This window comes from Pseudoalteromonas shioyasakiensis (assembly GCF_019134595.1).
Taxonomy (GTDB): Bacteria; Pseudomonadota; Gammaproteobacteria; order Enterobacterales; family Alteromonadaceae; genus Pseudoalteromonas; species Pseudoalteromonas shioyasakiensis_A.
In genome coordinates this window covers 387,672-445,342 of sequence record NZ_CP077770.1, presented here as the reverse complement: position 1 = coordinate 445,342, position 57,671 = coordinate 387,672, and the positions used below count along the sequence as shown (strand labels likewise).

The 57,671-nt window shown below is 42.1% G+C and carries 42 protein-coding genes, 1 tRNA gene and 2 pseudogenes (2 of these 45 cut by a window edge); 10 read left to right on the top strand and 35 right to left on the bottom strand.

Annotated elements, in window-relative coordinates:
* The 4 genes from KQP93_RS02095 to KQP93_RS02080 all read right to left on the bottom strand — a co-directional run.
* On the bottom strand, nucleotides 1-15 hold the beginning of the coding sequence (locus tag KQP93_RS02095; RefSeq protein WP_217875649.1) for a hypothetical protein. Its footprint begins 555 nt before the window's first position; 15 of the gene's 570 nt are visible here — the first part of the coding sequence; it begins with the start codon at nucleotides 13-15; the stop codon falls past the left edge of the window.
* Nucleotides 16-20: 5 nt separating this feature from the next.
* Nucleotides 21-524 carry an RNA polymerase sigma factor gene (locus KQP93_RS02090; RefSeq protein WP_058585954.1) on the bottom strand — a complete coding sequence of 168 codons (504 nt, stop codon included), beginning with the start codon at nucleotides 522-524 and terminating at the stop codon, nucleotides 21-23.
* Between the two features lie 21 nt (nucleotides 525-545).
* The gene (locus tag KQP93_RS02085) at nucleotides 546-1,253 is read right to left on the bottom strand and encodes a hypothetical protein (protein ID WP_217875648.1); all 708 of its coding nucleotides are present in this window, start codon (nucleotides 1,251-1,253) and stop codon (nucleotides 546-548) included.
* A 249-nt stretch (nucleotides 1,254-1,502) separates the two neighbouring features.
* Nucleotides 1,503-1,579, bottom strand: a tRNA-Ile gene (locus KQP93_RS02080).
* A gap of 274 nt (nucleotides 1,580-1,853) precedes the next feature.
* Here KQP93_RS02080 and hemN point away from each other — a divergent pair.
* Entirely contained in the window at nucleotides 1,854-3,227 is a 1,374-nt protein-coding gene (gene hemN, locus KQP93_RS02075; RefSeq protein ID WP_217875647.1) for an oxygen-independent coproporphyrinogen III oxidase, read from the top strand.
* A gap of 62 nt (nucleotides 3,228-3,289) precedes the next feature.
* Here the strand turns inward: hemN and KQP93_RS02070 are convergent, their stop codons facing one another.
* From KQP93_RS02070 to KQP93_RS02060, 3 genes are all read right to left on the bottom strand, one after another.
* Nucleotides 3,290-3,805 carry a DUF2489 domain-containing protein gene (locus KQP93_RS02070; protein WP_054561152.1) on the bottom strand — a complete coding sequence of 172 codons (516 nt, stop codon included), beginning with the start codon at nucleotides 3,803-3,805 and terminating at the stop codon, nucleotides 3,290-3,292.
* Nucleotides 3,802-4,401, bottom strand: coding sequence for a Der GTPase-activating protein YihI (gene yihI / locus KQP93_RS02065; RefSeq protein ID WP_217875646.1), 600 nt, complete (start codon nucleotides 4,399-4,401; stop codon nucleotides 3,802-3,804). Before yihI ends, KQP93_RS02070 begins: the two co-directional genes overlap by 4 nt.
* 751 nt (nucleotides 4,402-5,152) lie before the next feature.
* Nucleotides 5,153-5,785 (bottom strand): c-type cytochrome, encoded by a 633-nt coding sequence (locus KQP93_RS02060; RefSeq protein WP_054561153.1) that lies wholly within the window; start codon nucleotides 5,783-5,785, stop codon nucleotides 5,153-5,155.
* A gap of 283 nt (nucleotides 5,786-6,068) precedes the next feature.
* Here KQP93_RS02060 and yihA point away from each other — a divergent pair, with 283 nt between their 5' ends.
* The gene (gene yihA, locus KQP93_RS02055) at nucleotides 6,069-6,716 is read left to right on the top strand and encodes a ribosome biogenesis GTP-binding protein YihA/YsxC (protein ID WP_217875645.1); all 648 of its coding nucleotides are present in this window, start codon (nucleotides 6,069-6,071) and stop codon (nucleotides 6,714-6,716) included.
* Nucleotides 6,717-6,720: 4 nt separating this feature from the next.
* Here the strand turns inward: yihA and KQP93_RS02050 are convergent, their stop codons facing one another.
* The gene (locus tag KQP93_RS02050; RefSeq protein WP_217875644.1) at nucleotides 6,721-7,239 is read right to left on the bottom strand and encodes a DUF1285 domain-containing protein; all 519 of its coding nucleotides are present in this window, start codon (nucleotides 7,237-7,239) and stop codon (nucleotides 6,721-6,723) included.
* A complete protein-coding gene (locus tag KQP93_RS02045) occupies nucleotides 7,239-7,826 on the bottom strand; it encodes a YceI family protein (RefSeq protein WP_217875643.1) in 588 nt (195 codons plus the stop codon). The genes KQP93_RS02050 and KQP93_RS02045 overlap by 1 nt, the downstream gene beginning before the upstream one ends.
* A 423-nt stretch (nucleotides 7,827-8,249) precedes the next feature.
* Here KQP93_RS02045 and KQP93_RS02040 point away from each other — a divergent pair, with 423 nt between their 5' ends.
* Nucleotides 8,250-9,170, top strand: coding sequence for a lipase family alpha/beta hydrolase (locus KQP93_RS02040; protein WP_217875642.1), 921 nt, complete (start codon nucleotides 8,250-8,252; stop codon nucleotides 9,168-9,170).
* A gap of 260 nt (nucleotides 9,171-9,430) precedes the next feature.
* Here the strand turns inward: KQP93_RS02040 and polA are convergent, their stop codons facing one another.
* Entirely contained in the window at nucleotides 9,431-12,166 is a 2,736-nt protein-coding gene (gene polA, locus KQP93_RS02035; RefSeq protein ID WP_217875641.1) for a DNA polymerase I, read from the bottom strand.
* Between the two features lie 510 nt (nucleotides 12,167-12,676).
* Here polA and elbB point away from each other — a divergent pair.
* From elbB to KQP93_RS02020, 3 genes are all read left to right on the top strand, one after another.
* Entirely contained in the window at nucleotides 12,677-13,327 is a 651-nt protein-coding gene (gene elbB / locus KQP93_RS02030) for an isoprenoid biosynthesis glyoxalase ElbB (protein WP_217875640.1), read from the top strand.
* 182 nt (nucleotides 13,328-13,509) lie between these two features.
* Nucleotides 13,510-13,902, top strand: a complete 393-nt coding sequence (locus tag KQP93_RS02025; protein ID WP_054561160.1) for a c-type cytochrome — start codon at nucleotides 13,510-13,512, stop codon at nucleotides 13,900-13,902.
* A gap of 201 nt (nucleotides 13,903-14,103) precedes the next feature.
* A complete protein-coding gene (locus tag KQP93_RS02020; protein WP_217875639.1) occupies nucleotides 14,104-16,668 on the top strand; it encodes a bifunctional diguanylate cyclase/phosphodiesterase in 2,565 nt (854 codons plus the stop codon).
* Here the strand turns inward: KQP93_RS02020 and rep are convergent.
* A complete protein-coding gene (gene rep, locus KQP93_RS02015; RefSeq protein ID WP_054561162.1) occupies nucleotides 16,658-18,670 on the bottom strand; it encodes a DNA helicase Rep in 2,013 nt (670 codons plus the stop codon). The genes KQP93_RS02020 and rep overlap by 11 nt on opposite strands.
* A 111-nt stretch (nucleotides 18,671-18,781) precedes the next feature.
* Here rep and ubiK point away from each other — a divergent pair, with 111 nt between their 5' ends.
* The gene (ubiK, locus tag KQP93_RS02010; protein ID WP_054561163.1) at nucleotides 18,782-19,045 is read left to right on the top strand and encodes a ubiquinone biosynthesis accessory factor UbiK; all 264 of its coding nucleotides are present in this window, start codon (nucleotides 18,782-18,784) and stop codon (nucleotides 19,043-19,045) included.
* Between the two features lie 45 nt (nucleotides 19,046-19,090).
* Here the strand turns inward: ubiK and can are convergent, their stop codons facing one another.
* The 7 genes from can to ilvG form a co-directional block, all read right to left on the bottom strand.
* Nucleotides 19,091-19,753 carry a carbonate dehydratase gene (gene can / locus KQP93_RS02005; protein ID WP_054561164.1) on the bottom strand — a complete coding sequence of 221 codons (663 nt, stop codon included), beginning with the start codon at nucleotides 19,751-19,753 and terminating at the stop codon, nucleotides 19,091-19,093.
* 18 nt (nucleotides 19,754-19,771) lie between these two features.
* Nucleotides 19,772-20,950 (bottom strand): methyltransferase, encoded by a 1,179-nt coding sequence (locus KQP93_RS02000; RefSeq protein ID WP_217875638.1) that lies wholly within the window; start codon nucleotides 20,948-20,950, stop codon nucleotides 19,772-19,774.
* Between the two features lie 49 nt (nucleotides 20,951-20,999).
* Nucleotides 21,000-22,004 carry an ABC transporter substrate-binding protein gene (locus KQP93_RS01995; protein WP_217876724.1) on the bottom strand — a complete coding sequence of 335 codons (1,005 nt, stop codon included), beginning with the start codon at nucleotides 22,002-22,004 and terminating at the stop codon, nucleotides 21,000-21,002.
* 128 nt (nucleotides 22,005-22,132) lie between these two features.
* Nucleotides 22,133-23,686, bottom strand: coding sequence for a threonine ammonia-lyase, biosynthetic (gene ilvA / locus KQP93_RS01990; protein WP_217875637.1), 1,554 nt, complete (start codon nucleotides 23,684-23,686; stop codon nucleotides 22,133-22,135).
* A 2-nt stretch (nucleotides 23,687-23,688) separates the two neighbouring features.
* On the bottom strand, nucleotides 23,689-25,545 hold the full coding sequence (gene ilvD / locus KQP93_RS01985) for a dihydroxy-acid dehydratase (protein ID WP_217875636.1): 1,857 nt from the start codon (nucleotides 25,543-25,545) through the stop codon (nucleotides 23,689-23,691).
* 105 nt (nucleotides 25,546-25,650) lie between these two features.
* Nucleotides 25,651-25,896: an acetolactate synthase 2 small subunit gene (gene ilvM / locus KQP93_RS01980; RefSeq protein WP_054554110.1), complete on the bottom strand. Its 246-nt coding sequence runs from the start codon at nucleotides 25,894-25,896 to the stop codon at nucleotides 25,651-25,653.
* The gene (ilvG, locus tag KQP93_RS01975; protein ID WP_217875635.1) at nucleotides 25,893-27,542 is read right to left on the bottom strand and encodes an acetolactate synthase 2 catalytic subunit; all 1,650 of its coding nucleotides are present in this window, start codon (nucleotides 27,540-27,542) and stop codon (nucleotides 25,893-25,895) included. Before ilvG ends, ilvM begins: the two co-directional genes overlap by 4 nt.
* 536 nt (nucleotides 27,543-28,078) lie before the next feature.
* On the opposite strand from ilvG, the gene KQP93_RS01970 reads away from it, so the two are divergent.
* Complete coding sequence (locus KQP93_RS01970; RefSeq protein ID WP_217875634.1) at nucleotides 28,079-28,957, top strand: TraB/GumN family protein; 879 nt, start codon at nucleotides 28,079-28,081, stop codon at nucleotides 28,955-28,957.
* A gap of 26 nt (nucleotides 28,958-28,983) precedes the next feature.
* Here KQP93_RS01970 and modF read toward each other — a convergent pair whose 3' ends face one another.
* Nucleotides 28,984-30,441, bottom strand: coding sequence for a molybdate ABC transporter ATP-binding protein ModF (gene modF / locus KQP93_RS01965; protein WP_217875633.1), 1,458 nt, complete (start codon nucleotides 30,439-30,441; stop codon nucleotides 28,984-28,986).
* A gap of 129 nt (nucleotides 30,442-30,570) precedes the next feature.
* On the opposite strand from modF, the gene KQP93_RS01960 reads away from it, so the two are divergent.
* The gene (locus tag KQP93_RS01960; protein WP_217875632.1) at nucleotides 30,571-31,194 is read left to right on the top strand and encodes a hypothetical protein; all 624 of its coding nucleotides are present in this window, start codon (nucleotides 30,571-30,573) and stop codon (nucleotides 31,192-31,194) included.
* A 13-nt stretch (nucleotides 31,195-31,207) separates the two neighbouring features.
* Here the strand turns inward: KQP93_RS01960 and KQP93_RS01955 are convergent, their stop codons facing one another.
* The 5 genes from KQP93_RS01955 to KQP93_RS01935 form a co-directional block, all read right to left on the bottom strand.
* On the bottom strand, nucleotides 31,208-32,959 hold the full coding sequence (locus KQP93_RS01955; RefSeq protein ID WP_217875631.1) for a response regulator: 1,752 nt from the start codon (nucleotides 32,957-32,959) through the stop codon (nucleotides 31,208-31,210).
* A 93-nt stretch (nucleotides 32,960-33,052) separates the two neighbouring features.
* Nucleotides 33,053-35,389: a fatty acid cis/trans isomerase gene (locus tag KQP93_RS01950; RefSeq protein ID WP_217875630.1), complete on the bottom strand. Its 2,337-nt coding sequence runs from the start codon at nucleotides 35,387-35,389 to the stop codon at nucleotides 33,053-33,055.
* The gene (locus KQP93_RS01945) at nucleotides 35,386-35,766 is read right to left on the bottom strand and encodes a hypothetical protein (protein ID WP_217875629.1); all 381 of its coding nucleotides are present in this window, start codon (nucleotides 35,764-35,766) and stop codon (nucleotides 35,386-35,388) included. The genes KQP93_RS01950 and KQP93_RS01945 overlap by 4 nt, the downstream gene beginning before the upstream one ends.
* A gap of 137 nt (nucleotides 35,767-35,903) precedes the next feature.
* Nucleotides 35,904-36,569 carry an SDR family oxidoreductase gene (locus KQP93_RS01940; protein WP_054561175.1) on the bottom strand — a complete coding sequence of 222 codons (666 nt, stop codon included), beginning with the start codon at nucleotides 36,567-36,569 and terminating at the stop codon, nucleotides 35,904-35,906.
* 114 nt (nucleotides 36,570-36,683) lie between these two features.
* Nucleotides 36,684-37,478, bottom strand: a complete 795-nt coding sequence (locus tag KQP93_RS01935) for a VOC family protein (protein WP_217875628.1) — start codon at nucleotides 37,476-37,478, stop codon at nucleotides 36,684-36,686.
* 225 nt (nucleotides 37,479-37,703) lie between these two features.
* Between KQP93_RS01935 and KQP93_RS01930 the strand changes: the two genes are divergently transcribed.
* Entirely contained in the window at nucleotides 37,704-39,776 is a 2,073-nt protein-coding gene (locus KQP93_RS01930) for a TonB-dependent receptor (protein ID WP_254907703.1), read from the top strand.
* Between the two features lie 65 nt (nucleotides 39,777-39,841).
* Here the strand turns inward: KQP93_RS01930 and KQP93_RS01925 are convergent, their stop codons facing one another.
* From KQP93_RS01925 to rpoC, 11 genes and pseudogenes are all read right to left on the bottom strand, one after another.
* A complete protein-coding gene (locus KQP93_RS01925) occupies nucleotides 39,842-40,558 on the bottom strand; it encodes a hypothetical protein (protein ID WP_217875627.1) in 717 nt (238 codons plus the stop codon).
* 74 nt (nucleotides 40,559-40,632) lie between these two features.
* Nucleotides 40,633-42,429 (bottom strand): alkaline phosphatase, encoded by a 1,797-nt coding sequence (locus KQP93_RS01920; protein ID WP_217875626.1) that lies wholly within the window; start codon nucleotides 42,427-42,429, stop codon nucleotides 40,633-40,635.
* Nucleotides 42,430-42,440: 11 nt separating this feature from the next.
* Complete coding sequence (locus tag KQP93_RS01915) at nucleotides 42,441-44,030, bottom strand: alkaline phosphatase (RefSeq protein ID WP_217875625.1); 1,590 nt, start codon at nucleotides 44,028-44,030, stop codon at nucleotides 42,441-42,443.
* A gap of 301 nt (nucleotides 44,031-44,331) precedes the next feature.
* Nucleotides 44,332-47,976, bottom strand: a complete 3,645-nt coding sequence (locus tag KQP93_RS01910; protein ID WP_217875624.1) for an Ig-like domain-containing protein — start codon at nucleotides 47,974-47,976, stop codon at nucleotides 44,332-44,334.
* 1,301 nt (nucleotides 47,977-49,277) lie between these two features.
* Nucleotides 49,278-49,358, bottom strand: a pseudogene (locus tag KQP93_RS21445) (elongation factor Tu); the annotation flags it as partial.
* A 137-nt stretch (nucleotides 49,359-49,495) separates the two neighbouring features.
* Nucleotides 49,496-49,576, bottom strand: a pseudogene (locus tag KQP93_RS01905) (elongation factor Tu); the annotation flags it as partial.
* Between the two features lie 136 nt (nucleotides 49,577-49,712).
* Nucleotides 49,713-50,897, bottom strand: a complete 1,185-nt coding sequence (tuf, locus tag KQP93_RS01900) for an elongation factor Tu (RefSeq protein ID WP_054564107.1) — start codon at nucleotides 50,895-50,897, stop codon at nucleotides 49,713-49,715.
* 60 nt (nucleotides 50,898-50,957) lie between these two features.
* Nucleotides 50,958-53,072 (bottom strand): elongation factor G, encoded by a 2,115-nt coding sequence (gene fusA, locus KQP93_RS01895; RefSeq protein WP_217875623.1) that lies wholly within the window; start codon nucleotides 53,070-53,072, stop codon nucleotides 50,958-50,960.
* A 27-nt stretch (nucleotides 53,073-53,099) separates the two neighbouring features.
* Nucleotides 53,100-53,570, bottom strand: a complete 471-nt coding sequence (gene rpsG, locus KQP93_RS01890) for a 30S ribosomal protein S7 (protein WP_036971557.1) — start codon at nucleotides 53,568-53,570, stop codon at nucleotides 53,100-53,102.
* Nucleotides 53,571-53,667: 97 nt separating this feature from the next.
* Nucleotides 53,668-54,042, bottom strand: coding sequence for a 30S ribosomal protein S12 (gene rpsL / locus KQP93_RS01885; protein WP_010367657.1), 375 nt, complete (start codon nucleotides 54,040-54,042; stop codon nucleotides 53,668-53,670).
* A 193-nt stretch (nucleotides 54,043-54,235) separates the two neighbouring features.
* Nucleotides 54,236-57,671, bottom strand: the 3' portion of a protein-coding gene (gene rpoC, locus KQP93_RS01880; RefSeq protein WP_217875622.1) for a DNA-directed RNA polymerase subunit beta'. The gene runs 737 nt beyond the window's last position; the window shows 3,436 of its 4,173 coding nt (coding positions 738-4,173); its start codon lies beyond the right edge, outside the window — the gene reads right to left on this strand; the stop codon is at nucleotides 54,236-54,238.

Sequence of the window (57,671 nt, the reverse complement as noted above, 5' to 3'; positions counted from 1 at the left end):
TTCGAATTTATCCACTTTATTTACTCCATTAGGCTCGCAAGTTGTTGTCTTGCCCTACTTACACGTTTAGCCACCGCATCTTCAGACAGTCCCAGTGTTTGAGCTATCTCACTTTGATTAAACCCTTCAAGCTGTAAAGCAAGCACCTGCCGATATTTCAGCGTTAATTTACGAAGGGCAGCCATTAAATCTAAACTGTCGTCTGGTGATTTATGCGCACTTAATGCTTGGGTGTAATCAATACTTTCAGAGCTTGCCACCTCTTTGCGGTTTTGCTCTTTTATCACATGATCAACCGCTTTATTGTGAGCTATTCGGGCAATATAGGTTTTTATGCTGGCATCGCCACGAAAGGCAACATCGGGTGATGAGTCATTACTTTCAAAAGCGCGCCAAACAGCCAACGACATCTCTTGAATTAGCTCATCTTGTAGCGCTTGATTGATCTCGTAAGTTGCAGCAACACGCGCCAACAGCGGCGCGTATTCATTCAGCAATGTGTTTATTTGAACATCAGCTTTCACTGTACTTCCATGTTTTTATTATTATTTGAACAAACGATTATAGGCACAAAAGTAGGTACATGCTAATACCGGCCCTACCAACAACATAGGTAAAAGGCTATAAGGGGCAGTAAAGGTAACAAGCATATTAATCAAACAAAGCATGCTTAATGGTTTAATCACCTTTAGTGCCGTTGTAATGCCTTCTTTAACAGCTGCACTAAGCGAAGCATTGTTTAAAAGTAACAGAGGTACCACAAACATAAGCAGCATATTTATAGGAACAATTGACACAAACATGACCCCTACGCGCCAGCGCTCAACATCAACAAACTGACCTGACAATAAAGCCGATAACTGCTCACTACCTATCAAAGCACTCCCTACTGCAAATTGCACCAGCGCCAGTAAAATACCAACAACTGACCACACGGCAACTCGCCCCCACTTAGCCCATGTTGCATTGTGCTTAAATGAAAAGCCTTGCTGATTATTCAGGTTAAATAACAAAGGCCACACCGTTGCCATTAACATAGGCGCTAACCACTTTGATACGGTTAAACCTGCAGGTGCAGGTAATAGCTGCACTAAACCAGGCACAATAGCGAACAGCGTCATAAGTAAAAAAAGTTTAAACGGTGCTTTTTTAAATAGCCCCCACCCTTCTTTTAACCAAAGAGCAGCATCACTAAATGGTGCATTTGTTGAATCAAGTTTTAGCGTATTCACAGTTGATGTTGTAGTCGTCATGAGTTTGTCCTTTTCGTAAAAATAGATACATAAGACACTGCCTATTGCTACCACCAAATAGAACAACTTCGTGTCATTTGCAGCTATAGACGAGACAAACACAGAAAACCTGACAAAATATTTTTAAAAAATTAAAAACAATTTTATTTAATTGAATTTTAAGGATAAAAAAGAGGTGGAACAATAGTGGAACGCAGCTCTTTAAGATAGATTTAAGCTTTTGATTTTTGGGTTTTTACACTAAGAAAATGGTGGCCCCTCCCAGACTTGAACTGGGGACCTAACGATTATGAGTCGTGTGCTCTAACCAACTGAGCTAAGGGGCCATTGTATTAGCGAAAGCTAAATTTTTTTGATGCGTTTAGCAGGTTTAACTGACTAAAGCGGGATGCAGTATAAAAAGTTTTTGTAACCTTGTCACTAGCAAAACCCTTTATTTTAACAATCACCAGATCAACTGCTCAAATAGTAAACTCTTTGTTTTTACAACGACCTTAAAGCATGCCGATTAGTTTCTAGCCTCCGACATTGTTCTAGATCAAATAGCTAACTTGCTAAACTCGTTAAAATAGCCGCTCAATCAATTGCGGAGTGCTGACTGTGATAAATTTACCTAGCTGGGATCAATCTCTGATCAACAAGTACAATATTTCTGGGCCTCGATATACATCTTACCCAACGGCATTGTCTTTAGCTGATGGTTATAACCAACAAGATATGATTAACGCAATTGCGGCATCGAAAAGCCGTTCTTTATCTTTGTATATCCATATCCCTTTTTGCAGTCAGCTTTGTTATTACTGTGGTTGTAATAAGGTGATCACGCGTCATCAATCTAAAGCCGATTTATACCTAGATAATTTAGCGCTTGAAATTGCTGAGCAAGCAACGCTTTTTGCCGATTATAACGTTGAGCAACTGCATTTAGGGGGTGGTACGCCAACGTTCTTATCGGCAGAGCAAATGAGCCGCTTAATGGCGTTGGTTGAGCAGCATTTTAATTTTGCTGATGATGCTGAGCGCGGTATTGAGATTGACCCTCGTTCTTTAGCTGATGGCATGCTAGTTCACCTACGTGAGCTTGGCTTCAATCGTGTTTCGTTTGGTATTCAAGATTTCAATGATGATGTGCAACTAGCAGTTAACCGCCCGCAAAGCGTGCAATCTGTAAAAGGTTTAATAAGTGAGGCTCGTGAACTTGGCTTTAAATCTATTAATGCCGATATGATTTACGGTTTGCCACTGCAAACACCAGAGAGCTTTAAAGAGACGATTGCACAGCTGATTGAGCTAAACCCTGATCGCGTGTCGGTATTTAACTATGCTCACTTACCAGATAGATTCGCTGCACAGCGTAAAATTAAAGACGCTGACTTACCGTCTGCGGGCGATAAGCTCACTATGTTCAAAAATACCCTTGAGCAGATGTTAGCGGCGGGTTATCAGTTTATTGGTATGGACCACTTTGCCCGTAAAGACAATGAACTAGCAATTGCACAAAACGCAGGTCAGTTACACCGTAATTTCCAAGGTTACACAACGCATGGCCAATGTGACTTATTAGGTTTGGGTGTGTCATCTATTTCGCAAATAGGCAATGCCATTTTACAAAACGAAAAAGAGTTAAAGCACTATTACAAAGCTGTGCAAGAAGGCTATGGCAGTGCAATCTGTAAAGGTGTTGCTTTAACTGATGACGATACGTTACGTGCAGCGGTTATCAAACAATTGATCTGCCAGTTTGAGCTGGATATTCCAGCAATCGAAAAACAGTTTAATATTAACTTTGCCAGCTACTTCTGCGAGGCACTACAGGCACTCGACCCATTACTAGCTGATGGCTTGGTGTCTGTTAGCCAAGATAAGATCACAGTAACAGCTCGCGGTAATTTATTTATTCGTATTATTTGTATGTGCTTTGATGCGCACCTACAACAACAAATCAAGCAAACTCGTTTCTCGAGAGTTATCTAGCCCAACAAAAAGCAGAGCCTAGGCTCTGCTTTTTATTGGGCTTAATTCAACGGTACGTCAACTTAATTAAATACTACGTTTTCGCTGCCTGGAGCGGCTTTAAACTCTTCAATTATACGTGCGCAATCCGCTTTAATTTCATCGCTATGCTGCTCTTCAGCACGCCAGCGAGCAGTGTCCATTTTAAAAATCTCTTTTTTAGAGTATTTCTTACGGGCATCGTGCGTTGGCATATCTTTTACGACTTCGTACATTTTAAATATGCCTGGGTAGCGCTCACTTAGCTCAAACTCTTCTGCAAAGCTGTATTGAGAGATCAGCACCCAAATACGTAAGCAACCTTCTGAGAACTCACATTGCTCTTCATTCATTGCACGGGCAATTAAATGAATGCTATCGGCTAACTTTGCATTACGCTTTGCTTTTGATGCCGCAAGCTTTTGCTCATGCTCAGCTTGCTTCTTGGCGATAAGCTTATTTTGCTCTTTTAGTTTATACAGAAGTTGCCCTGCATAAAACGCAAGCCCTGCGATAATTGCCGCACCAATTACAATGGCAATAATCAAGGTTGTGCTCATCGCTCATCCTCATCTTCGTCATCAAACCATTCATTGGCTAAGTCATCAGATAAGTACTTATCGAAGTCAGATTCACCTTCATCAACTGAATCATCTTCAAAGTCATCTTCGTACTCGTCTTCATCTTCAATGCCTAATAACTCGCACAGTGCTTGGTGGCGAGCAATACGGCTATTGAAGTACTTAGCGTCTTTACCTGTTAATAACTCACCGCGCTCATGACGCTCAACCAGCTTAAGTAGACGCTCGTCATTCTCTAGCGCTTCTAACTCTTGCTCTGGTGTTAGTTCAGGCTCAGTCACTTTCTTAAGCTCAACCATAGGTTTTAAGTTGCGTTTCATTTCAACTTTCGGCTCAGCCTTAGGCGCAACTAAAGAAACCGGCTTTTTACTACCAACACGCTTATCTTTCGGTTGATTGTTTGCAGCAGTGTTTTCTGCATTTTGTGCATCAGGTGCATTTCGAGACCCAGGTTTAGCACCTTTGGTCTTTTTAACTCGCTGCTCTTTTAACGCGCGCATCTCTCTAAGCTTTTCTTTGCTCAGACGTACAGGACCATTCGATGGAATTTTACGCGACTTTTTCTTTCTACTCATATCTTGATCATCTCACTTAAGAGGTTGTGCACAACGCCTTTGTGGCATTGTAATGCTGGCATAACCAGAAGAATTCGATGTGCGGATGTGGTTGGTCAACTTGACGAACTGCGCACTTTTCATACTTTTAGTACAAACGGTGGCTATTGTAACAGGACAAATAAAAAGGCGGTAGAGAAAACATCTCTACCGCCTACTAATCTGAGCGCCAATTATCTGGACACTTCTCCCTTCGACTTTTTAGTCTTTATTATTTTTATTATTATTGTTTATCCATTTTGTTATTGTTTTAACCTTCCGTGTAGCATTCCATTTTGTTTTTATTATTAAACTTCCATGAGCTTTTATTATTCTCGGTCAATCCTGACGCTTTTTTGTTATTTCCTTTAGGACACCTAACCAGTGTCAACCCCTAAAGACTTGCCGCAGTCACTTTCCTTATTACATTGTCCATGTTGTTTTTGCTGTCTCAGCGACAGTGGTTAATTTACTCATTAATAATTTTGTTACAACTGATTTATATAATTTTTCTTACAGATAAGATATTGCAACAAGATCAAACCATTTAATAACAAAGGGTTATGTATAAAATTGAAATAAAAATAAGATTTAGCTTACAGCTCGGTATGGACAATGTCTCACAAAGGCGTGGGAGATTTCGACATGGTTTAAATACAAAAAAAGCAGCTTGCGCTGCTTTTTTCACACTAATCACATATTACTGCGGAGTATTTCTACCCGCAATCAGACTTTAGTGTAAGCCACCTAAGTATTTTGAAAGTACTTCGATGTCTTTGTCTGTTAGCTTTTTAGCGATGTCTTGCATCATACCGTTTAAGTCGTTATTACGCGTACCATCACGGAATTTTTCAAGTTGTGACTTGATGTATTCTGGATGTTGGAACGAAACTTTCGGGAATTTAGCTAGTGATGTACCGTTACCACGAGGACCGTGACACGCAGCACATGCTGGAATACCACGCTCTGCATCACCGGCTTTATAAAGCTGCTGACCTACTTCTACTACATCTTTAGGTGTTGTACCTTCAGACATATTTAAAGAAGAGAAGTAAGCTGCTAGGTCTTTCATGTCTTGATCGCTAAGCGGCATAGCCATACCACTCATTACTGGATCCATACGACCTTCTTTGCCGCCAGATGTCATACCTAATTTAAACTCTTGTAATTGTTTATAGATATAATCTGCGTGTTGGCCTGCAATTTTAGGGTAGATATTAACCGGTGCATTACCGTCTGGGCCGTGACAAGCCGCACACGTTGCCGATTTCTCTTTACCTGCGTTTACATCGCCATCAAATGCTGTTGCGTTGCTTGCTGACAACGTACCAAGCAATATAGTTAAAGATAGTGCTATTTTTTTCATGGTGAATTCTCTGTTTCCGACCCTGTATCATCTACAATATGGATGTTGTGATTTCTATATTCTACACGATAATAAATTCTCTGGCACGTTTTCTGCCCACATTAAGCTCATAATTTATAGGGATTTGACTTAGATTAAGTTTATATCTAGTAATTTTCCTAATTTAAAGCCAATTTAGCACGCTTAAATACGCTTTTGAATGCTGCTTTAATAGTATAAAATACGTGCCTTAAGTGGAAATTAGCCACTGTTTGTTATTTTTTATAAAAGACTAGGAGAGCCTGTGCTCAAATCTCGTATCAAATACAATACTGCGTCCTTTGTTACCAGCGCACCTGATATCTCACGCTTACCTGCTGATACGGGGATTGAAGTCGCGTTTGCTGGTCGCTCTAATGCGGGTAAATCAAGTGCTTTAAACACGTTAACAGATCAAAAGTTAGCGCGTACTTCTAAAACACCCGGTCGTACTCAGCTGATCAATACCTTTGAACTTGATGCCGATAAACGCCTTATCGACTTACCGGGCTATGGTTTTGCTAAAGTTCCTATCGAAATGAAAAAGAAATGGCAAAAGTCACTAGGTGAATACTTACAAAAGCGTCAAAGCTTAAAAGGTATCGTTATTTTGATGGATATTCGCCACCCGTTAAAAGATTTAGACCGTGACTTAATCGATTGGGCGGTGGGCAGCGAAATTCCAGTGCTGGCACTATTAACTAAAGCCGACAAACTAAAACAAGGTGCGCGTAAAGCACAAGTTTTACAAGTTCGTCGTGAGTTAAGCAGCTTAGACGGTGATATTACAGTGCACGCTTTTTCTTCATTAAAAGGCACTGGCTTACCTGAAGTTGCTAAAAAGCTAGATGAATGGTTTTTAGGACCCATTGAAGCGCAAGCACCTGAGTCTGAAGAACAACCAGAAGCTTAAACGCTTAGGCCAGGTAATAACGCTTGGCTAATGATTCTATATAATAGCCCTGCTCGTCTGAGCAGGCTATTTCAGCCCACTGATAGTAAACATTTCTCGATACCCTCGCAGCCAAGCCATGTGCTAGTTGTAAATAGGGCACACTGACACCTTCAAATTCACATAATGCCAATGGTTGCTTTGCTGATACCAGCCATGCTCGCTGTAAATTATCAACGCAACAAAGCGCACGGCCTTCTTCTGTATCTTCAAAACGCCAATCAACAATTATAAAAGGCACATCTTCGACTGTGATGGCCATTTTCTCGACTGGTGTTTTTAAAAAATAACTATCTGCTTCTTTGCAAAGCACAGAGGCAAAGAGTTTAACCATTGCCTCGCGCTTTATTTCACTGCCGGCATAAAACCACCGCCCTTGTGCATCAATCAATATAGGCACTTGCCCACAGTTTTGTGGCTGCCATTTATCAAAAGGTTTATCGGGTGCCTGAAGAGCGGCTTCTAAGTCAGCAAGTGATTGCATTACTTTTCTTTATCTAGCGTCAAAGAAAATGTTACAGGCACAGCTGTCGCAATTGATGGTAAACCTGCAAGTTTTTGTAACTCACTAATACCTTCTGTTACTTTGAAGTCACTTGCATTAATAATCACCGGCGCAAACGATGAAACAGTAACATCGCCTTTCGGTGACATATTAGCAAGTACATCAATCGTTAGCTCTTTCTTGTTGCCATGAAAGTCTAATTCAGCTTTCAGACCTTTAAGCACATGTTGACCTGGATTTAGAGTTAACAGCGCTTTGCTTAAGTCAGCAGTTAACACTGCATTAGGAAATTTAGCTGTTTCAAATAACAACTTAGTCATACGCTCATTACGGATAGGGATCAGTGTTTCAACCGATGTCAGATCGATCATCAACTTAAATTGACCTTGCTCGTTAAGTGTACCCGACACGTTTTTGAAATGATGCGCTTCAGCAACTGAATTCTTTTTGATAGACACAAAGCTTACGTTGCTTTGCTCATTATTAACTTGCCAGTTTGCGCTGGCTAAAGGGGCAACTAAAATACTCGATAATGAAAAGGCAGCAATTGCCAAAGATTTAAACATAACGCATTCCTTCGAAAGTAAATAAGAATCACTTTGATGGTATCACTTGCGTATATTTGTGCAATGAATTGTATGATAAGAAAGAAAAAGCGACTCACTCAACAAGGAGTGAGCCGTTATAGCAAACTGGGGAGAAGCTATCAATACGTTGCATCCTTTCAGATGCATCATCAACAGGATGTCCTACAGGATGAGGACGGCGCGGACTTTAGCAAATACCAGATTAAAAATAAATTGCATAACCGCAGAAACAACACAAATTGATAAACATATAACGAAACACTAAAACTATCTTTTCTTGTTTACTTAAAACTAACATTACAGCGAGCCATAATTTAGGGTAAGGTTAATTAAAAGCACACGTAAATCAGGCTTTTTTAAGGCTTGTTAGTGATAAAAATTGCAGTAGAAGAGTATAAAGGTATGAAAAAAATCCCCCTAATTTTATTTACTACCTTACTTTTTTTAATGACCCCCTACTGTCATGCCAAAAAAACAACGACACAATATCCGGTCATTTTAGTTCATGGGCTAATGGGTTTCGATAACCTACTTGGCCTCGATTACTTTTATAATGTGGCTGCAAGTCTCAACCAAGATGGTACTTTGGTGTTTACGCCAGCGGTCTCGGCTATTAATAGCTCTGAAGTACGGGGCGAACAATTACTCACCAAAGTAAAGTCAATTTTAGCACTGACTGGCGCCAAAAAAGTAAACTTGATTGGCCATAGCCAAGGTGCGCAAACAGTGCGCTATGTTGCTTCAGTCAGGCCAGATTTAATTGCCTCAGTAACCAGTATTGGTGGTGCAAACTATGGCAGTGGCATTATTGATCTAATTAGTCAAAAACTGCCAGCAAACTCTCAAGCTGAACATGCGGCTCGATTAGTATTTGATGCATTTGGTGGTGTTATTTCACTACTATCAGGTAACAGTGATTTACCACAAAACACACTGGGTGCATTAAATAGCTTAAGTACACAGGGTGCGAACGCATTTAATCAAAAATACCCAGAAGGATTACCGTTAAATAAATGCGAGCAAGGCCAGCTAGTTGCCAAAAATGGGGTGTACTATTTTTCGTGGAGTGGTACAGCAGCACTCACCAATATACTGGATCCAACCGATTTGCCTATGCAGCTTGGTTCGTTACTTATTTTAGGCAAAGATGACGGCCTAGTATCGCGCTGCAGCAGCCATTTAGGTCACGTAATTAAAGATGATTATGAAATGAACCACTTAGATGAGATAAATCAGTTTATTGGTTTACACAATTTTCGGGAAGTTGACCCTATTGAGCTTTATCGCGAACACGTAAAGCGGTTGCAGGAGTTGGGGTTATAGTTAACGAGTAATGATTTATTTTTGGGTAAGTCGGGTCACACGAAGCGATGTTCTATATACAGAAGCGATCGCTTTCAGCCTTCAGCGGTCAGACGCGCGAAACAAGTTTCGCGCCTACCTGTAGCAGCGGCTTTATGCCGCGACCCTTAAATTAGAAACTAGATTCGAGATAAAACACGGTATAACGGTCAAGCAACTCGCTAACTTTTAATCTGAAAGCTGACGGCTGATAGCTGACAGCTTTCATTTTTTCGAGACTATTAGTGAGCCTGTTGCCAGTTGTCACCGCTGTCGGCTTCAACAATCAGAGGCACATCAAGAGTAGCGGCTTCTGACATTAGCTTACAGATTTCAGCTTTATAGTCGTCCACAGATTCTTCTTTAATTTCGAACACTAATTCATCGTGTACTTGCATTAGTAGCTTCACCGAACCTTCTGCTTGCGCGTTCACCCACTGGTGAACTTTTAGCATCGCTTTTTTGATGATATCAGCAGCAGTACCTTGCATTGGTGCGTTGATAGCAGCACGCTCAGCAGCTTTACGACGAGCGCCGTTACGGGCGTTGATTTCTGGTAAATGTAAGCGACGACCAAAAATCGTTTCTACATACCCTTTATCAGCTGCTTTTTCACGGGTTGTTTCCATGTACTCAAGTACGCCAGGGAAACGCTCAAAGTATTTATCAATATAATGCTGTGCTTCATGGCGTGGTACATCTAACTGACGTGATAAACCAAACGCCGACATACCATAAATTAAACCAAAGTTAACTGCTTTAGCTTTACGGCGCATATCGCTGGTAACCTCTTCAAGGCTAACCCCGAAAACTTCTGCCGCCGTAGCACTGTGTACATCTAAACCATTCGCAAACGCAGTTAGTAGGCCTTTATCTTGTGATAAATGCGCCATAATACGTAATTCAATTTGGCTGTAATCTGCAGCCACAATTTTATGGCCAGGTGCAGCAATAAAGGCTTCACGAATTCGACGACCTTCTTCTGAACGAATTGGAATATTCTGTAAGTTAGGATCAGTTGAACTTAAACGCCCTGTTGCTGTTACAGCTTGATGGTAAGAGGTATGCACTCGCTTGGTGCGCTCATTAACCATCAGCGGAAGTTTATCTGTGTAGGTTGATTTAAGTTTAGATAAACCACGGTGCTCAATAATCACTTTTGGTAATGGGTAATCATGAGCAAGTTCTTGCAATACTTCTTCTGCCGTCGAAGGTGCACCCTTAGGTGTTTTCTTGATAACAGGCAGCTCAAGCTTTTCAAACAAAATAGCTTGCAGTTGCTTAGGTGAGCCTAAGTTAAATTTTTCACCTGCAATATCATAAGCTTCCTGCTCAAGCTCTAACAGGCGTTCGCCTAAACGTTGGCTGTGAGCTGCCAGCATGTTGCTATCAATTGCAACACCAGTACGCTCAATATCAGAAAGTACAGTGACAAGTGGTAACTCAATATCTTCGAATACTGACTTTAACTGGCTATCGGCATCAATTTTTGGCCATAACACTTGGTGAAGACGTAGCGTTATATCGGCATCTTCTGCAGCATAAGGCGCCGCTTTTTCTAGCTCAATTTGGTTAAACGTTAACTGCTTTTTACCTTTTCCGGCAATATCTTCAAAGCTGATATTTTTATGACCTAGGTATTTAAGTGCCAGTGAGTCCATATCATGGCGGCTACCTACACTATTAAATACATACGACTCCAACATAGTGTCGTATTTAATACCCTTTAACTCAAAGCCTGCATTCGCTAACACGCTTTTATCGTATTTTAAGTTCTGCCCCACTTTCGCTTTGTTTTCGTCAGCTAAGATTGGGCCAATTTTTGCCATTACCGTTTCTAAGCTTAATTGCTCTGGCGCATCTGGGTAATCATGAGCAACCGGAAGGTAAGCCGCTTCACCGGCTTTAACCGCAAAGCTCATACCAACCAATTGCGCTTGCATATAATCAAGGCTGGTTGTTTCAGTATCAAAAGCAAACAATTCGGCATCATTTAACTGCGCCACTAAGGTATCAAGTTGCTCTTCAGTTAAAATAGTTTCGTAGTGCGCATCAGCAACTTTTGGTAGTTCGTTAGCTTCTGTTGGTACATCTAAATGCGTGTCAGCGTCTTTAGGGTTATCAAGTAGCTCAGCTAACCAACGACGGAACTCACACTCACCATAAAGTGCAATCAGTTCGTCACGATTAGGCTCTTGTAGCTTAAAGGTTTCAAGATCTGACTCAACCTCAACATCACACTTAATTGTTGCTAATTCATAGCTAAGTGGCAGATGATCAAGTGCTGCAGCAAGTTTTTCACCAATCTTGCCTTTAATTTCACCTGCATGATCAATAACACCTTGCAATGATCCATATTTTTGTAACCATTTCACTGCTGTTTTTGGACCACAGCCATCAACACCAGGGATGTTATCGACCTTGTCACCCATTAAAGCAAGGTAATCAATGATCAACTCAGGACCAACGCCAAACTTCTCAACCACGGTTTCTGGATCTGAAATGCTATCTGTCATGGTATTGATCAGCGTAACATGTTCATTAACAAGCTGAGCCATATCTTTATCGCCAGTTGAAATCAGTACATGACGCTGCTGCTCTGACGCTATACGCGCAAACGTACCAATAACATCGTCAGCCTCAACACCTTCAATACTAATCAGCGGGAACCCCATTGCTTTAATAATGTTATGTAGTGGTGCGATCTGTGTGCGTAAGTCATCAGGCATTGGCGGACGATTCGCTTTGTATTCACTGTACATGTCATTTCTGAAGGTTTTACCCTTGGCATCAAATACCACCACCATGTGCGACGGATCATATTGCTTGATCAAACTCTTAAGCATATTAACTACGCCATAGATTGCGCCTGTCGCTTCACCTTTTGAGTTAGTAAGGTGCGGTGGCGAATGGTATGCACGAAATAAATAAGAAGAACCATCTACAAGAATAAGTGGATTTTCAGGGATCTGAGCCATGGTGAAATTGGATCCTAATTGAATAACATTAAATTGTTTGTAAGCATGCCATAAGGCCATGAAGAAAACGACTGTGAATTATTAACCAATAAAGGTCTATGAAAGAGCAAGCTGTGGATAACTTTGTAGATAACAGACAGAGTTAATTCTCCCAAAATTAAAAAACATTTAGGAAAATTTAGTAAGTTCATGTTTTGATTTAAAAAAGATATTACGGCGTTCTTTTTTTATTATTTTCGTCCGATGTGGAAAACGGTTTTAGTAGCGATAACCTTTTGCTTATTCGATACCGAATTAACATCCCTTTTCATAACCGGAGGAGTATTCTAGCATAATGGATCAAAGATCATAGCGATCCTTTATACTTTTTTTTTCGTTAGTAATTTATAAAAAGGCATAAACAGCTATTCATCACGCTTTGCGAGTTATCAAGCGACGAAAATTTTTGTTTTGTCGCCATGCTCGTATCCTTGTTAAACTAAAGCTAGTCGCATTAAGGAGAGTTCAAAAATGAAAAAAGTTGCTGTAATTTTAGCTGGTTGCGGTGTTTACGACGGCGCAGAAATCAATGAAGCAGTATTAACCTTATTACATATCGCAAAAGCAGGCGCGAGCTATGAATGCTTCGCACCCGATATCGAACAAATGCACACCATTAATCACCTAACAGGTGAAGAAATGACACCTAATCGTAATGTGCTAGTTGAAGCCGCACGTATTGCCCGTGGTGAAATTAAAGCGCTCACTGAGCTAAATGTAGATGAATTCGATGCCTTGATTGTACCAGGTGGTTTTGGTGCCGCGAAAAACCTATCTGACTTTGCAGTAAAAGGCTCAGATGCCCAAGTTCAAGGTGATGTACTGACAAGTGCGAAGGCCTTTGTCGATGCCAACAAAGTAGCTGGTTATATGTGTATTGCTCCTGCCATGCTGCCGCTTATTTATGGTAAAGGTGTAAAAACAACCATTGGGAACGATGCAGACACCGCTGCCGCTATAGAGCAACTTGGCGGAGCGCACCAAAGCTGTGCCGTTAATGATATCGTTGTTGATCCTCAGCATAAAGTGGTCACAACCCCTGCCTATATGTTGGCCCAAAGCATTTTAGATGCTGATGCGGGTATCGAAAAATTGGTCAACAAAGTATTAGAGCTTGCTTAAACATCAAGCTTAGAGCCAGTATTTAATGCTGGCTTTTCTTGCGCTAACGCAAAAAAATGACGGTTTTTCTCAAGAAAAAGCCTTTTAGATCATTTTATAAATTGTGGCTTAGCGTTATAATCGTTCTAATTTCCGTCAGATATCGTGATTGATCACGTTCAAATCGAAGTGAGCAAGGCAAAATGAAAAAACTATCAGCTGCATTATTACTGCTAGCAACAACGGCATATGCACAAGCGTATGACAACTCTTTGACTGAAGATGCAATTAAAAAGCGTCTAGCGCCAATTGGTTCTGTATATCTAGAAGGTGATAAAGCTGCGGTCGCTGCTGAACCTACAGGTCCTCGTTCTGGTGAACAAGTTTACCAAGCAGCATGTTTTGCTTGTCATGGTACTGGCGCACTAGGTGCACCTAAATCAGCTGATGATTGGGCTCCTCGTATTGCTAAAGGCATGGACACTCTACTTAACCATGCAATCAACGGTTTCAACGCGATGCCTCCTAAAGGTACGTGTATGGACTGTTCTGATGAAGAGATCAGCGCTGCTATCGATTTCATGACTAGCAAGTAACAGTTCAAAAACTAATACTAAGGGCTTAATTTTATTAAGCCCTTTTTTTGTGCCTGCTTTTAGCCGCTAGACTAATGCTGTAGCCAAATACGCCCCATCATAAATTACTACTTTGTTAACATCTGTTACTTGACGATCTAATAAAAAAGTGGAACTATAGAGGACGAAATTTAAACAATAATAAGATCTGGTTCTAAATCATTGGAAGATTCTGCAACACACATTGATAAGCTAGCGCGTAAAAATGCTCGCTTAAAATCGCTTTTACAAAAGTATAAGCAATCACATCACTTGCAATATGCTCTTTTACAATTATCAGAGCAAGCAAGTACTGTTGCCGAATTAACCCTGCTCTACCCTGCTATCCACAATATTCTGCAAGACTATATTCCAAGTAAAAACTTCTTCGTTGTGTTGCATAACCCAGTTTACGATAACCTCGAGCTATCTTATTTCGCCGATGAAAAAGATGGCCTTTCAGTACCGTTAAAATATGAACAGTACTTTAAAGAAGGCTTAACGGGCTACGTATTTAAACAAGGTAAAACCTGTTACTTTACCAAACAACAAACAGAGCAAGCGGTTGAACAAGGCTTACTTAAGTGCTTTGGTACGCCAGCTGAGCATTGGGTTGGAGTGCCCGTCTATCGCGATAAAGTCATTATTGGCGTCATGGTCGCGCAAAGCTATGACAAAAAACAAAGCTATTCGGAGCAACAAATTGAGCTGCTAGAGGCTATGTCATTATATTTAGCGACAGCGATTGAACGAGTTAAAAAACGTGAATTGCTCGAATCTGAAGTTAAAATTCGCACCCGTGCACTGACACAAAGTAACCAAGCACTTAACGACGAAATTCAACAACGTAAAAGTGCGCTAGAACGCCAACAGATCCTGTTTAAAATATCAGAGCTTGCAACGCAAAGTAAAAGCCTCGACGATGTATATCAGCATGTTCATAGCATTATAAAAACCATTACCTATGCAGATAACTTATACATCGCATTATACGACCAACAATCACATTGGTTGAGCTTTCCTTACTGCGTCGATGAGTTTAACGATAATGGCAAACCACGACCATTTGCTAAAGGTTACAGTGAACTAGTGCTCAGCACTGAAAAGTGCCAAGTCATAGACAGTGAAAGAGCAAAAGAGCTTATCAAGCTAGGCGTTATAGAAAGACCGGTTAATGTACCACCAGAGCGCACCGCGACGAGTTGGTTAGGTGCTCCGCTTAAAACATCACAGGGTGTTATAGGCCTCATTGTTTGCCAAGCTTACAATAATAAGCATGAATTTAGTCAGGATGATTGTGAACTAATCACCTTTGTATCAAATCAAATTGCGAACGTTATTCAAACTCACCTAGCAAACCAAGAGTTAAAGCTTAGCCACCAAAAGCTTGAGCACCGAGTCACTGAAAAAACCAAAGAACTTCGCCAAGCCAATATGCACCTGCAAATGCAAATTGAAGAGCGTAAAAAAATAGAACAACAGCTGTACCATGATGCCCATCACGACTCATTAACCAGTTTACCGAATCGCAGCTTATTCTTAACTCAACTTGAAAAAACATTGCAGCACTACCAGCGCTACCCAGAGCAGCAGTTTGCAGTGCTATTTATTGACCTTGATAAATTTAAAGACATCAACGATCACCTTGGTCACCAAGCGGGTGATCAATTTTTAATTGGTGTTGCCGAGTCTTTCTCACATTGTATTCGTGAGCATGATTTGCTTGCACGTTTAGGTGGCGATGAGTTTGTTATATTACTCACTCATTTAACAGAGCAACAGCAAGCCCAAGATGTTGCCAAACGTATCATCGAAATTATGAGAAAACCTTTCTGTATGAAGGGTCAGTGCATTCAAAGTGGTGCCAGTATTGGTATTACCTACTCAAAACCAAGCTACAAGCACACCGATGAAATTATTCGCGATGCCGACGCTGCCATGTATTACGCGAAAAATGCAGGCCGTAATCGCTTTGAATGCTTCCATCCGCTGCTTAATGCTAGCAATGTGCAACATGATGCTGACAATATGCATCACCTAGATGACTTGCCTATGCACTTTAGAAGTGCCGAAATCATTACTTTGGATGAGCAAACTCGCGCAGAATCTTTACTCGAAGCATTTGGTGAACACCCAGTACTTGGTAGCACCAGCTTTGAAGTACTTAAAAAGTTTGCGACCGATAGAGTACAGCACTTTGAGGTTGAACTTAATTTACTAAAACAAGCCTTCAGCTTAGTAAGTGACAGTAATCTAGAAAAAGTATTGTTCCCTTGTTCTGGTTTAGTCCTTGAACGTATTAATTTTCAAGCACTATGCAAGCTATTAAAAGCCCACGATGCGAATAGAATGTGTTTATTATTCAACGAGCAAGAAATTCGTTATGCATCAGCGGTACAAATTGAAAATCTAAAAAACTTGGTTGCACAAGGATTTTCGATTGGGTTGAATGAGTTTGCTAAAGATCGCTGTGAGTTAAACTTACTGACTGAGTTCCAATTCGATTACTTGTTATTAAGTTCAACGTTCAGTAAGCGCGTACTACAGCAAGAAAACTATCACTTACAGCTGCAAGGTGTGCTGGCGATTACTAAGCTGCAAAATATCCAAGTAATCGCGAAAGGACCGTCTATTTTTAACTACCGCACGTTACTCGATAAGCACGGATTGTCGTTGTTTATTGGTAAGCAACATGCGCTGGCGCCCTTTGAACACGAAGCACCGAGCGCACAATTTATTACTTCTTAAGCATCGCTCTTAGATTAGCTACACGGGCTTGACCTTTTTCCATGCGCTCAGCTTGTGATGAAGGTGGCTTTTTCGCCTCAAAGGCTAAATCATCTTGTGGTAACTCCTGCACAAAGCGACTGAGCTCTGTATCTGAGGTTTCACCAAATTGACGACGTAACTTAGCATAGGTCATTACCAGCTCTTGCTGTGCACGCGTAATACCTACATAAGCAAGACGACGCTCTTCTTCAACGTTATCTTCATCGATACTTACTTGGTGCGGTAACAAACCCTCTTCCATACCAACCATGAACACATACGGATACTCCAAACCTTTTGAAGCATGCAGTGTCAGTAATTGTACCGCGTCAGATTCGTCTTCTTCTTCGTTACGCTCAAGCATATCGCGCAGGGTCAGTTTACTAACCACTTCAGCAAGGTTCAGCGGTGGATTGTCTGCATCCCCTGTTAACATGTCGGTGATCCAACGATAAAGCTCTGAAACGTTTTTCATGCGCATTTCAGCGGCTTTTGCACTCGGTGATGACTCATAAAGGTATGCTTCGTAGTTAATTTGCCTAACTAACTCTTTCACAGCCTCAAGGGTATCGCCCCGTACCGCATTATCAGAAAGCTCAACCACCCAGCGGGCAAAACCAGCTAAAGCATTAAAACCACGGCCCTTTAATCTGTGCGCAAGCTCAGGCTCAAAACAGGCAGCAAATAAGCTGATATGCTTTTCATTAGCAAGGGTGCCGAGCTTTTCAAGTGTGACCGTACCAATCTCACGGCGTGGCGTATTTACAATACGTAAAAAGGCATTGTCGTCATCTTGGTTCACCAATAGGCGTAAATACGCCATGATATCTTTGATCTCTGAACGCGAGAAAAATGACATGCCGCCGCTGATTTTATAGGGAATGCGGTTGCTCATAAGTGCTTTTTCAAACACGCGCGCTTGGTGATTACCACGATATAAAATCGCGTAATCTTTGTAGCTGGTGCGTTTCATGAATTTATGAGAAATGATCTCTGCCACCACTCGCTCTGATTCATGCTCTTCATCACGACAGCCAATCACTTTAATAGGCTCACCATAGCCAAGCTCACTGAATAGCTTTTTATCAAACTCGTGAGGGTTATTGGCAATCAAAATATTCGCCGCTTTTAGAATTCGCCCTGCGCTTCGGTAGTTTTGTTCAAGCTTAATCAAACGTAAGCCCGGAAAATCTTTACTCAATAGCACAAGGTTTTGAGGCTTAGCACCGCGCCATGAATAAATTGATTGGTCGTCATCGCCTACCACGGTAAAACGAGCTCGTTCACCCACCAATAACTTAACCAGCTGATACTGACTGGTATTAGTATCTTGATACTCATCCACCAGCAAGTAACGAAAACGCTGTTGCCAACGCTCACGCGCAGTGGCATTTTGGCCTAACAACAAAGTAGGGATCATGATCAGATCATCAAAATCTAGGGCGTTGTAAGCACGTAATTGATTTTGATAACGCGCATACAGCTGAGCAAACAAGGCTTTTTGCGGCTCACGGGCTTCGCGAACGGCACGCTCTGGTAGAATCAACTCGTTCTTCCAACTACCTATTTGCATTTTTAGTAGGTTGAGTAGATCTTTGTCTTTTTTAAGTTCTTCTTCGGTCAGCTCTGCTAATAACTGGTTGGTATCTTGATCATCAAACAACGAAAAACCAGGTTTAAACCCTAGTGTAGTTAACTCTTTTTTGATGATCTCAAGCCCAAGGGTGTGAAACGTTGAAACCCATAAGCCTTTCGACTCTTGTTTACCCAGTGTTTGCGTTACACGCTCGCGCATTTCTTTTGCGGCTTTATTAGTAAAGGTTACCGCCGCAATATTGCGCGCTTGATACTCACACTTTTGCACCAAGTAAGCGATTTTATTAGTAATAACACGCGTTTTACCAGATCCCGCACCAGCTAATACCAGACACGGTCCACTGATATACTTTACCGCTTCATCTTGTTTTGGGTTGAGTTTCATAAGCCCCTAAAGAAATTATCCAAAGACAGGACGGGCAATTTTACCGTAATCACTACACTACGCCTAGCCAATAAGGTAAGATTGTTTTTTTACGTGACTCAAGGGACGAAGATGATCAACCCAGCAAAACTTGAAGAAATCGCTAAGCAAATTACTGACAACATGCCGCAAGGCGTGAAAAACCTTGCCGAAACAGTGGAAGGCAAAACAAAGCAAGCTATTCAAAACAAACTTGCTGAGATGGACTTTGTAAGCCGTGATGAGTTTGATATTCAAAGCCAAGTACTTATTCGTACTCGTGAAAAACTCACTGAGCTTGAAGAGAAAGTTGCATTACTCGAGCAGCAACTTGCTAGCAAACAAGACGAACAATAAAAAAAGGAGAGCGAATTAGCTCTCCTTTTTTCTAACTAGCTAGTTTTAGCTTTTTTCTGCCACGCGTTCAAATACACGCTTAACGGCGATACCGTAGGTATCACTAGCTTCTTCAGCACAGGTCACTACCGACTCTAGATCATTAAGATGACCATTTGCTAAGCCATACACCCAACCATGAATTGTTAACTCTTGGCCTTTCGCCCAAGCATCTTGCACAATGTTAGTACGGCACACGTTACGTACTTGTTCAATAACGTTTAGTTCGATTAAGCTATTTAAACGCTCTTGCTCAGGTAATGCATTGAGTTGTTCGATGTGTTTTTCTTTTACATCACCTACGTGGCGAAGCCAGTTATCAATTAAGCCAAAACGCGCTTCGTTTAATACTGCTTGAACACCACCACAGCCATAATGACCAACGACCATGATGTGCTTCACTTTCAGTACTTCAACAGCGTATTGCATTACCGAAAGACAGTTATGGTCGGTATGCACAACGACATTTGCTACGTTACGGTGAACAAATAACTCACCCGGTAACAAGTCTACGATTTCGTTTGCAGGTACACGCGAGTCAGAACAACCGATCCACAGGTACTCTGGATTTTGCTGCATTGATAGAATTTTAAAAAACTCAGGATCATTTTCACTCGTACGCGCTGCCCAACGTTTATTATTCTCGAATAAATTTTTTAACTTTCTCATTGCGCCTCTTTACGGTATTTAATAATTAGCTTGGATCAAGATATTCCTTGGTGTCAGCTGCTTTTCGCAAAACGTACTAACCGTTACTTGATACCCTTGTTGTTGCAAATATAAAGCACGATCGAGCACGAGCCAAACTTCAATTGCCCTTCTGAACACATGTCGGACGAGTTCAACTCGCTCAGTAACCCTTTTGCGCTTTTTACCTATCTCTAAAAACTCATTGTAATCAACATCTTTCGGTAAATGTAATGATTTTTTCTCCGCTGCCCACAAACAAAATGAGCTAAACGAATCAGAGAAGATCGCTTTGTTCACTGATGGCACACTCACATAGTGCATTTCACCGGTCAGTGATTTACGTAACGCATCAAATCCAAGACGCCATTCAACTTCTGTTTTTCTTACCTTATCAACTCGGCTCGGTGCTGTTACCGTTTCTTGCAGAGCCAGTTTTAAATCGCGATGGGTAAGCGCAAGTTGGCTTTGCTTGGCAGGCTCGCTCATTGCTTGATAGGCGTTATCTGTGAATAAATGATAACAGCATGGTGAAAAGCTGATTTGCTGGGTTTTCGCTTTGCTTGCTTGCTGCATAAATGTTTGATGTAAACGACCACAGGCATGCAAAGCAACTGCATGCTGCTGGCTTTCAAAAAAGCCATCAGTGTCATCAGTTAATACATCAGCTTGAGAAAACTGCATCGCCAATTGCTGTTGTGTCGCACTGTATTGACCTTGGTCGCACAAGTGTTGTTGCAGCTCAATGCTATGCACACGAGGCGCACCATTGAATGCCAACATGCGACCTAAATGCCCTTTACCTGCACACCATTCTAAAACGGGCTGGTTTAATGACTGCTGACTAATCGCCGCGACAAAGTCTTGTAGTTGCTCAAATTTACGGCCTTTAATGCCATTACTTATCCAAAACGGAAATTCATTACGAGTAGCACTTATCGCTGGCAACTCACACAGTTCAGCCAGCTTTTCGATGTGTTTGATTTCATCAGCAAAATAACGATATAAAGCCTGCTGATCGGCATCAAGTTCACTCACTTGTTGGTCATCAAGCGCCCATAATAAGTTGGCTAATTCAGGCCAAGGAAGATCATCAAAATCAAATGCGGTACATTGCCAGTATTGGCGAGTTGAAAATAGCAGTGCATCTAAGGCAGCAAAGTGCTCGGCAAGTGTCATAACTACTTAGCGACAAGAAATAAAAAGCAGTATAACAGATTTATCTTATTTAACGTCGGTTACTGCTGATCAAGCGAATGTACAATGGCACACAGGCAATACTTAAGATGATGGCAAGGATCAGCATCCACGATAGTTCAATGCCTTCTGTTTGCTGTTGATTATACATAAAGCCATCAAAAGCTTGATCAAACTCATCCTGTTCTAAGCCATATAAATCTGCAATCAAGCGCCATTTTGCCATCGACATATTGCCTAGATTAATTCCCGGAGGTTGGATGTAGCTTTTTAAAACATGCGCTTCATAAGCCAGCTCTTGCACACTTTTATGTGTAGCATAGTGCTGCTTGGTTACATCGATACTTTCTTCTAAGTGCAATAAGGCATAACGCCACCCTTTTAAGCTGGCACGATAAAAGCGCTCAACAACCTCTGGCTTTTTCGTTAAAAGCTGCTCAGAGGTATATAAAATATCGCCATACACATTCAAACCAAACTTTTGCGGGCAAATGAGCCGGTGACCTACTCCTTGTAATGTCATCGTGTAAGGCTCATTGGTGACATAAACTTGCACCGCATCTAAATCACCGGCAAGCCACTCTTTAACGCCGCCTTCATGGCTAGCTGCCATCAAGCTTTCTAGGCTCAATCCTGCACGCTGTAACATAACCAGTAATTCAGCATTTTCTATTGAACCGATCTTGCTAAGTTTTTTACTAACAAAGTCTCTGGGCTGAAAAATATCTGAGTTATTTTTTACCATCCAGCAGTAAGGCGAAAACTGCAGTATGGCTCCAAGGGCAACAACTGGTGCGCCTTGCTGGCGCTTTTGTAATATGCCTGAGTGAGTAATGGCAAAGTCGGCTTTACCGCTTAGTACTTTAGAGAAGGTATCTGGGTGATTTGGATCAGCAGGAATTATAGAGACATCAAGGCCAGCTTGCTTATAAAAGCCTTTTTCAGCAGCCATATAATAGCCTGCAAATTGAAACTGGTGAGTCCATTTTAATTGTAAGCTAACTTTATCAGCGCACAGTGCGCTCATAGAAAGCATTAAACAGATTAACCCTAGTAGGCTTTTTATACCTTGCACGCATCATCCTTGCTTGAAACCGTGCATTAACTATAGGAAAAATAGAGGAAAAATCAAGACTGCTAATGAACAGTCCTGATTATATTAAGCTACTGATTTGCCGCTTTAACTTCGCTAAGTTCTTGACCTTGGCTGGTTAAGAACTGGGTGAAACATGGGTTGTTCGTTTCATCTTGAACGTTGTATCCCAAGCGGTTCAAATGCTCATTGAATACCTCATAATCACTCGGTTCAATAGCAAAGGCCGCCAGCACATTACCAATTGCCCCACCATGATTGCGGTAATGGAATAAAGTAATATTCCAATTACTACCAAGAGTATCTAAGAATCGCGCCAGTGCGCCTGGGTATTCAGGAAACTCAAAGCGCAGTAAACGCTCATGAAGTTGAGCTGGCGCTTTACCACCCACCATATAACGAATATGCAATTTAGCCAGCTCGTTATCTGATAGATCGCAAAACGTGTAGTCGTTTTCTGTCAGTGCCGCTTTTAATTCATCGAGCTCTTGTTGCCCTTGTCTTAATGCAATACCAACAAAAATTTGTGCTTCGCCAGGGCCTGCATAACGGTAATTAAACTCAGTAATAGCCCTGCCACCTAATGAGTTACAAAACTGCTTAAAGCTGCCCTTCTCTTCTTTAATGGTCACAGCAAGCAGTGCTTCGTTCTTTTCACCAAGTGCCGTTCGCTCTGCAACATAACGTAAGCGGTCAAAGTTTAAGTTTGCACCCGATAAAATCGCAGCTACGTTTAAGCCTTTAACACCATTTTGTTGGCACCACTTTTTAAGGCCCGCTGTTGATAGCGCCCCTGAAGGCTCCGCTATAGCACGAGTCGAAACAAAGATATCTTGCATTGCGGCGCAGATTTCGTCGCCCGTTACAGTGACCACTTCATCACAAAACTTTTGCGCTAAACGAAATGTTTCTGTGCCGATAACTTTTACGGCTACACCATCTGCAAAGCTACCAACACGGTCAAGCTCAACGGGCTTGCCTGCTTCAAGCGCTGCTTTTAGGCAAGCACTCTCATCAGCTTCAACACCAATGACTTTGATATCAGGACGTAACGACTTAATGTACACCGCCATGCCTGCTAGCAAACCACCACCGCCAACAGGAATAAAAACAGCATCAAGGTCATTCAATTGCTGCATTAATTCACGGGCAACGGTACCTTGGCCAACAATCACATCAGGATCATCAAACGGTGGCACAAACACCCCGTTACGCTGCTCTGTCAGCTCTAAAGCATGGGCTTTTGCCGCATCAAAATGATGGCCGTGTAATACCACTTCACCACCGAGTGAACGTACTGCATTCACTTTAATTTCAGGTGTGGTGACTGGCATCACAATCGTAGCTTTATGGCCTAAAAATGAAGCACTGAGTGCAACGCCTTGTGCATGGTTACCCGCTGAGGCTGTGATCACATCAGAACCTTTTGGCAACTTGCTCAGTTTATGAAATGCACCACGAAGCTTAAATGAATAAACCGGTTGTTGGTCTTCACGCTTTAACCACACATGGTTGCCTAGCCGTGCACTAAGATCAGCCATTTCGCTGACCTCAGTGACTTTTGCAAGGGGCTCCATGTTCGCTTGGATAATAGCGCGAAAGTAATCGAGCTCTTGAGAAACCATAATTAACTAAGCTCCTCAAGTTTTGCTAAATCGCGAACAGCTCCTTTGTCTGCACTGGTTGCAAGTAATGCATAGGCTTTAAGTGCAGATGAAACATAGCGGTCACGATCAAGTGGTTTATAAGCATCTTTACCGCGTGCTAGTTGCTTTTGTTTACGCGCTTCAAGCTCTTCACCTGACAGCGCTAAGGTAATTTCACGGGTTGCGATATCAATGACTATTTTATCGCCATTTTCAACATAAGCGATTGCACCACCGCTTGCTGCTTCTGGTGAAACGTGACCAATTGATAAACCCGATGTACCACCCGAGAAACGACCATCGGTGATAAGTGCACACTTTTCACCTAAGCCCATTGATTTTAAGTAACTCGTTGGATAAAGCATTTCTTGCATGCCAGGGCCGCCTTTTGGCCCTTCGTAGCGAATAACAACAACATCACCCGCTTTTACTTCGCCGTTAAGAATGCCTTCAACCGAATCATCTTGTGATTCGTATACAACCGCAGGGCCTTCAAAGTGCAGCATTTCTTCAACTACACCGGCACTTTTAACAATACAGCCATCAAGGGCTAAGTTCCCTGAAAGTACAGCTAAGCCACCATCTTGACGAAAGGCATTTTCAACACTGCGAATACAGCCGTTTTCACGGTCATTATCAAGTTCTGGCCAGCGGCACTCTTGGCTCATTGCTTTTGTAGTGCGGATACCGGCAGGGCCTGCTTTATAGAATTTTTGCGCCACTTCATTATTAGGATCGGTGGCATCCCATTTAGTCACCATTTCAGCCATAGTATGACCTGCCACGTGATCAACCGATAAATCGACAAGGCCTGCCTTACCTAACTCACGGATAATTGCCATCATGCCACCAGCACGATGTACATCTTCAATGTGATATTTATTGGTTGCGGGTGCCACTTTACAAAGGAAAGGAGTTTTACGAGAAAGCTCATCGATGTGCGACATATCAAAATCAACACCCGCTTCTTGCGCTGCAGCTAATAAGTGTAAAACCGTATTTGATGAACCACCCATGGCAATATCAACCACCATTGCATTCATAAAGGCAGTGCGATTAGCAATCGCACGTGGTAATACTGCTGCATTATCTTTTTGATAATACTCACGGCATAAATCAACAATGCGCGCACCTGCTTCAACATAAAGCTGTTTACGATCTTTATGTGTAGCAAGTGTGGTACCGTTACCCGGCAGTGCTAAACCAATCGCTTCTAATAAACAGTTCATCGAGTTAGCAGTAAACATACCTGAGCATGAACCACAAGTAGGACAGGCAGAGCGCTCAACTTTTTCAGAGTCTTCATCGCTTACTGAAGTATCAGCGCCTTTCACCATGGCATCCACTAAATCAAGTTTAATGTCGATATCAGCAAGGCGTGTTTTACCCGCTTCCATTGGACCACCTGATACGAAAATAACCGGAATATTTAAACGCAGCGCTGCCAGCATCATTCCTGGGGTGATTTTGTCACAGTTAGAAATACAGATCATGGCATCGGCACAGTGAGCATTAACCATGTATTCCACTGAGTCAGCAATTAAGTCACGCGATGGGAGTGAATACAGCATGCCGCCGTGACCCATTGCGATACCATCGTCGATTGCAATGGTATTAAATTCTTTTGGTACACCACCCGCTTCAGTGATGGTTTCGGCCATTAGCTCACTGAGTTGATTAAGATGAACATGACCCGGTACAAACTGAGTGTACGAGTTAACAACAGCGATAATTGGCTTACCGAAGTCTTTATCTGTCATCCCTGTTGCACGCCATAAAGCACGCGCCCCTGCACGTTTGCGACCTTCTGTTGTTGTTGCACTTCTTAATTTAGCCATAATTACCTCAGTTGTTGCAGTGGCATGCCACTGACTTCCTCATTCCTAATTTATTTCTCACTAAAGCATCAATCTGATTGCTCTAGTTACCTGTTGATTTTTTTACTAGATTGCTTGTTGTTGAAATTGGTTTTCAACATTGACGTGTTTAACATCAACCAATTTATTTAACTGTGATGTTAGTAGATAAATTGGCTTATCGCTGTCTACCGTCATAGTGACGTGAAACGCTTCGTCAGCCATTTCTAAATTCATGGTTGTTAGGTCAAAGCCGCGATGACGTGCAACGCGTAAAAAGCGCTCTACAGCGACACTTTGATTCTTAAGTGCAATCGTTAGGGTGTGTTTCATTTTACTGTCTCCGTCATCATTTCATCATTGGCAGCACCCGGTGGTACAAGCGGCCATACATTTTCTTTATCATCTATACAGGCATGCAGAATGTATGGGCCTTCACTATTTACTAACGCATCAACCGCAGCATCGACTTCATCTGCTTTAGTGATGGTTTGACCTGGAATGCCAAACACCGCTGCTAACTGCACAAAATCAGGATTATCTGAAAGGTTTGTTTCAGAATAACGACCTTCAAAAAATAGCTGCTGCCATTGACGTACCATGCCTAAGCGCTGGTTATCTAGGATTAGAATTTTAACTGGCAGGTTGTTACGACGAATTGTTGCCAGTTCTTGAATGTTCATCATGATTGAGCCATCACCCGACACCGTGATCACAAAGTCATTTGGGCGAGCAACTTGGGCGCCGATAGCGGCCGGAAGACCAAAACCCATTGTCCCCGCACCACCACTACTTAAATGATTACTTGGGTGGCTAAACTTCATGTGCTGTGCCACCCACATTTGGTGCTGACCCACATCACAGCAAACGACGCCAGTTGATGGCATTTTTTGACTTAGCTGGTTTAATAAATAAGGGGCAAATACTTTCTCGCCCGGATAGTCATAACGCCATGCATGCTCTTTCATCATGCTTTCGATATGCGTTAGCCACTCATCAGGAGCTACGAAGCAATCAAGTTGCGGTAATGACGTTTTTAAATCTGCGACTAATGATGCTTTTGCTGGCTTTCGCTTACCAATTTCTGCGGCGTCGATATCAAGATGTATCACTTTTGCTTTTGCGGCAAACTTGCTTAAGTTGCCAGTAACACGATCGTCAAAACGGGCACCGATACAAACCAAAACATCACACTCTTGTACTGCTAAGTTAGCTGCTTTACCGCCATGCATACCTAGCATGCCAAGGTCATATTCATAATCAGGTAATACACTGCCTAGCGCTTTTAATGTTGATACTGCTGGCATATGTGTTTTTTCTAAAAACTGCATAAGCTCGTTTTGTGCATCAGCAGCTTGTACACCGCCACCGATATACGCCACAGGGCGCTGCGCTTCACTTAAGATTTGATTGGCTATCGCAACTTGGTTTGCGTCTAATTTTGGTAAATGATCTTCGGCGGCTAACCAAGGGTGGAATGGTACTTGCGCCATTTGGATGTCTTTTGGGATATCAACTAACACAGGACCTGGGCGGCCGCTTTGTGCTAAGTGGATGGCTTCTTGTAGGATTTCGGCTAAATCTTCTGCCCTTTCAACCATGTAACTATGTTTAGTACATGATAACGACATACCTAACACATCCACTTCCTGAAAAGCGTCGGAACCTATCGCTGCGGTAGGTACTTGCCCTGTGATAGCAAGTAATGGCACTGAATCCATCATCGCATCAGCAAGGGCTGTTATTAAGTTAGTCGCACCAGGGCCTGATGTTGCAAAGCACACACCTAACTTACCTGTGCTGCGGGCAAACCCTACTGCTGCAAAACCCGCTCCTTGTTCATGACGCGTCAAATAATGTTTGACTGGCGCACCGTACAAAGCGTCGTAAATAGGCATGATGGCACCACCTGGGTATCCAAAAACATCCTTAACGCCATGTTTGGCTAATAAATCGATTGTTAACTCTGCGCCTGTCATCGTAAATCCTCATTCCTCAGTGACATTGTGTATTTGCTGCAACTTAAACTCTAAAACGAAAAAGCCCCCCGGACTGTTAAGTGCGGGGGGCTTTTTTAAATGCTTTAACTTTCTCTAAGCACTAACAAGCCCCCGCGGTAATAATAATCACCACGACGTTAATTAGAATTAGAGAAAGTTTGTTTGTAAGCATTTATCTATAACCAAATTCTGTTCATTTGTAGCGGATATCTAGCCATCCCGCTGCCTTTTTCTATTAGTACCGCGCGGGGGCCTGTAAGTCAACATAAAAATCAATTCAAAAAATAGGCTAAAAAGCAAAATTAAAGAAATAAATATTCAACAAATAACCAAAAATAGATTTATATTTCATTATATTCAAAAAATTGAAATTTCACACCTCGTTATTTGCCATTCTATGATTGATTAATTTTTAGCAATTAGATGTGATTTTTCTGCTTTGAACCGATTTAATTTAACGCATCAAAGAAAAATTAGTTTAGTATTGAAAAAACCACGTTATGAAAAGGAAAGTTATGAAATTCGTCCAGCGTATAAATGCCCTGTTTTTTATGGTGCTACTGCTTGGTTTTAGCCAATATGCACTCGCAGAGCCGGGGTTATGGAAAGTAGAAAAAAACGGTGTTGCTTCTTATTTATTCGGTACCGTGCATGTGGGTGACAACAGCATGAAAGGCTTACCAAGTAAGGTAACAAAAGCACTCGATAACTCAGATAAAGTCATTGTTGAGGTGGATATCAGCGCCATTTCACCGATGGAAATGCAGCGTCGCTCATTACCATTTATGATGCTGAAAAATGGCAAAACATTACAATCAGAATTATCACCTGAAAACTATGCAAAACTGCAAAAGTACTTTGCTGATAAATCAATTGATATTGCGATGTTTAAGAACTTAGCACCGTGGGCGGTGATGGTCACCATGATGCAAATGGAGTTCCAAAGCGTCGGTTTTTCAGATCAATACGGCATCGACAAGCAAGTACTTGCTTACGCTCAAGAACATAAAATATCTATTGGTGAGCTAGAAACTCTTGAACGCCAAATGGAAATGTTTGAGCATTTAGCAATTATGAATGACAAGATGATCGAAGAAACATTCGAGCAACTTGCAGATGTAGACACCTACTTTTTTGGTCTTATTAAGGCTTGGAAATCAGGTGATATGAAAACACTTACACAGTTTTACAATGAAAGCTTTGATGACTCTCAGTATGGTCAACTAAGCGAGCAAGTGATGTTGATAGACCGTAACAATGACTGGGTTAATCAACTATCTACTCGCATCGGTAAAGAAAAGCTGTTCATTGCAGTGGGCGCTTTACACTTACCAGAGCAACACGGTTTATTGAAGCAATTAACAGATAAGGGTTTTAAAGTTACCCGTATCTAAATGATTTCAATCGTTTAAAAAGCGCCTTATGGCGCTTTTTTTGTGAAATCTGCCATCTCTAAATAATTGTTGATACCGGCTATTTTGTCACTCGCGTGGTGATTAACATACACCACGGTGCTAGTGCCTGCAGCGCAGATTTTTTCTATTAGTAATAACACCCGTTGCCTATTCGCTTCATCGAGGCCTAAGCAAGGCTCATCAAGGATCAATAAGTTAGGGTGTTTAACCATAGCCCGAGCAATCAACAATAAACGCTGATCACCAAAAGACAGCTGGCTAAATGAACTGCTTTGTTTGTCACTTAAACCTAATAACGCTAACCACTTTTTGGCAATGGCAAGTTGCTTATCGGTGGCTTTTTGGTAAAGACCAATGCTGTCATAAAAGCCCGAAACAACCGTATTGAGCGCGGTTATACTCACTCGATAATCCATATGTAGCGCGTTAGAAATATAACCAATGTGTTGTTTAATTTGCCAAATACTCTCACCGCTTCCACGCTGGTAGCCAAACACCTTGATATCGTTGTTGTAACACTGCGGGTTATCGCCAGTGATAAGGTTCAGCAAACAGGTTTTACCTGAGCCATTTTTACCTGTTAACTGCCAATGTTCGCCTTGGTTAATTTGCCAGTTGAGTTTTTCAAATACAGCCTCGCCGCCATAACTCACTGCTGCGTTATTGAGTTTTACCAGCATAGAATCTGTGAGCGGAGGCGCTTGATGGTCAATATCTGCCTCTGGTATTTGTAACTGGGTATGAGTGAGATGCAACAGCTTTAGTAAATCATCGCGCTGCTCGGCTGTAGGCTTTGCTAATTGCTCTGTGACATGACCCTCTTTAACATAGGCGTAGTGATCAACAAAATCAGGGATCTCAGTTAAGCGATTGAGCACAAAAATAAGGGTCGTTGTTTTACTAAGCTCTGCGAGTAGCTGGTTAAGCCCAGCTATTGCTGTGACGTCTAAGCCATCAAAAGGCTCATCAAGCACTAGTAAATCTGGTCGACCTATTATGGCTTGAATCAGCATCAGTTTGCGGGTTTCACCGGTCGATAAATCGCGAAATGCCTTGCTAAGTTTATCACTAAAATCAAATAGGCTTATTAACTGCTGTAGCAAATCACTATCAAGCTGTTGCTCGTCTCGACCTGCAATAATTAACTCATAAACCGTACTCGAAGGCGTAACACCATCAATAATATCATCTTGATCTTTTGTTAGCTCAGCCGCAAGGAGTTGCTTTTGGCTGTCTGGCGAAACCAATGCAATACGCTCAAAGCTATTTTCATACTGGCCTTTTTCTATTTTCGCAAAACCGGCAATGGCAGCTGCCACGGCCGATTTTCCCGCCCCATTCGCACCAAGTAAAACCCATTGCTTCAATGGCGATACATTGATATTGAGATCATCTAAATAATAAACGTCATTGCCCTGCCCCTTTAGGCTGGCTCGAACATTAACCAACTGCACTTGTTGCACTTTGAATCCTCATTCTAAGTTACCGTTAGCTTGACGTTACCGCATTCGATAAAAAATTAAAAATCGTTTAAACCTTTTTTGAACACAGCTGCGACTAAGGTATAAAAGGTCATCAACAGGAAAAAGACAATGAAAAAATTACTTTGTGTAGCAGCAATTGGCTTAGCACTAACAACAACATACGCAATGGCAAAAGACTCACGTGAACTAAATCACAACTTCGCAGTGAATGGCGCAAGCCAGCTTGATATTGATTTTCCGGTGGGCAGCTTAGAGGTCGAAAGCTATGACGGTAGCGAAGTCGTCGTTACGGTTCGCATTGAACCAAAAAATGACAATAGCTGGTTCAGCTCTGATGTTGATTTATCAGATATCGAATTAAGCCACTCGCAAAGTGCCAGCTCACTTAGCTTAAAATTAGATAACGATGATATTCAACAAAACTGGCATGTAAAAATGCCTAAATCGATGGCAATTGATGTTGAACTTGGTGTTGGCGATATTGAAATTAACGACGCAAGTAATTCAGTTGAGATTGAGCTTGGTGTGGGCGCGGTAAGAATTGATAGCGCGCTTGATGACTACAAACGTATCGAGCTTGATACAGGTGTCGGCGACACTAAAATTCGCGGCTTAAAAAATGACGGTAACACTAGCCGTAAAGTGGTTAGCTCGCATTCAAGCTATCGTGGCAATGGCCAATACGATATCGAAGTCGAAGTGGGTGTTGGCGACATTAAAGTAACGAACTAATTTAACGCTTTGGTTATCCCTGTGAGCTCTCAGTAAATAAAATGCTGAGAGCTTTTTGCACTGAATCTAAAGAGATCGGTTTATATACGTGCAAGTTTGCTCCAAGCTCATATACTCGTTGCAAATCTTCATTCGATGTATTGGCGGTCACCACCAAAATTGGCACTTGTTGCCCCTGCTCATTACGAATAATATCAATCGCTTTAAAGCCATCCATAACTGGCATATTTAAATCCATAAAAATTAAATCGTAATGCTTATCTGAGGCTTTATCTGTGGCAATTAAGCCATTTTCAGCCACATCAAAGCTGTAATTTAAATGGCTAACCATGCGCCCTAAAATGGTGGCGTTTAGCGGGTTATCTTCCACAATTAAGCAGTGTAAAGCTTTCGGCAGCGGCGCTGGCATTGCTGATTTAGGCGTGCTCTCTAGCTCTAAATTAATTAATACTTTCACACCTTGTGGCTCAGCATTGAGAAATTGGATTTCTCCTTTTAATGCTTTAACAATGTGCATAACCCTAAGCAGCCCCGTTTTTAAGCCTTGAAAATGTTGCTCTGAGTCATTTTCGTAGCTAAGTAAATCTGTCGGCGGCTTTTCAAAGCCTTTACCGTTATCTTGTATTTCCATTACAAAGTGCTGCTCACCTTGGCACGCAGCAGTTACGGCAATACGGCCTTGGCTTGGAGTAAATTTAACGGCATTGTTAATGATTTCAGCAACAATTTGCGTCAACCTTGCGTGGTCAGTACTCACCTCTTTATTGAGTGACTCAGCTAAGTTCACGCTCAAGGTAATACCTTTATCGTTACAGGCATATTCATAGGGTGAGATAGCTTGCTTTAATGTTGATAACAAATTGCTGCTAGTGAAACTTAACTGCCATTCTCCCGAGGTTAGCTGCTGTAAGTCCATTAATTCGTCTAGCATAGCCACCAGCCTGTTAACGCAATAAAGCGCCTGCTGTTTAGTCAGCTGCTGACTGTCGCTGATATCGAGCGCTTCGATTGATGCGGTTAAACCTTGCAATGGTGTTCTAAATTCATGACTGGTACGGGCTATAAAACGCTCTTTATTTTTATTAACACGCTCAGCAAACTCTTTTTTTTCTTTGTATTTAGCAATATTTTTAGTGACCAGTTTCTCCATGGGTTTAAAAATGAAAAATAACTCAATGGCTAATAACACCATGGCGATAAGCCAAAACAATAACTCTAAAACCGCCAAAAATGTGACTTTTTGAACTGATTTTTGCTCGAGTAATTTAACCGCTTGGTCTAGCTTTGTGAGTAGTGCTTCAAGCTGATTGCTAACAAATGTTGAGCGGTCCACATAGGCAAAATTATCGGTATTGTTTAATAGCTGCTGCGCTTTACTCACATAGCGCTTCACGTGCTCATCTAATGCGGTAGGAGGCAAGAAGTAATGGGCCTCAAGCGCCTCATTTAAATAAATATAGTGACCTTGCTCATCCTGCTGAATTAAAAATTGATGCCCTGCAATAAATTGCTCAACGGCTTGTTCCAGTAGTCTTCGGTGTTGCTGTTGGAAATGTTCGGATTCATGGTAAATGAGTGCATTGCCGTACAAGGCTATTTTTTGTGACAGCATGCGTTGCTTACCGGCAATGTTGATAACTTTGGCGTCACCCTTTTGGATATACAAAAGGCTCTGTATCAAGATGGCTGATACAGAGATCAATATGGCAATCGCCAATAACCCCCAGCGATATCGTTTTCGGATATCTGTGACTAGCTGCAACATGCTTTACTCATTATTTTTTAAAAATAATTGTAGTTCATAGAATACAAGAAAGCCCACTTGAAGTGGGCTTTAAACATGATAGTTAACAGAAATTTATCGATTTTCGAGTCGGTTATAATCAAATAACCCAAATTCAACGCCGCGATACTCTTTCGCTACACGGTGTAAAATATCGCTGTATTGCCAAAACTGTGGATGTGTTCGGCGAATAGCGAACTCACTTTTCAGGTCTCTGTAAGCTGCTTCATCTGTTGCTTTAGCAAGCCCAGCTGCAAAAGCTGCAATTTGCTGGTCATTGTGTAAGTACCAAATTGCTTCTGGGTAATCACCTATGAACCCAGGCACAATTGTCACTGTATCTTCGTCATAAGCGCGCTGCCCTTCTTCATTCAATAAGCTCGAAATATTGTAATGAGCATTATGGTGGATAAGGGTATAGGCCTTGTGCTTATCAGCGCCATCTTTGACTAACACAAACGAAATTTGCGGCAGCAAGTTTACTGCTTTAACCGGAAGATCGTTAATTTTTGCGAGTGGTTCAGGCACTTTCGTATAATCGTAACGAGGGCTTAAAATTGGCTTAAGCTTCTCTTTTAGCATATTAAACAACTCTGACTGCGGATCCATTGTTTTGTATTCAATGCCTGTAGGTTGACTAAATGACAATTCATCTTCAAAGAAACTGGTTAAGCTAGGTGGTGATTTACGATACCACTGAGCTTTAATTTCTTTACGCTTAGCTTCTGGTAATAATGCAAGGTAGTTTGCTTCACCTTCTAAGCGTAAAAAGTCCATATACAAACGAGTCAATAGCTGATGACCAATGTTGCCATACACATCAAAACCCGCCACCAACAAGTAGTGAATACGTTCAAATAGTGCGTAGTCGAGTATCCAGGCGGTTTTTGGCTCTTGACCTATCCAGCCTTTAACAACTGTTGAGCTATCAAAGTGGCGGAACACCGTTAGTACTGCATTTTGGTTATGGCCATCACCCTGCCAAAGTAAATCGGTTGTTAGGTGCTGACCGTTTTCAAACATCTTATTAGCCAGGGCAACTTTGGCTGACAAATATTTGTTTTGACGTTTTGAGTACTTCACCCAACTAGAAATCGGCAAGGCATTGCTTTCTTCTTCAGCTGGTAATGCTAAGGCATCTTCATGTTGCAACAACAATTCACCCACTTTTGGTGTCGCCGCCATTTCTGGTTTAGCAAACCCCACCCAAAACTGGTCATTAATCACGTTTAACGCGATTTGACCTCGACAAACTGGCCCTTTAATAAAGCCCATAATAATCAGCTCAGCTTCATCAAGCATAAATTGATAACGTGAGTTTACAGGGATTGCAGCAAAGGCTTTAAATGGGTTTGAAGCCACTTCTGGCTTATAGCTTGGCAGTTTATTTACTTGATAATCAGCTTCAATAAATTGCGAGTGGATGCGCGCAAGCTTTTCGTCATTTAATGCTAATGGTAAATGTGTTTTCGCTAAGATAGTCGAGCGATCATGCATTAAACGGTAGTAAACACGCTCAACTTTAGGGTCTTCATAAGGGCGACGGGTGCTAATATGTTTGATCTCTTCACCCGGCGGCGTCGAAGAGCGAACTAGCTTAAAGTAGCTATGTTTATCGCCATGCTCAGGGAAGTAAATATGCGCTAAATACCAGTGCTCATAAATATAGCGAGCAGCCAGTTGATGCTTTAAACCATCTTGATTTAAGAACGCTTCCCAACGTTCAACTTGTTTTAGTACGCCTTCTTCAGGAGGCTCAATATGAGCAAGGTAACCGCCCTTCTTAAGCCATTTAGCAAGGTGTTGAAACTCTTCGCTTGAGATCCCCGGTAAACCATAAGGCATACCACTGTGTGGGTTATCTTTAGCGAATGAGTCAAACTCATTCATTGTGGTACATGTTTGTTCACGATCGAGCGAAAAATCAAACTCATCGCCTAAAATAGCTTGCTTAGGCAGAGGGCTACTTTGCTTAAGTACTAAGGCATTATAAAGCACGCTACCAGCTAGGTTCGCTTCTTCGGTTTGTGCTCGCTCGTTAAGTACTGGCGTAAAGCCTTTTTCACGCCACTGGGCGGTACTTGTCGCATCGAACAATAAACGGCTTGGCTCTTGGGCTAATAAGCGTGTACCGTCATAAACTCGCTCTTTGCTTAAGCCGCGGTCGATACCTTCCACAGAAGATAACTTAAGCTGACATGGTGCGTCATAACAGCCGTGACAAACCACACAACGAGTGTCTAGTACCGGCTTTATATCACTTAAAAACTCGGCGCCTTCAAGTGTTGATGCAGCAACAACACGCTCTCTAGGTTGCTCTTCACCAAACAGTTCATCGTAATGAGCGGCACCTAAATATGCACAGCCACTTAATAGAATAAGACCAAATACGGTAGTGAGGAGTTTTCTCATCCTTCCTCCTCGATATCTTCAACGTCATCGCCTAAATCGAAGGTTGGCATCATATCGACTTGCGGCGATACAAAGGTTTGGTCGTTGTCGCAACTAAGCATAGCGCTTAATAATGGTCCACGAACGAGTGTCAGCTGCGCATCATGCTCATCATCAATCAATGCTTGATAGTCATCATTTAACGCTTCAAGACGGTATTCATTAATGGCAATTGCCACACTACTATCTACAGCTGGATTTTGGCAAAGCTGCGCGAGTAACTCTTCGCTTAGCGTTACATGTAATAGTAAATCTGGAGATTCGATATCGCGGCTGTGAAGGTTTTCATCGAAACAAAAAAGAGGAAGGGTTAAATCGCTATTTTGCTCTAATTCCATGTGCTGTTCTCTACATCAAAATGACTTTTAATTGTACGAGTATAGCAAACTATAAGTTCAATAATTAGCGAAACTTATCAGCCGTTAGCAGCTTAATCACTACTAACTAGCTGACGATAAAAAAACAGAATAAATAATTACCAAGGTAGCGTTTCGCCGTTTGAATGCCAAAACCCACCTGTGTTGCTAAGGTTTAATTCGTCAATCCGCTTGATGAGCCGCTCTGCGGCAGTTTCAGGGCTAATATCGCCGGCAAAATTAACCATTTGCGTTTGTACAAAGCCTGGGTGGAATAACCCTACGGCAATTTTTTTATCTTTTAGCTCATGGGCTAAACTAACACTGGCAGCATTAAGTGCCGCTTTTGACATACGATAGCCAATGTAACCGCCCGAGCCATTATCAGCAATTGAGCCCATACGCGATGTGATCATCGCCACTTTGGCATCAATACCTAAGCTTTGCTGTAATGCATGAGTAATACGAATAGGTGCAATACTGTTCACGCTGATTTGTTTTTCGATGGCAGCAAAGTCCATATCAGCTAATGTTTCGTTATGAAAAATACCGGCGTTGTTAACCAAAATATCAATTTTGTCGCCATGTAAGTAATTGGCAAGTGTTGCAACATCATCGGCATCAGCCACATCAATATCGCTAATAATTTTCACATCGAGTGCTTGAAGCTCCTCACTTGGCGTGCGAACCACTGCAGTAACACGGTAACCTTGGGCTGAATACTGTTTACAAAAATTAAGACCAATACCTTTATTGGCCCCCGTAACCACCACATGCTTAGTCATCAATCTGCTCCTTAATTAGCTTTTTATACCCAAACCACTTCAAGGTGCGAGTTTGTGCATCTTGAGGTGGCTTAGATATATATACCTTGGGACAGATTGGCAAAAACCAAGGGCTTAAGTTAATTCATCAATGGTTGATTTAAGTATAGAAAATACGGCCCCTTGTGGATCGGTAATCACACTAAAACGCCCAACATCTGGAATGTCTGTTGCTGGCACACAAATAGCCCCATTAAGCTGCGTTGCTTTAGCGACAGCCTGATCGCAATCTGCTACGGCAAAATAAGGCATCCAGTGGGGTGGAATATCATCTGGCCATTCATTGGTCATCTCAAGCATGCCTGCTATCGGTTGCTCATCAATGGTAAATAAGGTGTAGTCCATGCCCTCCATTGGTTTCACCTCAAACTGCCATCCGAATAACTGACAATAAAAGTCGCGACTTTTTTGCATGTCTTTCGACACAAGCTCAAACCAGTAAGGTAGGTTAAGCTCTTGTACTCGTTTTGCCCCGATATGCTCACCGGCTTGCCATAAGGCAAATGTTGCACCGCCTGGTTCTTGAAGCATCACCATGCGACCTGCCGTCATAACATCATGTGGCCCTGCCAATACAGTTGCACCTAATGATTTTGCCAGCTCTGTGCTTTGGTCAACATCATCAACAGCAATGTACAATAACCAATGGGTTGGCATCTCGCTCATACTTGCTGGCAGTTGATACATAGCGGCAATATCATCACCTTGCTTTTTCAGCATAGTGTAATACATATCTTCGCCTATTGGCTGGTCGTCAAAACCCCAGTCAAAAAGTTGCGTATAAAACTGCTTTGCAGCTTGCCAGTCTTTCGCGCATAACTCGGCCCAGCAGAAAGTACCTGCTGGGTGTTTTGTATTTATTTTTGTCATGGCTGTTCCTCCTTCATTAACGGTAATCAACAAGCTGCTTTTTTGCCAATTATTTTTTAGATTTATTTAATTCACGTTTAGAAAAATTAAATAATCATAATCAATAGCTTAGGTTTAAACCCTGCTAAAACAGAGAATTGCAGTTATGGCACTATATTGATTGTCACAACAAACGCATGTATAAATGCGAACAATTTTTAATAACAATTGTATAGCGATTTAACTATGACAATGAAATTTGCGCTTCCTTTTTTACTTACTCCTATCGCTGCGTTTGCAAATCAGGCCCAGGATATTGAACGTATTACCGTTTCTACAACTCGTAGTACGGCACCTGTCAGTACTGTACCTGCAACTATCAGTGTTATTACTAGTGAAGACATTGCTGAGCAACTTGCTCATACTCAAGATCTATCGCAAATTTTAGGTAATTTATTACCGAGCTTTTCACCAAGTCGTCAAAAAATGACCAGTGCAGGTGAAACACTCCGTGGCCGTGAGCCGCTATACATGATTGATGGTGTTCCTCAGTCAAACCCGCTTCGTAACGGTTCTCGTGATGGGAATACGATTGACCCTGCAATGATCGAACGCATCGAAGTAATCAGTGGCGCAAATGCAATTCAAGGCATGGGCGCAAGTGGCGGTATTATTAATATCATCACAAAATCAGCTGGCGATTTTAATCACCAAATGAGCGCGGGGTTTAGCACTCCAACAGACGGTGGCAGCGACAGCCAAAGCTATAAAGCCAGCTACTTATTCAGCCAACAACTAGAGGATATTAGCTTCATTGGTGGTGTATCGGCTCGTAGTACGGGTATGTATCGCGATGGTAACGGTGACTTTGTTGGTTTAGATGGCACACAAGGTGACACGCAAGATTCAACCAGTCTAGACTTATTTTTAAAAGTGAAATATCAGCTTGATAACGAGCAAAGCATTCAAGCAATGCTGAATCACTACAAAATTGAAGGTAATGGTGACTTTGTAGCTGTAAATGGCGATCCAGCAACAGGCCTTGCAACCTCTGCTGAAAAAGGCGATGTAGAAGGCGACACGCCACGTAACCGTGTAACAACCTTTACCCTTGATTATAACCACAGCAATGTGGCTGGTGGTAACCTTGCTATTCAATTATTTACGCAAGATTTTGCAGCTATGTATGGAGGTGGCACATTTGCTACGTTCCAAGATCCAGCCTATGGCGAGACTATTTTCGATCAGTCTCAAAATAAATCACAAAAGTTTGGTAGCCGCGTTACTTACAATAAAGATAACCTGTTAAACAGTCAGTTTGATATTGCGACCGGTATTGATTTACTTTCTGACGAAACATACCAAGAGCTTGCGCAAACAGGTCGCCATTGGGTGCCAAAAACCAAGTTTAATAACATTGCGCCTTTCGCTCAGTTACGTTATGACGGCCTAGAAGATTGGACGTTCAATGCTGGCTTACGTTATGAATACGGCAAATTAAAAGTGGATGATTTTACTACCCTAGCATCTTACAACAGCAGCTTTGTAGAAGGCGGTGAGCCAAGCTTTAACGAATTATTAGAGAACTTAGGTGTTGTCTATCAAGTAACTGATGAACTTCGTCTATATGCAAGCTACAGCGAAGGCTTTAGCATGGCCGATGTAGGTCGTGTGCTGCGTGGCATTAATCAAGCAGGTTTATCGGTTGAGAGTTTCTTAAACCTAGAGCCGGTTATTTCTGATAACCGCGAATTAGGTTTTGAATATGCCAACGATAGCTTCAATATTAAAGCCAGCTACTTTGAGTCTGACTCAGACTTAGGTTCACGTTTACAAGCTGATGCTGATGGTATTTACAGCGTGCAACGTGAGCGTACTGAGATCTCAGGTTTTGAAGCAAATGCTCAATATTACCTAACTAACAGCACAACATTTGGTGCAAGTTACGCTGATACAGAAGGTCAATATGATGGTGATGGCGACAATAAAGTAGAGAGCGATTTAGGCGGCAGCAATATTTCACCTACACGTTTAAACCTTTACTGGCAGCAACAGTGGCCAGCGAACCTATCTAGCCGCGTACAAGCTAACAAAATATTTGACCGCGACTTTAATACTGGTGAAGAATTTGACGGCTACACAACCGTTGATTTATCGGTGCAATATCAAAGTGCTGAGTACGGTGCATTTAGCCTAGGTATCGATAACCTGCTAGATAAGTACTACATCACTTACTACGGTCAAACACGCCCAGCTGCAACACGCTATTTTGCGGGCACGGGTCGTACCGTAAACCTAACTTGGAACTATGCATTTTAGGTATAAGAAAAGTAATTAAACAATAAAAAAGGCACCTTGGTGCCTTTTTTTGTGGTTGGTACTAATTAGTGATGATGGCCATGCTCACCTTTGAGCTGATTACCTTGCGCATCATAAAATCCGCTTGCACCATGCTCAACAAACCCTAAGTTGATCATTTTAGCTAAAAACGGATCGCTTTCATTATCACCGATATCTGCATAATCGGTTGTTTGGTAGTTATCCCATTTCGCAAATTCTGCCTGAATCTTTTGCTGGTTGTGATGACTGGCTGTTAAAGCAATCTCACGGCTATAAGTTGGTGTTGAAATACGAATTGCTTTAAGTAACTTTTGATTGGCAAGCCAGCTTAGCTCTATTTTGCTATCACCCTGCTGTTGTGTGTAATACTCTGTTAGCTCACAGCCTTCACCTGTGCTTTTCTGGTACGTCATAGAGGCTAAAAACTTATCACTTACTAACTGATATTTGCTACTCCAATCTTGTTCACCTTGCACTTCCGATGGTTGATACTCAATACCACGCTGGGCATGCTGAAAATAACGAATTGGGCGAATTTGTTGATTGCGCAACTGTTGCCATAACTCAATAAACTGTGGATTCTGCTTAGCCACCTGGTGAGGCGTACGCCAAAGGGTAAAGGTATTTTCAGTATGCTGCTTATTAGCAACTATATCTGTTTTGACCGTATAGTCTGCTTGCGTAAAACCGGTGTTCATATCGCATTGCCCTGCAACAGCTAGTGGGCTAAGTAATGAGGCAAGTAAGATGGCTGCTTTCACGGGATTCTCTTTTTTGTCTTGGTTTTCAGTATAACTAATTGAGTAAGGGAGGCTCAGAGCCTCCCAAACACTCATTACTGTGCTAATTTAGCATCGGCTTGTTTAACAAGATCAGCGGCATAATCCATAACATGGAAAATAAGGCTTTGCTCATTAGTGCCTGTTACTAAATGTGCACCTGGGCCTACTGCATACACACCCACATCTTCTGCTGCGTGTGTTTCAGAGCCTAGTGGTACGACAGCTTCTTGGTGGAAACCAGGTGTTGTTGTGTCAACATCAGTTAAATCAACACGACCCGTTACTGGCGCAAAGTTATAGCCTGCATCAGCATCAGTCTCATCACCTAAGTAGCGGAAACCGCCACCATTTGTATAACCAACCGTTGTGTATGGCATGTTATCTGCTGCAAGTGATGGTTCATCACTACCCACAGGTACCACTTTACCTAAAATTGGGTTACCACGTTTTGGGTAGCCAGCAATAGTAAATACGTGGCTGTGGTCAGCTGTTACTATGATTAACGTGTCTTCGATGCTGGTTTTATCTAGAGCAACTTGGACTGCTTTAGAAAGCTCAACAGTGTCGCTTAGTGCATTGTAAGCATTACCAGCGTGGTGACCGTGGTCAATACGGCCAGCTTCAACTGTTAGCATGAAACCATTAGCGTTGTTATCTAACACATCAATTGCTTTTGCTGTCATCTCAGCAAGTGAAGGCTCGCCCGCTACATCGTTTGCGCGATCTGCTTCGTATTGCATATGTGACTCATTAAATAAACCAAATACGCGCTCTGTTGTATCTGCATCGATTGCATCAAAACTAGCTTGGTCCATCACATATTGACCTGCTGGGTATTTAGCTTTCCATTCAGCAGTTAGGTCGCGACCATCTGTACGGTCACCTTCTACTGAGCTCACAGCATCAGCAGAGTTAAAAGCTGCGTCTTTAGGTAAGAAATGACGACGACCACCACCCATGACAACTTCTAAACCATCAACATCTAGGCCTTCGTAGCGTGCTTCTAGGTTTGCTTCAAAGTTAACTAATTGCGATGCAATATCTTCACAGCCAGCGGTAACTGCCGCCTCTGGCATATCTGATACGTCTTCCCAGTTACGGTCAGCCGATTTTGCATACGTTGCTGCAGGCGTTGCGTGAGTGATACGCGCTGTCGAAACAATACCTGTCGACTTACCTGCAATCTCAGCAAGTTCAGTGGCTGTCACTAGTTCATTACCTGCAACTGTTGAACAGTTACCACGTTCGATGTCTTCATCTACACCGATAACACCAGCATCCGTTTTTACGCCCGATGCCATTGCCGTCATCGTACCCGCAGAATCAGGTGTTTGCGCATCAACGTTATAGGTTTTAGCAAACCCTGAGAATGGTAGTGTTTCAAAGCTAAGCTGATGCTCTTCACCCAGCTTACCTTCTAGCTGACCGGCCATGATACGTGCTGCAGTCACGGTTGAAATACCCATGCCGTCACCAACAAACAAAATCACGTTTTTCGCTTTACCTGACTCTTTTACAACAGCAGCAATGTTTTCTTCGCTAGTAGCGACTTTAACTTGTGCTGACTTGAACCACGCATTATCAGTCAACGGCGCTAATTGCGATGCCGTTAACGACGTTGCCGGTGCATTACATGCAACGGTTGTATCCGTTACTTCTGCTGAGTCTAGCTCACCGTTATCGTTACTATCTTCACCTGTGAGGGTTTCTGTACCACCGTTTACGCACTGCTCAGAACCAACAGCTAATGTATTTTCAACGGTTAATGTTTTTGGTGAGTTGTCATCGTCATCAGAACAACCTGCTAATGCCACTACTACAGCAAGAGAAATTAAATTTAGTTTTTTCATCGTCGTCGCCATTATTCTTCAATTAGTTCTAGAGCTTGGTTAATGATGTGGAAAATTACGTTTTGCTCCACAACGCCTTGTGCTAGTTGCGCACCTGGACCTTTTGCATGCAGTGAAATATCTTCACCCGCATGAGTCTCAGAACCTAATGGCACGGTAGCTTCTTGGTGATAACCAGGCGTAGTTGTATCAACACCCGTTAGATCAACACGACCTGCAAATGCCGCTTCGCTATATGATGCATCTGCATCAGTTTCATCACCTAAATCGCGAAATCCTAAACCATTTGCATAACCGACTGTGGTGTACGGCATACCATCTGCCGCAAGGCTTGGCTCTTCGCTACCAATAGCAACTACTTGACCTAAGATTGGATTACCACGTTTTGGATAACCCGCGATAGTAAATACGTGGCTGTGGTCAGCAGTAACAAGAATAAGTGTTTCTTCTGGGTTGGTGTTCTCTACTGCTGTTTGCACTGCTTTGGCAAATTCAACGGTATCGTTTAACGCGTTATAAGCATTGCCCGCATGATGACCATGATCGATACGACCAGACTCAACGGTTAAGAAAAAGCCTTTTTCATTGCTCTTTAAGATATCAATTGCTTTACCTGTCATTTCAGATAATGACGGCTCACCCGCAACATCGTTAGCGCGGTCAGCTTCGTATTGCATGTGTGATTCGTTAAATAATGCAAATACACGTTTGCTGTCGGCATTGAGCGTATCGAAACCAGCTTGGTCCATGACGTACTTGCCATCAGGATACATTTCTTGCCATTCCGCAGTTAGGTCACGCTCATCCGTACGATCACCTTCTACTTCACTCACTGCATCAGCTGAATTGAACGCTGCATCTTTCGGTAAGAAGTGACGACGTCCGCCGCCCATCACAACTTCAAGACCATCTACGTCAGTACCTACGAAGCGTGCTTCTAGGTTCTTCTCGAAATTAACAAGTTGTGAGGCAATATCTTCACAACCCGCTTCTACAGCATCAGCTGGCATGTCTGATACGTCTTCCCAGTTACGGTCAGCCGATTTTGCATACGTTGCAGCCGGTGTTGCGTGAGTAATACGCGCCGTAGAGATAACACCTGTTGCTAGACCTTTGATTTCTGCCAGTTCTGTTGCGGTAATTAACTCGTTACCGGCAACAGTTGCACACTCGCCACGCTCGATATTTTCGTTTACACCAATTACACCTACATCGGTTTTAACGCCTGAAATAATTGCTGTCATTGTGCCTGCAGAGTCAGGTGTTTGCGCATCAACGTTATAGGTTTTGATTTGCGCTGAGTAAGGGAATTCTTCAAAGCTAAGTAAGCCTTCTTCGCCTGACTTGCCTTCCATTTGCCCCGCCATAATACGCGATGCAGTCAGCGTTGAGATACCCATACCATCGCCAACAAATAAAATGACATTTTTAGCTTTAAACGTTTGCTCAGCCTGAGCCGCCGCTTCTTTTTCTGTTAATTTTGTTTCAGCAGCACTATACCAATCATTTTGTTTTTGACTGTCTGGTAACACACCTGCATTGGCCGTCGCTGACAACGCCAGCGTTAAACCAATTGCAGTAGCAATTTTATTAATTTTCATCGTTACGTTCCGTTAGTACGTTATTTTAAGAATTTGAGTGCTAACTAAACTGCACTTGGATAATTAGCGCAGCCATACTAAGAAGGCATTGTTACTAAAAAAGTGAGTTTTCATGACGAAATGATGAAACAAAAACGACTTTAGATATAAGCAAGTATTTAGTTTTAGAGGAAATAATAGGGTTAGTGGTTTAAGAGTAATTCAAGCTTCATTTTAAATAACTTCAATGTAATCAACATGAATAAAAAAGCCCTTGAGCATATTACTCAAAGGCTTATAGTTGCATTGTTATTTAATTTACTTACTTTTTGCGACGTCTTAGCAAGCTAAATGGCGCTAGAAGTAAAGTTAGCCAAAATAAACTACCGCCGCTGCTTGAAGATGATTTTTCAACTTCAGGTTTGCTACCTTCACCGTTTACAGTCACAGTAACGGTTGTTGAAACTTGTTCTGAACCATCAGATACAGCATAGCTAAATGTTTCTGTCGCTGAGCTGCCAGCATATAAATCAGCAAACTTCCCAGCTGGGTCATATGTGAATGTACCATCCCCATTATCAGTAACAGTTCCTTTAATACCTTCCACATCTAACGAGACCACAGATAGAGCATCGCCATCTTCATCACTATCATTCCCTAAAGCATCTATGAGTACTGTTGATGATTTAGATGTTGAAACCTCGTCAGCTTCAGCTGAAGGTATAGTATTGATACCCGTAATAATCACAGAAACCTGAGCCATAGACTCTGAACCCACTTCATCAGCTATCGTATAAGTCAATGCATCTGTTACTTGTTCACCTTTTGTCAATGAATCAAATTGACCATTTGTAGAATATGTCCAAGTACCATCATTATTATCTGTTAATTCACCTGTTAGAGTATCCAAATAATCAATTAATGTTATTGAATGACCATCAGCATCACTATCATTTTGTAATGGTGAAATATTTACAGTTCCATTTTCGTCAACATAAACAATATCGGCTTCAGCTGTTGGAGGCGTGTTGATAGATACAGATATGGTTACCTGCCCCTCAACAAATGCACCATTATTATCAGTCACAATATACTTAAAGGAATCGGAAATAACTGTTCCAGGAACTTCATCATCAAACGCGGTTGATGCATCGTATGTAATCTGACCATCAACTAAACTTACAACACCCAAGGTTCCATTATTTTGTACACTATCAATTGATAGAGTATCACCATCTAAATCTGTATCATTTTCTAAAACATTGATAACTGTTGTTTGACCTGACCAAATTGATGCAACATCTTCAGCTGCTACAGGTGCGTTATTTGGAGGCGTATCAGTATTTAGTGGAGCACCCGCACTAATTTGGTATCCACCAGTAGTTGCGGTCGTATCTTCATGCTGCACTACGGCGTAGAGAGTTGACTCTAAGTCCGTAGTAGCAACTTTATAGAACACATAGCCTGTTTTAGAAGGGTTTGTATCTAACGTAATATCTTGATCAATTACAGTTATGCCATCTGACTTATATAATGTAAGGCTAGGTTTCATCCCCAAGCTTAAGTCAGATACACGAACAACAAACTCACTTGTCGTATCAATGTTTTCGATTTGATAAAAGTCTAGGTCTCCCTGAGAGTCAACCATCCCCTCGATTCCAGCATTACTTGGAGTAAGATCATCACTCAGATAATAACTGTCATTACTATCGCTGTATGGGACATCACTGACTACTAGTGAAGTTTTAGCTATGCGAACAAAATTCTCATCGATACTTGGCAATGTCTCAGTTTCTGGTACTGAGCCATCAATAGTTGGCGTTAATAACCCTGTTGTGGTGTACACTGCATTGCTGTCATTATTGTCTACATGCACTTCAACTTGATAAATACCATTTTGATTATAAGGTGCAATTACTGAGTAAATTCCGTCCCCTGAAACAGCATCTCCACCAATACCATTATCAAACATTTCAAGTTCGCTTTTAACTTGGTTTGGATCTGTAATAGTTGCCTTAACATTAGCGCCTGTAATTAGTTTATCTTTTGTGATTGCCGTAGTCAGGATCATAGGGGCTGGATAAGTAACTGCGTTCCCATCAACTCCTTCAACGTTGACAGAGTATGTACCTGATAAGCTTGGTTCAGCACTCACATTTACCGCAGCAGTAAGGCTAGTACTTTGATTTAGATTCGTTAACTGTAACTGCCACTGCCCTGCACCATGTGCAGATAGTTTCTGGTTAGAAATATTAGCACTACATGATTGAGTGCTAGCAGTATCTATACAGTTGAAATCTATATCGGTAACGAGTGTACCAGCACCATCAAATAGCGCTAACTCAAGATCTGCAAGATCTGCATTGTGATTTACAAAAACATTTATGTTATCTAGCCCAGAATCAACATAAATTGGCTGACTGGCGCTTTGAGCACTATCAATTGAGTATGTTGTAGATGCAAGATTCTGATTATCTGTCGCAATCGCATTAGCTTGCAAGAAAGCATCAACAATTTCAGCCAATGATGTTGGTGAAGAAAAGTACTTACCACCAGTAGCATTAGCTAAAGTGAGAAGTGGGCCAGTTGGTGATGCACTACCATAGCCAAAACTGAAAATTGGCATATTGGCTTGTTGATAATTACTGATTACTGAAGCCTGTGACAAGCGAGAATGATTGTCATCACCGTCAGCTAGGACAAAAACAACACCAGGGGCACCGCTTGCTTGAGTTTGTTGATATTGTTCTAAGTTATCAAGCGCTAATTGTGAACCATCGTAAAGGGCTGTTGACCCTCCTGCTCTGATTGAATCAATTGCTGCTTTTAGTTCAGTTTTTACTGAAACATCTGGGCTTTCAATTTTAGTTACTGGATAATCTTGTATCACACTATAGTAGCTAGAGAAGCTAACTAACCCCATTGATGTAGTACCTTCAGCTGTAGCATCAACAAGTATTTTAGCTGCTTGTTTGGCATTATTGATTGCCGCGCCGCCCATACTACCTGAACGGTCAATAACCACTTGCATATCAATATCACCTTCAACCCAAACTACATCAAGCTGATCTCGGCATGATACTTGAGCTGAAGGTAGTTCAATCTTTACTGGTGTTACATCATCTGGAGCATTGTTAGCCAGAGTAAGAAAACGAGTACGCTCTGGTTGAGCCGTTTTTCTTCCTAACTTAGGATCATCTTTAGCATCTTGTAATAGCACTTCCCAAGCACTTTTTCCGTATACTCGACCTTGAGCTGTTCTATCAACATTGCCAATATTTGTTGCTGTAGAGTGATTAAGCCAAAGCATATCACCTTGTAGAGCTTTCCACTGATTACTCATAATAGAGTTTGTGGCTAAATCTGTTTTTATAGGGCTATTTGCATCTGCGCTTTCAGCTACGCCCTGATACTCGTCAAAAAGGCCATAAGCATAGTGTCCCCATTCATGAGCAAGTGTATAACCAGCACCTTGAGGATCTTGAAGCATATCATGGTCTTTACCAGCACCTGCGCCGTTCGGGAAAACATCACCAAACCAAATATGCATGCCATTCGCACCAAAACCTGACGCATTAGCTCTAGGCCATTCTCTTGCCCCCCAAATAATATCTGATTTTGAGCGATGTTTATTTTCTCTAAATACACTCACTGTGCCAAGCTTATGCTCACCATTTGTTTGCTCACAAATAGCATCTGCGAAATTATTAAAAATTTCTTCATAGGCACTCTGCTCTGCACCTTCTGGATTATTGTATAACGACACTGTTATATCAAAAATTGCAGTTGACGAATCAGTACTGACAGCAGAAAGGCTTTGCATCCTGTTAGCTGCAAATACTTTCTTTTGCTGATGCTGATCGACGGTACTGACTCTAGATAACCAACTATTGGCAGCAATTGTTGATGTTGAGGCAAGTGCAGCGGCAACGCATAAAGCAGTTTGCGTAAGTTTATTTTTATACACTAATAATTCCTTTTTATATTAACAACTTAAATTTAACCCACTGTTTTAAAGCTACTATTCTATTTAATAACTAAAAATATTGGGCGATAACTCCTTACTTAAATGTGGTCTATATTTTAAAAGTTTTCGACCACTACAGAAGGAAGTGCCTGTTACAGGAAAGGAATTAACATTAATTAGATTGATATATACATAGTTATTCATACCGATTGTTGGCAAATAATTAACACAACAATCCCCACCGAGGTGTGAATTTTATGTATGTCTTCAGTATTTCAGAGCTTTTGAAGATAGAAAGAAAAAACCTACTGCAACTTATGAGCAATTTAGATCAAACCATCAAAGTACATGCTATAAAGATACTGAGCATCTAAAGGGGAATTAAAAATATACAGCAAATAGCAAAGCTATTTTTTGACAAGTAGCACTTAAGCTAGTCATTAGCCATCCCTGATAAAACCATTCCATTTACATGACGGCAGTGATTCTAACAAAATCCATTAACAAAATACTACTATAAGATTGATTTTCGATTTCCTGTTTAGGAACAATATATTAAGCAAGATTTACCCAACCCTTATAATATTCAACTGACATCTAACTGATACTTAGGCAATTTAAGCTAATTTCACATAAAGAATCTAATATCCCCAATACAGAAACCATATTAACAATAAAAATTTAGTGAAATATTCACATTAAAATGACGTTATTAATGAATAAAACGATAAAACAATAGCGTAATGGTGATTTTTATACAGTGGTTAACGAGGGTAAAGTTCAAAGGGTCTAGGTAAAGCCATTAGGAGGAATGGTTTATGGTAATGGGGGTCATAAAAGAAAAGGTTTACATGGTTGTGTTGGGTTTCGCTGCGCTCAAACCAACCTACCGGAAGAATGAACAGGCCGAATGCTGAGTGAGATACCACACAAACCAACCCTACCAATCTAATCTGACGTCTGAAAGCTGATAGCTCTGTTTACGTTGGGTTTCGCTCCGCTCAAACCAACCTACCCGAAGAGTGAACAGGGCAAATACTGAGTGAGACACCACACAAACCAACCCCACCAATCTAATCTGACGTCTGAAAGCTGACGGCTGATAGCTCTGCTTACGTTGGGTTTCGCTACGCTCAAACCAACCTACCCGAAGATTAACAGGTAGAGCGCTGAGTTAGACACAGAACTAAACAACTCCACCAATCCAATCTGACGGCTGACGGCTGATAGCTTTTCTACAGGCATTAAAAAAGGCCGCCTAGGCGACCTTTTTATAAGCTGTGAAGCTCTATCTGTTGATATTACTCAACGATAGTTGCAACAACACCAGCACCAACTGTACGGCCACCTTCACGGATAGCGAAGCATAAACCTTCGTCCATTGGGAATTTGAAGGCGGCAGATTAGCCTTTCACTCTAAGCTGCTTAAAACTTACAGCTTCCAGCTTTTCTTCACCCATAAAAAAACCCGAGACTAAGCTCGGGTTTTTCTTAATGCTCGATGCATTACTATAGTTGATTACTCAACGATAGTTGCAACAACACCAGCACCAACTGTACGGCCACCTTCACGGATAGCGAAGCGTAGACCTTCGTCCATTGGGAATTTGAAGGCGGCAGATTAGCCTTTCACTCTAAACTGCTTAAAACTTAAAGCTAATAGCTTTTTTCACCCATAAAAAAACCCGAGACTAAGCTCGGGTTTTTCTTAATGCTTGATGCATCACTATAGTTGATTACTCAACGATAGTTGCAACAACACCAGCACCAACTGTACGGCCACCTTCACGGATAGCGAAGCGTAAACCTTCGTCCATCGCGATTGGGCAGATTAGTTCTACAGTCATCTTGATGTTATCACCAGGCATTACCATTTCAACGCCGTCTGGTAACTGTACGTCACCTGTTACGTCAGTTGTACGGAAGTAGAACTGTGGACGGTAACCTTTGAAGAATGGAGTGTGACGACCACCTTCATCTTTAGAAAGTACGTATACTTCTGAAGTGAACTTCGTGTGTGGAGTGATTGAACCAGGCTTAGCTAGTACTTGACCACGTTCAACGTCTTCACGCTTAGTACCACGTAGAAGTGCACCGATGTTCTCACCCGCACGACCTTCGTCTAGAAGCTTACGGAACATCTCAACACCTGTACAAGTTGTCTTCGTAGTTTCTTTGATACCTACGATTTCAACTTCGTCATTCACGTTGATGATACCAGCTTCAACACGGCCAGTTACAACAGTACCACGACCTTGGATTGAGAATACGTCTTCGATAGGCATGATGAATGGCTTATCGATGTCACGCTCTGGCTCTGGGATGTAAGAATCTAGTGCTTCTGCAAGCTCAACGATTTTGTCTTCCCACTCTTTCTCGCCTTCTAACGCTTTAAGCGCTGAACCTTGGATTAGTGGTAAGTCATCACCTGGGAAGTCGTACTCAGAAAGAAGTTCACGAACTTCCATCTCAACTAGCTCAAGTAGCTCTTCGTCGTCAACCATGTCACATTTGTTCATGAATACGATGATGTAAGGTACACCAACCTGACGAGAAAGTAGGATGTGCTCACGAGTTTGTGGCATAGGACCGTCAGTCGCAGCAACTACTAGGATTGCGCCGTCCATTTGAGCAGCACCAGTGATCATGTTTTTAACATAATCGGCGTGTCCTGGACAGTCTACGTGTGCGTAGTGACGAGTTGGAGTATCGTACTCAACGTGTGAAGTTGAGATTGTGATACCACGCTCACGCTCTTCTGGAGCGTTATCGATTGATGCGAAGTCTTTAGCTACACCACCGTATACTTTTGCAAGTACGTTAGTGATTGCTGCTGTTAGAGTTGTTTTACCGTGGTCAACGTGGCCGATTGTACCAACGTTTACGTGCGGTTTTACGCGTTCAAACTTTTCTTTTGCCATCTTAAAAAATTCCTATAAAGAAATTAACGCCTGACCCACTATTGGGCCAGACAAGCTAAATCATATAACAGCGCGAGCTGCAATTATTGCATCTGCAACGTTTTTAGCGGCTTCTGCATACTTCAAGAACTCCATAGAGTAAGATGCACGGCCTTGTGTTGCAGATCGCAGATCAGTTGCATAACCAAACATTTCAGAAAGTGGTACTTGCGCATTAATTTGCTTAAGACCACCGAATGCTTCTTCCATGCCTTCGATCATGCCGCGGCGACGGTTTAAGTCACCAACTACATCACCCATGTTTTCTTCAGGAGTGATAACTTCAACCTTCATTACTGGTTCTAGAAGAGCTGGGTTTGCTTCAAGCGCACCTTTCTTCATTGCCATTGAACCTGCAATCTTAAATGCCATTTCATTCGAGTCTACATCATGGAATGAACCATCATATAGAGTCGCTTTAACGCCAAGTAATGGGTAGCCTGCAAGCACACCTTGAGACATTTGCTCTTGGATGCCCTTGTCTACCGCAGGGATGTATTCTTTAGGAACTGAACCACCAACGATTTCGTTAACGAACTCGTAAGTTGGTGCTTCATCATCCGAAATATCCATCGGTTCAAGTTTAAGCCAGACGTGACCATATTGACCACGACCACCTGATTGACGTACAAACTTCCCTTCAACTTCAACAGCTGAACGGATAGCTTCACGGTATGCTACCTGTGGCTTACCAACGTTACATTCAACACTGAATTCACGTTTCATACGGTCGACAATGATATCAAGGTGAAGTTCACCCATGCCAGAAATAATAGTCTGGCCTGATTCTTCGTCAGTTTGTACTCTGAAAGATGGATCTTCTGCCGCTAGTTTACCTAACGCGATACCCATCTTATCTTGGTCAGCTACTGTGCGAGGCTCAACCGCAACAGAGATAACTGGCTCTGGGAACTCCATACGCTCAAGCGTAATGATTGAGTTCGGATCACACAGTGTCTCACCTGTTGTTACGTCTTTAAGACCAATAGCCGCTGCGATGTCGCCTGCGTAGACTACTTTGATCTCTTCACGTGAGTTTGAATGCATCTGAACGATACGACCAAGTCGCTCACGCTTACTTTTAACTGGATTATATACCGCATCACCCTGTTTAACAGTACCAGAGTAAACACGGAAGAAGGTCAAGGTGCCAACGAACGGGTCTGTCGCAATCTTAAAAGCAAGTGCGGCAAACGGTGCGTTGTCATCAGCAGGACGTTCTTCCTCAGTACCATCTTCAACGATACCTTGGATTTGTTTCACTTGTGTTGGCGCAGGCATATATTCGATAACAGCATCAAGCACAGCTTGAACACCCTTATTTTTAAATGCACTACCACACGTCATTGGAACAATTTCGTTTGCTAATGTGCGCTGACGTAAAGCTGCTTTAATTTCAGCTTCGGTCAGGTCTTCACCTTCTAGATATTTGTCCATTAGTTCATCTGATGCTTCAGCAGCGCTCTCAACCATGTGAGAACGCCATTCTTCTGCAAGCTCCAGAAGCTCTGCCGGAATGTCCTCATAAGAGAAAGTCATGCCTTGATCTTCGGCATTCCAGTTAATGGCTTTCATCTTAATAAGGTCAATAACACCTTTAAAGTCGTCTTCAGCACCAATAGGTAGCTGAATTGGAACAGGCGTTGCTCCAAGACGAGATTTCACCTGGTCCACAACTGTTAAGAAGTCAGCGCCAGTGCGATCCATTTTGTTTACGAAGATCATGCGAGGAACTTCGTATTTGTTCGCTTGACGCCAAACTGTCTCAGTTTGCGGCTGTACACCAGATGAAGCACAAAGAACAACTACCGCACCATCTAGTACGCGTAAAGAACGCTCTACTTCGATAGTGAAATCTACGTGTCCTGGTGTATCAATAATATTGATGCGATGGTCGTCAAATTGAGCGTCCATCCCTTTCCAGAAACACGTTGTTGCAGCAGAAGTGATTGTGATACCACGCTCTTGTTCCTGCTCCATCCAATCCATAGTTGCAGCACCATCATGAACTTCACCGATCTTATGAGAAAGACCCGTGTAGAACAGAACACGTTCTGTTGTGGTGGTTTTACCTGCATCTACGTGAGCGCAAATACCGATATTGCGATAGCGCTCAAGTGGAGTTGTACGTGCCATATGATCCTCTTAAAGGTTAAGGGCAGATTACCAACGGTAATGAGCGAATGCTTTATTCGCTTCAGCCATACGGTGAACGTCTTCACGTTTCTTAACCGCAGTGCCTTTGTTGTCAGCAGCGTCAACGATTTCTTGAGCTAAACGTAAGCCCATAGATTTTTCGCCACGCTTACGTGCAGCGTCTACTAACCAACGCATACCTAATGCGTTGCGACGTACTGGACGTACTTCAACTGGTACTTGGTACGTTGAACCACCAACACGGCGAGATTTAACCTCTACCTGTGGGCGAACGTTATCAAGTGCAGCTTCAAAGATTTCAAGGTGCGACTTGCCTGATTTCTCAGCAGCCACGTCTAACGCACCATAAACGATTTTTTCAGCAGTAGATTTCTTGCCGTCTAACATTACTACGTTAACGAATTTAGCAAGAAGTTCCGATCCGAACTTAGGATCTGGAAGAATTTTACGTTGACCTATTACGCGTCTTCTAGGCATTTTGTATCTCCGGTATCTTCAGGTTTGCTCTTTTAGAGTCAATACCCAAAACAATTAATTTAAAAATTTAGTGCTTGGCCTTACTAACGGAGAACCATTAGCCCTTAGGGCGTTTAGCACCGTATTTAGAACGAGCTTGACGACGGTCGTTTACGCCTGCACAGTCAAGTGCACCACGTACAGTGTGGAAACGCACACCTGGTAAATCTTTAACACGACCACCACGGATAAGGATTACACTGTGCTCTTGTAAGTTGTGGCCTTCACCACCAATGTAAGATGTTACTTCGAAACCGTTAGTTAAACGAACACGCGCTACTTTACGTAATGCAGAGTTTGGTTTCTTAGGTGTAGTTGTATATACACGAGTACATACACCACGCTTTTGCGGACAAGCTTTAAGTGCAGCTGAGTTACTTTTAGTAACTTTGCTACGACGTGGCTTACGCACTAGCTGGTTAATAGTTGCCATTTAAATAGCTCCTGAAATTAAAATTACTACTGAAAAAATAAAAAAATCCGCCCTGTTTACATGCTTGTTACAAAACGTGCAGGCAAATGGGTGGCGGAATTTTAATGAGCAAAGTTTAACCTGTCAACCTTAACTCATCGTAAGGCAGAAGATAACTGCCTTACGATTTCTTAATCTATTGATTAAGCTGAGATTATTGGTTTCCAGAGATATCTGCGTTTAGTGCGTCAGTTAGTGCTTGAGTTGCCTCTTCAGCGCTTACTGTTTGCTCTTCAACGATTTCACCTTGCTTGCGACGGTTTAAACGGTCTTGGTGATACGCAAAGCCTGTACCAGCTGGGATCAGACGACCCACGATTACGTTTTCTTTCAGACCACGAAGCTCATCGCTCTTACCATTTACAGCGGCTTCAGTTAGGACACGAGTTGTCTCCTGGAACGATGCTGCAGAAATGAAAGATTCTGTTGCAAGTGACGCTTTAGTGATACCCATTAACTGGATTTCAAACTTCGCTGGGATCTTGCCTTGTTTCTCAAGTTCACGGTTAGAAATATTAACGCGCGCTACTTCAACTTGTTCACCGGCTAAGAACTCAGTGTCACCGCCGTCAAGGATGATACATTTACGTAGCATCTGACGAATAATTGTCTCAATGTGCTTGTCATTGATCTTAACGCCTTGCAAGCGGTAAACCTCTTGCACTTCGTTAACGATGTAGTTAGCTACATGAGTTACACCACGTAGGCGTAAGATGTCATGTGGTGACTCAGGACCATCGGCGATAACCTCACCTTTAGACACTTGCTCACCTTCGAACACGTTAAGTTGACGCCATTTAGGGATCATCTCTTCGTATGCGTCACCCTCAGCTGGAGTGATTACAAGACGCTTCTTACCTTTTGTTTCTTTACCGAAGCTAATAGTACCCGTGATTTCTGCAAGGATTGCAGGATCTTTCGGCTTACGTGCTTCGAATAAGTCAGCTACGCGAGGTAGACCACCCGTGATATCACGAGTTTTCGAACCTTCTTGTGGAATACGTGCAAGTACGTCACCTGGGTTTGCAGTTGCACCGTCAGTTACTTCAATCGTTGTGAATGAAGGTAGACGTGTTTCTTGCAGGCCACGCTCATCGCTTTCGATGATTAGTTTAGGTTCTTTCGCATTCGCTTTACCTAAGTCTTTAACAACCACACGTGTTAAACCAGTTAACTCGTCTGTTTGTGCTTCGGTATTTGAGTCATCAATGTCGCTGAACGAGATTTTTGACTTGTGCTCAAGAACGATTGGGTGACTATGCGGATCCCAAGTAGCAACGATATCGTTACCTTGAACTTCTGCATTGTCTTGTACTGCTAACACCGCACCGTAAGGTACTTTATAACGCTCTTTCTCACGACCAAAGCTATCGATGATAGTGATCTCTGTTGAACGAGACGTGATAACAATCTTACCGTCTGTGTTTAATACGTACTTCGCATTGTGTAACTTCAATGTACCGTTAGTTTTAACTTGTACACTGTTTTCAGCAGACGCTCGAGATGCCGCACCACCGATGTGGAAGGTACGCATCGTAAGCTGTGTACCCGGCTCACCGATTGATTGTGCCGCGATAACACCTACTGACTCACCTGGATTGATGATGTGGCCACGCGCAAGGTCACGACCGTAACACTTAGCACATACACCAAAGTCATTATCACAAGTGATTACTGAACGAACGCGTACTTCATCCACTGAGTGCTCTTCTAAAAGGTCACACAGCTTTTCGTCAAGCATGATGTTACGCTTAACAAGTACTTCGTTAGTATTTGGAATTAATACATCTTCAGCAACAACACGACCTAGTACACGCTCGCGAAGTGCTTCTACAACGTCACCACCTTCGATAAGCGGTTTCATTGTTAAGCCATCTTCTGTGCCACAGTCGTCTTCGTTGATTACTAAGTCTTGTGCAACGTCTACTAGACGACGCGTTAAGTAACCCGAGTTTGCTGTTTTAAGTGCTGTATCGGCAAGACCTTTACGCGCACCGTGCGTCGAGATGAAGTACTGTAGTACGTTTAGACCTTCACGGAAGTTCGCCGTGATTGGTGTCTCGATGATTGAACCATCTGGACGTGCCATTAGACCACGCATACCCGCTAACTGACGGATCTGAGCGGCGCTACCACGTGCACCTGAGTCTGCCATCATAAACACTGAGTTGAATGAAGATTGCTCTTCTTCTTCGCCTTTAGCGTTGATTACAGTGTCTTTTGATAAGTTCGCCATCATCTCACGTGATAAGTTTTCATTTACACGTGACCAGATATCGATAACTTTATTGTACTTTTCACCAGCCGTTACAAGACCTGATTGGAATTGTTGGTTGATTTCAGTTACTTCAGCTTCCGCTGATTCAATGATTTCTGCTTTAACCGGTGGGATAACTAAGTCATCGATACCGATTGAAACACCTGACTTCATTGCGTAGTGGAAACCTGTGTACATTACTTGGTCAGCAAAGATAACTGTATCTTTAAGACCTAGACGACGGTAACACTCGTTTAATAAGCCAGAAATTTGTTTCTTACCTAGGGCTTGGTTGATTAACTCAAACGGCATGCCTTTAGGTAGGATTAGTGAAAGAATCGCACGACCTACTGTTGTTTCAACAATAGATACTTGCTCAACTGTTTCACCTTCTTCATTGCTGATTGTCTCGCTGATACGTACTTTTACGCGTGCATGTAACTCAGCGTTACCGCTGCGGTATGCTTTTTCAGCTTCTTTAGGATCTTTAAATACAATACCTTCGCCTTTCGCATTGATGCGATCACGAGTCATGTAGTAAAGACCTAATACAACGTCCTGTGAAGGAACGATGATTGGCTCACCATTCGCTGGAGATAGGATGTTGTTTGTAGACATCATTAGAGCACGTGCTTCTAACTGTGCTTCAAGCGTTAACGGTACGTGTACCGCCATTTGGTCACCATCGAAGTCAGCGTTGTACGCTGCACAAACTAATGGGTGTAAATGAATCGCTTTACCTTCGATAAGCACAGGTTCGAACGCTTGGATACCCAAACGGTGAAGTGTTGGTGCACGGTTAAGTAATACTGGATGTTCACGAATTACTTCGTCTAATACATCCCATACTTCTGCCACTTCACGCTCAACCATCTTCTTAGCAGCTTTGATAGTCGTAGCCATGCCGCGACGCTCTAGTTTGCCATAGATAAATGGTTTGAATAGCTCAAGTGCCATCTTCTTAGGAAGACCACACTGGTGTAGTTTAAGCGTAGGACCTACTGTGATTACAGAACGGCCTGAATAATCTACACGTTTACCAAGTAAGTTCTGACGGAAACGACCTTGCTTACCTTTGATCATATCAGCAAGCGATTTAAGAGGACGTTTGTTAGAACCTGTAATCGCACGACCGCGACGACCGTTATCAAGTAGCGCATCTACCGCTTCTTGTAACATACGTTTTTCGTTGCGTACGATAATGTCTGGTGCTGCAAGATCTAATAGACGCTTAAGACGGTTATTACGGTTAATAACACGACGGTAAAGGTCATTCAGATCAGAAGTCGCAAAACGACCACCGTCTAGTGGTACTAATGGACGTAGATCAGGC

What these genes read in the sequence shown, in the direction of transcription:
- KQP93_RS02085 (WP_217875648.1), bottom strand. Translation starts at nt 1,253, where the DNA reads ATGACGACTACAACATCAACTGTGAATACGCTAAAACTTGATTCAACA.
- KQP93_RS02070 (WP_054561152.1), bottom strand. Translation starts at nt 3,805, where the DNA reads ATGAGCACAACCTTGATTATTGCCATTGTAATTGGTGCGGCAATTATC.
- yihI (WP_217875646.1), bottom strand. Translation starts at nt 4,401, where the DNA reads ATGAGTAGAAAGAAAAAGTCGCGTAAAATTCCATCGAATGGTCCTGTA.
- KQP93_RS02060 (WP_054561153.1), bottom strand. Translation starts at nt 5,785, where the DNA reads ATGAAAAAAATAGCACTATCTTTAACTATATTGCTTGGTACGTTGTCA.
- KQP93_RS02050 (WP_217875644.1), bottom strand. Translation starts at nt 7,239, where the DNA reads ATGCAATCACTTGCTGACTTAGAAGCCGCTCTTCAGGCACCCGATAAA.
- KQP93_RS02045 (WP_217875643.1), bottom strand. Translation starts at nt 7,826, where the DNA reads ATGTTTAAATCTTTGGCAATTGCTGCCTTTTCATTATCGAGTATTTTA.
- KQP93_RS02040 (WP_217875642.1), top strand. Translation starts at nt 8,250, where the DNA reads ATGAAAAAAATCCCCCTAATTTTATTTACTACCTTACTTTTTTTAATG.
- polA (WP_217875641.1), bottom strand. Translation starts at nt 12,166, where the DNA reads ATGGCTCAGATCCCTGAAAATCCACTTATTCTTGTAGATGGTTCTTCT.
- elbB (WP_217875640.1), top strand. Translation starts at nt 12,677, where the DNA reads ATGAAAAAAGTTGCTGTAATTTTAGCTGGTTGCGGTGTTTACGACGGC.
- KQP93_RS02025 (WP_054561160.1), top strand. Translation starts at nt 13,510, where the DNA reads ATGAAAAAACTATCAGCTGCATTATTACTGCTAGCAACAACGGCATAT.
- rep (WP_054561162.1), bottom strand. Translation starts at nt 18,670, where the DNA reads ATGAAACTCAACCCAAAACAAGATGAAGCGGTAAAGTATATCAGTGGA.
- ubiK (WP_054561163.1), top strand. Translation starts at nt 18,782, where the DNA reads ATGATCAACCCAGCAAAACTTGAAGAAATCGCTAAGCAAATTACTGAC.
- can (WP_054561164.1), bottom strand. Translation starts at nt 19,753, where the DNA reads ATGAGAAAGTTAAAAAATTTATTCGAGAATAATAAACGTTGGGCAGCG.
- KQP93_RS02000 (WP_217875638.1), bottom strand. Translation starts at nt 20,950, where the DNA reads ATGACACTTGCCGAGCACTTTGCTGCCTTAGATGCACTGCTATTTTCA.
- KQP93_RS01995 (WP_217876724.1), bottom strand. Translation starts at nt 22,004, where the DNA reads ATGCTTTCTATGAGCGCACTGTGCGCTGATAAAGTTAGCTTACAATTA.
- ilvA (WP_217875637.1), bottom strand. Translation starts at nt 23,686, where the DNA reads ATGGTTTCTCAAGAGCTCGATTACTTTCGCGCTATTATCCAAGCGAAC.
- ilvD (WP_217875636.1), bottom strand. Translation starts at nt 25,545, where the DNA reads ATGGCTAAATTAAGAAGTGCAACAACAACAGAAGGTCGCAAACGTGCA.
- ilvM (WP_054554110.1), bottom strand. Translation starts at nt 25,896, where the DNA reads ATGAAACACACCCTAACGATTGCACTTAAGAATCAAAGTGTCGCTGTA.
- ilvG (WP_217875635.1), bottom strand. Translation starts at nt 27,542, where the DNA reads ATGACAGGCGCAGAGTTAACAATCGATTTATTAGCCAAACATGGCGTT.
- KQP93_RS01970 (WP_217875634.1), top strand. Translation starts at nt 28,079, where the DNA reads ATGAAATTCGTCCAGCGTATAAATGCCCTGTTTTTTATGGTGCTACTG.
- KQP93_RS01960 (WP_217875632.1), top strand. Translation starts at nt 30,571, where the DNA reads ATGAAAAAATTACTTTGTGTAGCAGCAATTGGCTTAGCACTAACAACA.
- KQP93_RS01955 (WP_217875631.1), bottom strand. Translation starts at nt 32,959, where the DNA reads ATGTTGCAGCTAGTCACAGATATCCGAAAACGATATCGCTGGGGGTTA.
- KQP93_RS01950 (WP_217875630.1), bottom strand. Translation starts at nt 35,389, where the DNA reads ATGAGAAAACTCCTCACTACCGTATTTGGTCTTATTCTATTAAGTGGC.
- KQP93_RS01945 (WP_217875629.1), bottom strand. Translation starts at nt 35,766, where the DNA reads ATGGAATTAGAGCAAAATAGCGATTTAACCCTTCCTCTTTTTTGTTTC.
- KQP93_RS01940 (WP_054561175.1), bottom strand. Translation starts at nt 36,569, where the DNA reads ATGACTAAGCATGTGGTGGTTACGGGGGCCAATAAAGGTATTGGTCTT.
- KQP93_RS01935 (WP_217875628.1), bottom strand. Translation starts at nt 37,478, where the DNA reads ATGACAAAAATAAATACAAAACACCCAGCAGGTACTTTCTGCTGGGCC.
- KQP93_RS01930 (WP_254907703.1), top strand. Translation starts at nt 37,704, where the DNA reads ATGACAATGAAATTTGCGCTTCCTTTTTTACTTACTCCTATCGCTGCG.
- KQP93_RS01920 (WP_217875626.1), bottom strand. Translation starts at nt 42,429, where the DNA reads ATGAAAAAACTAAATTTAATTTCTCTTGCTGTAGTAGTGGCATTAGCA.
- KQP93_RS01915 (WP_217875625.1), bottom strand. Translation starts at nt 44,030, where the DNA reads ATGAAAATTAATAAAATTGCTACTGCAATTGGTTTAACGCTGGCGTTG.
- tuf (WP_054564107.1), bottom strand. Translation starts at nt 50,897, where the DNA reads ATGGCAAAAGAAAAGTTTGAACGCGTAAAACCGCACGTAAACGTTGGT.
- fusA (WP_217875623.1), bottom strand. Translation starts at nt 53,072, where the DNA reads ATGGCACGTACAACTCCACTTGAGCGCTATCGCAATATCGGTATTTGC.
- rpsG (WP_036971557.1), bottom strand. Translation starts at nt 53,570, where the DNA reads ATGCCTAGAAGACGCGTAATAGGTCAACGTAAAATTCTTCCAGATCCT.
- rpsL (WP_010367657.1), bottom strand. Translation starts at nt 54,042, where the DNA reads ATGGCAACTATTAACCAGCTAGTGCGTAAGCCACGTCGTAGCAAAGTT.